This is a genomic window from Mesorhizobium sp. M1D.F.Ca.ET.043.01.1.1 (assembly GCF_003952385.1).
Taxonomy (GTDB): domain Bacteria; phylum Pseudomonadota; class Alphaproteobacteria; order Rhizobiales; family Rhizobiaceae; genus Mesorhizobium.
Genome location: NZ_CP034444.1, coordinates 4,010,765 through 4,068,435 on the forward strand (window position 1 = coordinate 4,010,765; position 57,671 = coordinate 4,068,435).

The 57,671-nt window shown below is 58.8% G+C and carries 40 protein-coding genes and 13 pseudogenes (1 of these 53 cut by a window edge); 25 read left to right on the forward strand and 28 right to left on the reverse strand.

The window, feature by feature from the left end; translation table 11 throughout:
- Positions 1-783 (forward strand): annotated as a pseudogene (locus EJ067_RS19490) (aminotransferase); it begins 623 nt to the left of the window's first position.
- 870 nt (positions 784-1,653) lie between these two features.
- Positions 1,654-2,391: a LuxR family transcriptional regulator gene (locus tag EJ067_RS19495; protein ID WP_082826574.1), complete on the forward strand. Its 738-nt coding sequence runs from the start codon at positions 1,654-1,656 to the stop codon at positions 2,389-2,391.
- Positions 2,392-2,566: 175 nt separating this feature from the next.
- Here EJ067_RS19495 and EJ067_RS19500 read toward each other — a convergent pair whose 3' ends face one another.
- Positions 2,567-3,523: an IS481 family transposase gene (locus tag EJ067_RS19500; RefSeq protein WP_063169302.1), complete on the reverse strand. Its 957-nt coding sequence runs from the start codon at positions 3,521-3,523 to the stop codon at positions 2,567-2,569.
- A 438-nt stretch (positions 3,524-3,961) separates the two neighbouring features.
- Positions 3,962-4,243, reverse strand: a complete 282-nt coding sequence (locus EJ067_RS19505; protein ID WP_063169301.1) for a DUF2285 domain-containing protein — start codon at positions 4,241-4,243, stop codon at positions 3,962-3,964.
- A 115-nt stretch (positions 4,244-4,358) separates the two neighbouring features.
- On the opposite strand from EJ067_RS19505, the gene EJ067_RS19510 reads away from it, so the two are divergent.
- Positions 4,359-4,592, forward strand: a complete 234-nt coding sequence (locus EJ067_RS19510; protein ID WP_082826573.1) for a helix-turn-helix transcriptional regulator — start codon at positions 4,359-4,361, stop codon at positions 4,590-4,592.
- 438 nt (positions 4,593-5,030) lie between these two features.
- On the opposite strand, the gene EJ067_RS19515 is transcribed toward EJ067_RS19510, so the two are convergent.
- Positions 5,031-5,297, reverse strand: a complete 267-nt coding sequence (locus tag EJ067_RS19515; protein ID WP_063169299.1) for a DUF2285 domain-containing protein — start codon at positions 5,295-5,297, stop codon at positions 5,031-5,033.
- A gap of 109 nt (positions 5,298-5,406) precedes the next feature.
- Here EJ067_RS19515 and EJ067_RS19520 point away from each other — a divergent pair, with 109 nt between their 5' ends.
- From EJ067_RS19520 to EJ067_RS19565, 10 genes and pseudogenes are all read left to right on the forward strand, one after another.
- Positions 5,407-5,625 carry a helix-turn-helix transcriptional regulator gene (locus EJ067_RS19520; protein WP_029354714.1) on the forward strand — a complete coding sequence of 73 codons (219 nt, stop codon included), beginning with the start codon at positions 5,407-5,409 and terminating at the stop codon, positions 5,623-5,625.
- 684 nt (positions 5,626-6,309) lie between these two features.
- A complete protein-coding gene (locus EJ067_RS19525; protein WP_245467989.1) occupies positions 6,310-7,131 on the forward strand; it encodes a DMT family transporter in 822 nt (273 codons plus the stop codon).
- Between the two features lie 71 nt (positions 7,132-7,202).
- Positions 7,203-8,146, forward strand: a protein-coding gene (locus tag EJ067_RS19530) for an IS630 family transposase (protein WP_189510039.1) whose coding sequence is annotated in 2 segments (ribosomal slippage) — positions 7,203-7,539 and positions 7,539-8,146 — 945 coding nt in all. Because the reading frame shifts where the segments join, the coding sequence is not laid out codon by codon here.
- A gap of 122 nt (positions 8,147-8,268) precedes the next feature.
- Positions 8,269-10,251: an argininosuccinate synthase-related protein gene (locus tag EJ067_RS19540; RefSeq protein ID WP_063169298.1), complete on the forward strand. Its 1,983-nt coding sequence runs from the start codon at positions 8,269-8,271 to the stop codon at positions 10,249-10,251.
- Positions 10,252-10,472: 221 nt separating this feature from the next.
- Positions 10,473-10,700: an aminotransferase class III-fold pyridoxal phosphate-dependent enzyme gene (locus EJ067_RS35685; RefSeq protein WP_263485461.1), complete on the forward strand. Its 228-nt coding sequence runs from the start codon at positions 10,473-10,475 to the stop codon at positions 10,698-10,700.
- Positions 10,661-10,909: an aminotransferase class III-fold pyridoxal phosphate-dependent enzyme gene (locus EJ067_RS35690; protein ID WP_063169297.1), complete on the forward strand. Its 249-nt coding sequence runs from the start codon at positions 10,661-10,663 to the stop codon at positions 10,907-10,909. Before EJ067_RS35685 ends, EJ067_RS35690 begins: the two co-directional genes overlap by 40 nt.
- Before the next feature lie 308 nt (positions 10,910-11,217).
- A pseudogene (locus EJ067_RS19550) lies at positions 11,218-11,452 on the forward strand (aldehyde dehydrogenase family protein); the annotation flags it as partial.
- Between the two features lie 68 nt (positions 11,453-11,520).
- Positions 11,521-12,176 (forward strand): annotated as a pseudogene (locus EJ067_RS19555) (IS630 family transposase); the annotation flags it as partial.
- A 101-nt stretch (positions 12,177-12,277) separates the two neighbouring features.
- Positions 12,278-12,937 carry a hypothetical protein gene (locus tag EJ067_RS35460; RefSeq protein ID WP_063169296.1) on the forward strand — a complete coding sequence of 220 codons (660 nt, stop codon included), beginning with the start codon at positions 12,278-12,280 and terminating at the stop codon, positions 12,935-12,937.
- Between the two features lie 144 nt (positions 12,938-13,081).
- A complete protein-coding gene (locus EJ067_RS19565) occupies positions 13,082-13,282 on the forward strand; it encodes a hypothetical protein (protein WP_244514237.1) in 201 nt (66 codons plus the stop codon).
- A 307-nt stretch (positions 13,283-13,589) separates the two neighbouring features.
- Here the strand turns inward: EJ067_RS19565 and EJ067_RS19570 are convergent, their stop codons facing one another.
- Together EJ067_RS19570 and EJ067_RS19575 are read right to left on the reverse strand one after the other, a co-directional pair.
- Positions 13,590-14,288, reverse strand: coding sequence for an OmpW family protein (locus EJ067_RS19570; protein ID WP_063169295.1), 699 nt, complete (start codon positions 14,286-14,288; stop codon positions 13,590-13,592).
- 38 nt (positions 14,289-14,326) lie between these two features.
- Positions 14,327-16,489, reverse strand: coding sequence for a prolyl oligopeptidase family serine peptidase (locus EJ067_RS19575; RefSeq protein WP_126080676.1), 2,163 nt, complete (start codon positions 16,487-16,489; stop codon positions 14,327-14,329).
- A gap of 217 nt (positions 16,490-16,706) precedes the next feature.
- On the opposite strand from EJ067_RS19575, the gene EJ067_RS19580 reads away from it, so the two are divergent.
- Positions 16,707-16,967: a hypothetical protein gene (locus EJ067_RS19580; protein WP_095769041.1), complete on the forward strand. Its 261-nt coding sequence runs from the start codon at positions 16,707-16,709 to the stop codon at positions 16,965-16,967.
- Between the two features lie 93 nt (positions 16,968-17,060).
- Positions 17,061-17,261 (forward strand): annotated as a pseudogene (locus EJ067_RS19585) (SMC-Scp complex subunit ScpB); the annotation flags it as partial.
- A 161-nt stretch (positions 17,262-17,422) separates the two neighbouring features.
- On the opposite strand, the gene EJ067_RS34655 reads toward EJ067_RS19585, so the two are convergent.
- The 5 genes and pseudogenes from EJ067_RS34655 to EJ067_RS19610 all read right to left on the reverse strand — a co-directional run bounded on the left by EJ067_RS34655 (position 17,423) and on the right by EJ067_RS19610 (position 23,846).
- Positions 17,423-17,659, reverse strand: a complete 237-nt coding sequence (locus tag EJ067_RS34655; protein ID WP_063169293.1) for a hypothetical protein — start codon at positions 17,657-17,659, stop codon at positions 17,423-17,425.
- A 116-nt stretch (positions 17,660-17,775) separates the two neighbouring features.
- Positions 17,776-18,459 (reverse strand): annotated as a pseudogene (locus tag EJ067_RS35465) (integrase); the annotation flags it as partial.
- Between the two features lie 243 nt (positions 18,460-18,702).
- Positions 18,703-22,236, reverse strand: coding sequence for an autotransporter domain-containing protein (locus EJ067_RS19600; RefSeq protein WP_082826570.1), 3,534 nt, complete (start codon positions 22,234-22,236; stop codon positions 18,703-18,705).
- 702 nt (positions 22,237-22,938) lie between these two features.
- Complete coding sequence (locus EJ067_RS19605; RefSeq protein ID WP_063169290.1) at positions 22,939-23,571, reverse strand: hypothetical protein; 633 nt, start codon at positions 23,569-23,571, stop codon at positions 22,939-22,941.
- Positions 23,568-23,846 carry an AlpA family phage regulatory protein gene (locus EJ067_RS19610; protein WP_063169289.1) on the reverse strand — a complete coding sequence of 93 codons (279 nt, stop codon included), beginning with the start codon at positions 23,844-23,846 and terminating at the stop codon, positions 23,568-23,570. The genes EJ067_RS19605 and EJ067_RS19610 overlap by 4 nt, the downstream gene beginning before the upstream one ends.
- Positions 23,847-24,821: 975 nt before the next feature.
- On the opposite strand from EJ067_RS19610, the gene EJ067_RS19615 reads away from it, so the two are divergent.
- Together EJ067_RS19615 and EJ067_RS19620 are read left to right on the forward strand one after the other, a co-directional pair.
- Entirely contained in the window at positions 24,822-26,753 is a 1,932-nt protein-coding gene (locus EJ067_RS19615; RefSeq protein WP_126080677.1) for a potassium transporter Kup, read from the forward strand.
- Positions 26,754-27,060: 307 nt separating this feature from the next.
- A pseudogene (locus EJ067_RS19620) lies at positions 27,061-27,521 on the forward strand (OB-fold nucleic acid binding domain-containing protein); the annotation flags it as partial.
- A gap of 512 nt (positions 27,522-28,033) precedes the next feature.
- Here EJ067_RS19620 and EJ067_RS34660 read toward each other — a convergent pair.
- Positions 28,034-28,530 (reverse strand): annotated as a pseudogene (locus EJ067_RS34660) (aldehyde dehydrogenase family protein); the annotation flags it as partial.
- Positions 28,531-29,141: 611 nt separating this feature from the next.
- Between EJ067_RS34660 and EJ067_RS19635 the strand changes: the two are divergent.
- Positions 29,142-29,480 (forward strand): helix-turn-helix transcriptional regulator, encoded by a 339-nt coding sequence (locus EJ067_RS19635; RefSeq protein ID WP_063169282.1) that lies wholly within the window; start codon positions 29,142-29,144, stop codon positions 29,478-29,480.
- Complete coding sequence (locus EJ067_RS19640; protein ID WP_063169281.1) at positions 29,470-30,786, forward strand: HipA domain-containing protein; 1,317 nt, start codon at positions 29,470-29,472, stop codon at positions 30,784-30,786. The genes EJ067_RS19635 and EJ067_RS19640 overlap by 11 nt, the downstream gene beginning before the upstream one ends.
- Before the next feature lie 569 nt (positions 30,787-31,355).
- On the opposite strand, the gene EJ067_RS19645 is transcribed toward EJ067_RS19640, so the two are convergent.
- Positions 31,356-31,712, reverse strand: a complete 357-nt coding sequence (locus tag EJ067_RS19645; protein WP_126080678.1) for a hypothetical protein — start codon at positions 31,710-31,712, stop codon at positions 31,356-31,358.
- Between the two features lie 516 nt (positions 31,713-32,228).
- Here EJ067_RS19645 and EJ067_RS35470 point away from each other — a divergent pair.
- From EJ067_RS35470 to EJ067_RS19660, 3 genes and pseudogenes are all read left to right on the forward strand, one after another.
- Positions 32,229-32,761: pseudogene (locus tag EJ067_RS35470) on the forward strand (IS21 family transposase); the annotation flags it as partial.
- Positions 32,762-32,771: 10 nt separating this feature from the next.
- Positions 32,772-33,085, forward strand: a pseudogene (locus tag EJ067_RS35475) (ATP-binding protein); the annotation flags it as partial.
- Between the two features lie 192 nt (positions 33,086-33,277).
- On the forward strand, positions 33,278-33,907 hold the full coding sequence (locus tag EJ067_RS19660) for a hypothetical protein (RefSeq protein ID WP_126080679.1): 630 nt from the start codon (positions 33,278-33,280) through the stop codon (positions 33,905-33,907).
- Here EJ067_RS19660 and EJ067_RS19665 read toward each other — a convergent pair.
- Both EJ067_RS19665 and EJ067_RS19670 read right to left on the reverse strand, forming a co-directional pair.
- On the reverse strand, positions 33,873-34,112 hold the full coding sequence (locus tag EJ067_RS19665; RefSeq protein WP_165349974.1) for a hypothetical protein: 240 nt from the start codon (positions 34,110-34,112) through the stop codon (positions 33,873-33,875). The genes EJ067_RS19660 and EJ067_RS19665 overlap by 35 nt on opposite strands.
- Before the next feature lie 769 nt (positions 34,113-34,881).
- Positions 34,882-35,193, reverse strand: a pseudogene (locus tag EJ067_RS19670) (IS256 family transposase); the annotation flags it as partial.
- Positions 35,194-36,027: 834 nt separating this feature from the next.
- Here EJ067_RS19670 and EJ067_RS19675 point away from each other — a divergent pair.
- Complete coding sequence (locus EJ067_RS19675; RefSeq protein WP_245460313.1) at positions 36,028-36,645, forward strand: DUF2285 domain-containing protein; 618 nt, start codon at positions 36,028-36,030, stop codon at positions 36,643-36,645.
- 786 nt (positions 36,646-37,431) lie between these two features.
- On the opposite strand, the gene EJ067_RS19680 is transcribed toward EJ067_RS19675, so the two are convergent.
- The 7 genes and pseudogenes from EJ067_RS19680 to EJ067_RS19710 all read right to left on the reverse strand — a co-directional run bounded on the left by EJ067_RS19680 (position 37,432) and on the right by EJ067_RS19710 (position 47,572).
- Entirely contained in the window at positions 37,432-38,907 is a 1,476-nt protein-coding gene (locus EJ067_RS19680; RefSeq protein WP_095486045.1) for an NAD-dependent succinate-semialdehyde dehydrogenase, read from the reverse strand.
- A 412-nt stretch (positions 38,908-39,319) separates the two neighbouring features.
- Positions 39,320-40,585: a pitrilysin family protein gene (locus EJ067_RS19685; protein ID WP_236383468.1), complete on the reverse strand. Its 1,266-nt coding sequence runs from the start codon at positions 40,583-40,585 to the stop codon at positions 39,320-39,322.
- A 9-nt stretch (positions 40,586-40,594) separates the two neighbouring features.
- Positions 40,595-41,899, reverse strand: a pseudogene (locus EJ067_RS19690) (pitrilysin family protein); the annotation flags it as partial.
- A gap of 1,933 nt (positions 41,900-43,832) precedes the next feature.
- A complete protein-coding gene (locus EJ067_RS19695) occupies positions 43,833-45,161 on the reverse strand; it encodes a HAMP domain-containing sensor histidine kinase (RefSeq protein WP_126063917.1) in 1,329 nt (442 codons plus the stop codon).
- Positions 45,158-45,817 carry a response regulator transcription factor gene (locus tag EJ067_RS19700; RefSeq protein ID WP_024505389.1) on the reverse strand — a complete coding sequence of 220 codons (660 nt, stop codon included), beginning with the start codon at positions 45,815-45,817 and terminating at the stop codon, positions 45,158-45,160. Before EJ067_RS19700 ends, EJ067_RS19695 begins: the two co-directional genes overlap by 4 nt.
- Positions 45,818-46,436: 619 nt before the next feature.
- Positions 46,437-46,869, reverse strand: a pseudogene (locus tag EJ067_RS19705) (helix-turn-helix domain-containing protein); the annotation flags it as partial.
- Positions 46,870-47,113: 244 nt separating this feature from the next.
- Complete coding sequence (locus EJ067_RS19710) at positions 47,114-47,572, reverse strand: response regulator transcription factor (protein ID WP_224570033.1); 459 nt, start codon at positions 47,570-47,572, stop codon at positions 47,114-47,116.
- A gap of 754 nt (positions 47,573-48,326) precedes the next feature.
- On the opposite strand from EJ067_RS19710, the gene EJ067_RS19715 reads away from it, so the two are divergent.
- Positions 48,327-49,448, forward strand: coding sequence for a DUF418 domain-containing protein (locus tag EJ067_RS19715; protein WP_024505387.1), 1,122 nt, complete (start codon positions 48,327-48,329; stop codon positions 49,446-49,448).
- Positions 49,449-50,242: 794 nt separating this feature from the next.
- Here the strand turns inward: EJ067_RS19715 and EJ067_RS35480 are convergent.
- Positions 50,243-50,459, reverse strand: a pseudogene (locus tag EJ067_RS35480) (transposase); the annotation flags it as partial.
- Positions 50,460-50,983: 524 nt separating this feature from the next.
- Between EJ067_RS35480 and EJ067_RS19720 the strand changes: the two are divergent.
- Positions 50,984-51,196, forward strand: coding sequence for a cold-shock protein (locus EJ067_RS19720; RefSeq protein WP_008874821.1), 213 nt, complete (start codon positions 50,984-50,986; stop codon positions 51,194-51,196).
- Between the two features lie 228 nt (positions 51,197-51,424).
- Here the strand turns inward: EJ067_RS19720 and EJ067_RS19725 are convergent, their stop codons facing one another.
- From EJ067_RS19725 to EJ067_RS19750, 6 genes are all read right to left on the reverse strand, one after another.
- Positions 51,425-51,895 carry a MucR family transcriptional regulator gene (locus EJ067_RS19725; protein ID WP_024505385.1) on the reverse strand — a complete coding sequence of 157 codons (471 nt, stop codon included), beginning with the start codon at positions 51,893-51,895 and terminating at the stop codon, positions 51,425-51,427.
- A gap of 894 nt (positions 51,896-52,789) precedes the next feature.
- Positions 52,790-53,332 carry a tetratricopeptide repeat protein gene (locus EJ067_RS19730; protein WP_081714429.1) on the reverse strand — a complete coding sequence of 181 codons (543 nt, stop codon included), beginning with the start codon at positions 53,330-53,332 and terminating at the stop codon, positions 52,790-52,792.
- A 53-nt stretch (positions 53,333-53,385) separates the two neighbouring features.
- Positions 53,386-55,449 carry a type III secretion system export apparatus subunit SctV gene (sctV, locus tag EJ067_RS19735; RefSeq protein WP_024505383.1) on the reverse strand — a complete coding sequence of 688 codons (2,064 nt, stop codon included), beginning with the start codon at positions 55,447-55,449 and terminating at the stop codon, positions 53,386-53,388.
- Between the two features lie 232 nt (positions 55,450-55,681).
- Entirely contained in the window at positions 55,682-56,572 is an 891-nt protein-coding gene (locus EJ067_RS19740) for a hypothetical protein (RefSeq protein ID WP_024505382.1), read from the reverse strand.
- 117 nt (positions 56,573-56,689) lie between these two features.
- Positions 56,690-56,932: a nodulation protein NopA gene (locus EJ067_RS35485; RefSeq protein WP_224570034.1), complete on the reverse strand. Its 243-nt coding sequence runs from the start codon at positions 56,930-56,932 to the stop codon at positions 56,690-56,692.
- A 71-nt stretch (positions 56,933-57,003) separates the two neighbouring features.
- Positions 57,004-57,333 carry a hypothetical protein gene (locus EJ067_RS19750; RefSeq protein ID WP_081714433.1) on the reverse strand — a complete coding sequence of 110 codons (330 nt, stop codon included), beginning with the start codon at positions 57,331-57,333 and terminating at the stop codon, positions 57,004-57,006.
- Positions 57,334-57,671 lie beyond the last annotated feature (338 nt).

Genomic DNA, 57,671 nt, shown 5'->3' on the forward strand with positions numbered 1-57,671 from the left:
TGCCGATGAGCTTGAAGCCTTGATCCTGGCCGAAGGACCGGAAACGGTTGCAGCTTTTATCGGAGAGCCGGTACTTGGGACAGGAGGTATTGTGCCGCCCCCCAAAGGGTACTGGACGTCCATTCAAGCGGTGCTCGACAAATACGATATCCTTCTAATCGCGGATGAAGTGGTCTGTGGCTTCGCGCGAACCGGCGAGAAGTTCGGTTCCCACCTGTATAACATGCGTCCGGATTTCGTGACCATCGCAAAGGGTTTGAGTTCCGCCTACCTCCCCATCTCCGGGTCAATCATTGGCGACCGTGTCTGGTCGGTTTTGGAACAAGGAACTGAGAAGCACGGCGCACTCGGCCACGGCTGGACATATTCGGGGCACACGCTTTGTGCCGCAGCCGCGCTCGCCAATATTCGACTGCTTAAAGAAAAAAATATTCTGGAGCATGTCCGCGATGTTGGACCGTATTGGCAAGACCGGATGAAGGCCGAGCTGGCGGGACATCCCATCGTTGGTGAAGTTCGCGGAGTGGGTATCCTGTCGGCCGTGGAGATGATGCGGGACCCAAAACAAAGGATACCATTCGAACCCGACCTTCAGGTCGGGGTGCGCACTGCAGCTGCTCTGTTTGAGAATGGCGTCATCGGACGGGCCATGCCGCATGGCGACATCCTCGGTTATGCCCCCCCCTGATCATTACCCGAAAAGAGATCGACATCATTGTCGACGCGACGGTAAAGTCGGTCGATACCACCTATCGCGCGCTGAAGGCCGAGGGTGCCGTATGATTTTGCGATCGCGAAGGAGCGAGTCCGGAGGCAGGCATGTCCCTGCGCGCTACTGCGCCGAGCAGACCCAAAACTGTTGAATTCCAGATATCTGATCTTGAGCATGCTCCGGGCTATTTCAGTCACGATTTGTAACCGAATCAGTTCTGCCGCCGCTGTCCTGTTGCCCAACGACCAGGACCTCTGTGCGGCGCGCCCTGCGGGTGTACCTCCCCGCCGGCAGGGCGCCCTTTTTGACCCACGTAATCAGTATCATTATGGCCCGTGCGGGATCGAGGGTCTGGTAAAGGTCATCTGCACGTTCCGATGCAGATTGAGCTTAGACGTGCCCTTTACATCATTGCAGCGGGCCATAATCATTGCGGTGAATTTTATCACGTCAGGTATATAGAAGGACGATACTCACACGCCACCCCGTTCACAAGGAAAGGCATTTTAATATTGTTGAGACGATTTGCCTATCAAAGAAAAGAAAGCATCGCAACACTTCTTTGCGGATCACGGCGCCCCGGGTGGGGGATGAGCGGCTATCCGAATTGTTATGCTAATGCCGACCCAAATTCCTGCAAAAGCTGGGGTCAATGATGGCTTTTGGTCAGCGCAGGATGATTTCTCCTGATTTGGTCGGTGCAGGGGCGGTCATGATTTAATGCATGGAGATTCTCTGATTGAGCTGTTGAGATCATGAGGCGTCTGCCAGACGCCCATCGGGTGAGCCCAGCATGATTGGGATGACCGACGAAGATCGAAAGTGTGGCAGCATTCTGGAGCCCGGTCAGCCCAGCGACGCCCGCGAATTCAATCACGTTTGTCGGGACATACACGACGCAGCCGGAAGGCGTGCAGAAAGAGGAAGAATCGAGCGCGACGATGACGAGGCACATGCCACTTGTTTTCGAGACATTCCTTGAAAGACTGTCACAGAGTATCGATGAGGCAGATTTCCGGGATGCCATGGCTGAGGCGGCCGGACGACTTGACCTAATCTTCTTTGCCTACCTCTCCTTGCCAGCACGGCCTTCCGGCAAACCGAGGTTAATTTCAAACTATCCACCCCGCTGGACCAGACAGTATCTGGAAAATCAGTATGAGAAACTCGATCCTGTGGTCTTGCGTGCTCGAAATGGCGGCTGCCCGTTTCACTGGGGATCGAATTTGGGAGGCGATAAAATGTCGCCGGCTCAACAGCAGCTATTCGATGAGGCGGCTCAATTCAGCATCTGCTGCGGTTTGACGATCCCAATTGTCGATCTCCGCGGCCGCATCGCTGCGGTTACTTTTGCCGCCGATGAGCCTCGTCCAGTATTTCTTCGGGTCGCTGAGCGGTACGAACAAGCTCTTCAACTGATGGCGGCCTGCTTTCATCGTTGCGTTCGCCGCAAATTGCCGAGCGATCGAACAGTGGATGGGGTTTCGCTGACATCCCGCGAATATGAGTGCCTGAGGTGGGCAGCGCGGGGTAATTCAGCCTGGGTGACCGGCCGCATCTTGGGTATCAAGCCACGCACGATCGCTTTTCATTTGGACAATGCCAAGAAGAAGCTAGGCGTGCGAACCCAAAATCAGGCTATAGCCCTTTTGGGGTCCGAAGGGTCCTCAATTGTCTGAGAAGCTTTTTGATCCCCTTGTGCTCGGGCCATTCGATCGCGCGCTTTGTATCGAGCGTTGACTGGATGCCGAGATCTTCTGTTCCGCCGGCTCGGGCGATGCAGCCGTATTCTTCCAGTCCGCGCCGGTGATCATAGTCTATGGGTGCTCGAGCGGGTGTGTCGTCGCTGACGAGCTAGTTGTGGAGCCTCAACAGGTTGTCCTCGGTTAGAGCGAGGCGACTGATAGGTGTTTTGGACTTTAGGCTCCCGTGGGGACGGTGCCAATTGTATCTGTGCAGCCAGACCGGCAACTCTGCGGCGCGGTGATCTGAAGTCGGATAAGCGATGGCATAAGCCCATTCGCGCAGTGCTGTCTGGATGAAGCGCTCGGCCTTGCCATTGGTCTTGGGTGTATAGGGTCTTGTCCTGACGTGCTTGAGGCCGAGATCGCGGCAGGCCTTGGCGAAGGCCTTTGATCTGTAGCAGGAGCCGTTGTCGGTCATGACGCGGGCTATCGTGACGCCGAGGCTGGCGTAGTAGGCCACCGCCGCCTTGAGGAAGGCGATGGCGCTTTCTTTTTTCTCGTCGGGCAGGATCTGCGAGAAGGCGATGCGGGAGGCGTCGTCGATGCAGACATGGACGAACTCCCAACTGCTGCCGCGCGAGCTGGCATTGCCGGTGCGCTTGCCGGTAATGCGATGACCGATGCGCTCGAAACGACCGAGCTTCTTGATATCGATATGGATCATCTCGCCAGGATGCTCGCGCTCGTAGCGTCGGATCGGCTCGGCCGGTTCGATATCCCGCAACCGCGACAGTCCGGCACGCTTGAGAACCCGGCTAACGGTGGCGGGCGAGACGCCGACCTCATGGGCGATGTGCTTGCCGGTCCAACGTTGCCGCCGCAGCGCCATGATGCGCTCGGCGATCAACGCAGCGGTGGCCTGCGGCATATTGGCGGGCCGCGAGGAACGGTCGATCATGCCGGCCCGCCCTTCGGACTTGTAGCGCTCGACCCAGCGCGCCACGATCTTGGCCGACACGCCGTAGACACGCGCCGCATGGGCTTTGGAGAAAGCGCCTTCTATCACCGACAGCGCCATCTCCTCTCGACGCAGCGGTGTGAGACGGGCATTCTTATGGATGTTCATTCGGACCCTCCGGTGAGTGCTGAAGCTTGGTAACTCCAGTCTCCCCGGTCCGGTCCGAATGGACAACCTCCCGAAAGCTCACAGCTAGTCGTGCGGTTATATAGTTTCCGAGGATGGCCCGCTTGCATACCTGCCTGCCGGTAATCTCTAACCCTTGACTTAGGGCGATGGCTATCGGTTATGCGGCTTGAAAGCGAAGAGGTGGACCCTTCGTCGAGCGCCGGTACGATATGGAGTGCTGCTCCGGGCTAATACCCATCCAGACAGAGCGGAACCTTCTATCACGTCAGACGCTCGGACAGTTGCCAAACCCCGATTTCCTGGGAACTGAATTGTGCTCGCCACCGGGTCCATTTTGCCGGCGCGTCTGTGGTGCAGGCCCCGATCAGCCTGACCAATGGCACAGGAACGCTTCTATGACCGAGCACTGCGAATTTGTCAGCTGGCGAACAATTCCTTGTAGCCGCTCGTCACCATCCAGTTCGCACGGTCGAGATGACTACGAAGCGCCTTCCTGGCGCGCTCCGGTTCAAGTGCCGGATCAATGCCGAGGATCAGTTGGGCCATTTCCTCTTCGGGCGCCTCATCGGCTGAGGCGTCCAGGAGCCTCATATAGATGGTAAAGTGCGCCCTGTCGTAGGCGGTAAGACGGTCAGACCAAGGGACTTCGTCGAGCAGTGTTGAGCTTTGAGTCCTATCTGTTCCCGTTGATTGATTCATGTCTGCCGCGAACCTCGCATGTTGATCGCTGGATCCAAGGCAGAATATCCCAAAATGGGATAATCCGAAACGGGGATTAGTCGCTGAGCCGGTCTCTACCTGCCGGTTCACCTAAATGCCCAAATCTCTTCGATCTCCCCGCCACCAGCGGTTTCTGGCCCAGTTGATCTCACTGCGCAATGTCAAAGGGCTGACGCAGGCGCAGGTGGCTGAGAAGCTTGGTCGTCCGCAATCTTTCGTGGCGAAATATGAGGGTGGCGAACGGCGTCTCGATGTCATTGAGTTTCTCGACGTAACTGCGGCCCTCGATGCTGATCCGTGTGAGATTCTGTTGAGCCTGCGCACGTAGTGGGCGCCCGCGCCCATCACCGCGCGTGCCGTGTGCCGGTGGGTCGAGCCCCGCTTTTCTTGGCTCTGGCGTCTCGACCATTCCGCTGCGCCTCCTAGCGCGTCGTTAGACTCTCGCAATTCGCTCTGTTTTGTGCCTTTCTCAGCAGGTGGCGCCGCATCCTTCTAGGCCCGCCGCGGCGTCCCGCAACCCTTAGCCAGCTGTGAGCTTTCAGTAGGTTGTCCATCCGGCCCTTCGGATGCGGTGCGGCTCAGACGGCGGACCCGTTCCTGTCATGATTCGCCGCCGCACCCATTCCTGGGAAGCAGCCATTGGCGAGCGGAGGACAAAATGATGAGACAGCGAAGCGCTGGGCCATCCGCGCTGTGGTGATACGTCGATGCATGGCGGTTGCGCGACTTCGTTGCTTGAAGCGAAGCGACCGCACCGCCCATTTCGTCAACTGGCGAACAAATCCTTGTAGCCGCTCGTCACCACCCAGTTTGCACGGTCGAGATGACTGCGAAGAACGTTGCGTGCGCGCTCAGGTTCGCGTGCCGGATCAATGCCGAGGATCACTTTGGCCATTTCCTCTTCAGTGGCGTTGTCGGCCGAGGCGTCCAGGAGCCTCATATAGGTTGTAAAGTGGTCCTTGTCGTAGGCTGTAATGCGGTCCGACCAGGGGACCTCGTCGGCGAACGGCGTGTTCGATCTGGGCTGCAACATCGCTAATTCTATCTCCGGCCAATGGACCCGCGAAGCCCTGTGCCTGCTAAATGTGGATTACATATTATAGTTGATAAACTCAAGCCGCCTGATCCGCTGGCTTGCGTGCATGGATATGCGCAAGTTGGTCGGACGGAATGTGCAGAGGATCAGGCAAAGGAAGCGCCTGACGCAGGAGCAGCTTGCGGAGATTTCCGGGTTCAGTCAGCAGTACATCAGCGGCTTGGAGAAAGGCCGAAGAAATCCGACAATTATCACGATCTATGAACTGGCATTGGCCCTCGGCGTCAGCCACATGGATCTGGTTCGGCCCGACAAACAGGCATGATACACCCGCCCTCCAAGTAGCTGGCCGCCTGATGGCGCGCGCCGGGTGCTCGTGAACCCAGGCTTTTCTTAGGGTCCCCCGGCAGCCCCTGCCATTTGGCTCGCCCTGGCCCGGCGCACCCTATTGGACAGTCGGCCGCTGCGGTTTTTGTCAGCCTTTCCTGGGGCGGTCGGCATTGCCTTTTAGGCCCGCCGCGGCCTCCCGCAACCTTCGCTCTCGCTTCAGGTCCTTCTCTTGGTTACGATCCTTCGGATGCGGTTCGCCTCTTTCAGCGGGCCTAATCGCTTTCTGCCGCCCACCCCACGGGGACAGCCACGCGAGACTAGTATGGAGCGTTGCGGTTAGCGCACGAACAGCAAAGGAACTGAAAAAACAGGCAACTGTCGAAGCATGGCTGAACCAGCCATCGTGTCGGCATCTTGGAGCCGCGTGTTCGCCTTGAGGCCCTGCCGGTAGGATCCCTGCAGTTGAAGTCATTGTCGGCATTCTGACAACAATGGACATGAACCGCCGAACTATCAAGGCGACCAGGTTGTTGTCTAGCAATGGTTTTCCGAATCGGCACGGCACTTGCGTTACCAAAAACAAGTACGCCGCGGCACGGATCGCCCAAGAGGCTGAACGACCTGATCTGTTTGACCCTCGCAGCAGGGGTGGATGGCTAACACAAAGGAAACTTTGAAGGTGGACGTTTTCGAAAGTTCTCCAATACCTGTCAGGAAAACACGGACGCCATCTTTCTCGGTGGATCTAGCCTTGCTGGGAGTCGCATTCGTTTGGGGGGCGAGCTATCCGGTCGGGAAAGGCGCACTGTTCTACGCGCCGGTTTCGATACTTGTTCTTTATCGCTTCCTGATTACTACGATCATTACGGCAGTGGCTGCAAGACATGAGATCGCATTGGTCTCCTGGGGCGATTTCATCCGCGGCTTCGCATTGGGAACAATACTTTTTTGCATCTTTATTGCTGAAACTTACGGCGTTGCATCGACAAGCGCAATGAACACGGCCTTGATCATATCGCTTTGTGTGATTTTCACGCCGAGCATCGACTATGGGCTATCACGGCGACTTCCACCTACGGGCATTTTGGCAAGTGCTGCCATAGCGTGCATCGGTGTCGGCATTCTCACTGGCGGGATCAGCAGGTTCAGCCCGGGTGACGCGCTTGTCTTGGGGGCCGCGATTCTGCGAGCGGTTATGGTCGTTTCCACCAAACGCCTTCTGGCCGGCCGGCAGATTTCATCTGCAGCCCTGACGGCCATCCAAGGATCGACGGTGGCAACACTTACTTTCGTTTTGGCCGTCGCTCAGTTCGGAATTTCAGGCCTTGTTGTGAGGGCCACCCTTCAGTTTTGGGGCGCTGTTGCCTTCCTTGCACTCTTCTGCACCCTCGCTGCATTCTACATTCAAAATGCCGCAGTGAGAAAATCCACACCGACACGGGTTGGCTTCTTGATGGGAACAGAACCTTTTTTTGGTTTCGTTCTAGAGCACTTCCTGTGATCGATGAATCGATTGTGATGTGACGGCTGCGTTTTGTGCTGATTCAACGTCCACCTCGATGGAGGTTGACGATGGGAAAAGCATTGAGCATGGATCTTCGGTCGCGGGTCTTGAAGGCTTCGGACGAGGGCATGTCGGCGCGGCAAGCGGCGGCGCGGTTCGGCGTGGGAGTGTCCAGCGCGATCCGCTGGATTGCGCGGGCGAAGATCGGCGAACTGGCGCCCCGCCCGCAGGGCCGCCGCCGCGCCTCCAGCCTCGATGCGCATGAACCCTTCATCGTCAGGCTGATCGAGGAGCGCAAGGACATCACGCTGAACGAGATGGTGGAGCGGCTCGTCGCCGAGCAGTCGGTGCGCATCAGCCGCAGCGCCTTGAGCGCCTGGCTTCGCCGCCACGGCTGGACATTCAAAAAAAGTCCGCGCACGCACTGGAGCAGGATCGCCCCGACATCCTGAACCGGCGCCGGGACTGGTTCGACGGCCAGCTCGACCTCGATCCGGCGAAGCTCGTGTTCATCGATGAGACCGGCCTCTCCACAAAGATGGCCCGCCTGCGTGGAAGAGCGCCGCGCGGCGAGCGCTGCCGGGCCGGCGTGCCGCATGGCCACTGGAAGACCACGACCTTCACCGGAGCGCTGCGGCTGACGGGCATGACTGCGCCCTTCGTCTACGACGGCGCCATGAACGGCAACGTGTTCCTGGCCTATGTCGAACAGGTGCTGGTCCCGACATTGTCGGAGGGCGACGTAGTCGTCATGGACAACCTGCCCGCCCACAAGGCCGCCGGCGTGCGCGACGCGATTGAGGCCGCAGGCGCGAGCCTGCTCTACCTGCCGCCTTACAGTCCCGACTTCAATCCGATTGAGAACGCCTTCGCCAAACTCAAGGCGCTGCTGCGAGCAAAGGCCGAGAGGACCATCAACGCTTTGTGGGACGCGGTCGGTGCGGTCGTCGACCTCTTCACCCCAGCCGAATGTGCCAACTACTTCAAAGCCGCAGGATATGAACCGGATTAAACAGGACGCGCTCTAGCGCACCTTCTTCTGAATGAGCCTTTGACAGTACCGAGCTTGATAGGCGCAGGCCTCGTCCTCGCTGCGACGTTTGCTGGCATCTGGTTTGAGAGCAGGACATCCAAATGAACCCCATCTTGGCTTCCACCAAACCCGCCATCGGCGGCATTTCGAGTTTTGAAGATCTGGAGGCTTTTCCGGACCGAACCGCACCAGTTGCAACCATGTTCAGCGGCGGTCTCGACAGCACCTATCTTCTCTACAAGCTGCAAAGCCTTGGCTTTGCGAACATTGAAGCTGTCGCAGCGGATGTCGGAACGCGCATCGATCAGCCTTTGTTGGAACGGACGGCAGCCATGTTCGGCGCGCGCTTTGTCTGCCTCGAAGGGCGGGATGCCTTTGTCGAACAAGGCGTGAAATCAGCCATTCGAGCCCACGCCAAGTACCTTGGCATCTATCCGTTGAGCAGTTCGTTGAGCCGTCCCATAATCGCATCTTTGGTTGTTAATCATGCTAGGTCAATCAACTCACGGCTGGTTCTTCATACAGCAAACCTTTCTCAAAACAGTCTTCCGCGCCTTAACAATAGCATTAAGCGCTCAGGATTTTCCGGCAACTTCGGCAGTCCGTATGAATGCTCTGTGATATCCCGACAACAGAAGACCTCCGACCTGTCCAAGTGTGGAGCGACTTTTGTGGCGGACCGCACGTGGAGCGCGGACGAAAACCTCTGGTGTCGGGAATTCGAGTCGGGGCCTTTGGAAGATCCCGAGAACTTTTCCATCCCCGAGGAGGCATTTGCTTGGACGCGCCACATTCCCGCAGAGCAGCCGGTAGAGATCAAACTCGGGTTTGCAGACGGAAGTCTCGTGTCAATTGATGACCGTGATGTTGCATTGGTCGACGCAATCCCGTTCCTGAATAACACGGTCGGCAAATTCGGGCACGGCCGCTTTGTCGGGCTTGAACACATCACAACCGGCCAAAAGGTTCTCGAAGTCCGCGAGGCCCCTGCCGCGGCCATTATCTTCGACGCGCTGCGTCACCTCGAAACCGCTTCTCTTGACGTGGCATCAATCGTTTTGAAGCAAGGGCTTGAGCAAGCCTGGTCCCAAGAGGCGGTTTCAGGTGCATGGGGCAGTACTATTCACCAGATGTGCGAACGGGCCATTGCATCCGCCCTCGAGGGCGTTAGCGGGAGCGTCAGCTACATAGTCGATCACACACGCTTTTTACCTCGGTCGATCCGAGCCAGGACGCCGAGATACATTAGGGACCGCGACCTTTGGGAATACCAAGCCGCAACCCACATAGCGTTGTCCAAAGCGTTCCGTCCTCGCCAAGTCACCAAAAGGGAGACACCCGTGGAAAACAACGCACCCCAGGCGCCGGCCAACCTCAGTCAACAATGCACTGACGGTCTGGTGACAAATGGATGGTGGTTTTCAAAAGGCGAGCGCGCCGAAGCCTGCTTTGGCATCGAAATTGATGCAGCCTGGAAGAACTTTGCTGACCATTGGAATCGACTTCTTCTCGATGAATACATGCGTGACGGCGGAACATATCGTTACCGGCGCTATAGCGCTTTTGAATATGACGCGACTGACGGAATCTTTAGGCTCCTACCCCACGCCCCCTACGAACAATCAAAAAGTGTCAATCATCTGAATGGCGGCTTCAAGCGCCACTTCGAGCCCCTTGAAAACTCCTTTATAGACCATCCCGTCTTAGAAAAGATTCTGACAGGTTTCTGCAGAATTCTATGTGAAGCCGCCCGACATGATCGTTGGAATATCAAGATCCATCCCTACCGGATTGTCGCGCGCGATGGTGTAAATGGCAAACCGGCACCCGAGGGCCTTCACCAGGACGGGGTGGACTTCATTGCTTGCTATATGATTGGGCGGGTCAACGTCACCGGCGGCATGAGCATGATCACCGACGCCTCAAAGGAGTTCCTCGGCGAGGTCGAAATGAACTCCCCGAATGATTTTGTGATCTGCAACGACCGCGAAACCTTTCACGATGTATCGTCGATTGTGGCCGAAAACCTGAAAATGCCGTACGCTTATCGCGACGTCCTTGTGATCGCCTTCGAGAAATTATAACGCCCAGCGCGCCGAGAGCATTTTCAACAAGGTTCAATACTGCTTGGTATCCTCTCGGGTGTTCCTGGTGCGGGAACAATGCAGGATTAATTTCTTGCATCTAAACACCTAGATAGCAGTTTCGCCTCTCTGGTATGATGGTTTTTGGCCTCGCGGATCTCGCGTAATACGAATGACCGTGGACACCCCCGATCTTCGCAAGAAAGTGAGAAATTATCCTCATGCTGTCCGACGAGGTGGTCTGCGGCTTCGGAGGCACCGGGAACTGGTTTGGTAGCCAGACATTTGGGATGGAACCGGACATGCTCTCGATCGCCGGGGGGCTTTCATCCGGTCACCTGCCCATTGGCGGCGTCATTATCTCGACAAGATTTATCAATGCGCCGCTGACGAGGCCCACAAGGTCGGCGTGTTCGGTCACGGTTTCACCTACTCCGGTCATCCGGTGATAGCGGCCGTCGCCGCCGAGGCGATCAGGATCTACAGCGAGATCGATTTCGTGACCCAGGCGCGTCGTCTCGGCGATCACTTGCATGGAGCCCTCGCGGACGCGCTCGGCGACCATCCGCTTGTCGGTGAAGCCCGCGGCCGCGGCTTCATCGCGGGGGTTCAGATCGTCGAGGATCGTGCGCCCGTCGCGTCTTCGCGCCCGAGCTGAGGATCGGCGATGTCGAGCGGCGGTGCCGCGAGCACGGCGTCATGATCCGCAATATGGGAGACGTGCTTGGAATCTGTCCGCCCTATATAATCACCGAAAGCGAGATCGACCCCTTGGTTGACGGCATTCGTTCTGCACTCGACGGCGCCGCTGCTGCGAATTCCCGGGTCGGTCGGGTGGCATGAGTTCCAGCATTAAGACCGACTGCTTCACTTCAGTGGATATTATCGAGCAAACGCTCACCCGAGGGGTGCACTTCATCCGTGTCCGGTACAAAACGTCACCCATGTCTCAGGTCGGGCACGCCGCTCGCCAACGACACCGAGTTCGGCCTCGCGGCCTACTTCTACACCGGCGATCTCGGTCGCGCCTTCCGCGTGATGGAAGGACTGAAGTACCGGCGTCAATGAAGGCCTGATCACCACGCCGGAGGTGCCGTTCCGCGGCGTCAAGGAATCGGGCCTCGGCAAGGAAGGCGGCCTCCAGGGCATCGTGGATTATCTCGACACCAAACATGTCTGCATCGGCGGTCTCGGCGTCTAGTGGTTCCCGCCTGACATAGGAGTCCAATCAGAGATTCCCTTTCTGGCCTGCGCGTGCGAGTCTGGCGCATGCGCACAGGAAGATCGTTCACCGTTTCGTCGGCCGATCGCGTCCGTCTGACGGCGCTGATCAGGGATCGCAACGCCCCGCAAAAGCATGTCTGGCGCGCCGAGATAGTGCTTTTGCCCGCCGACGGCGTCGGCACCGGCGAGGTCATGCGCCGCATCGGCAAGTCGAAGACCGACGTCTGGCGCTGGCAGGAGCGCTTTGCCGCGGAAGGCTGTGACGGGCTGCTGCGCGACAAGACGCGACAGTGGCGCATTCCGCCGCTCGGTCCCGATGTCGGCGAGCGCGTCGTGGCACTGACGCTTGCCGATCCGCCGGGCGAGAGGACCCACTGGACCGCCGACATGATGGCGCAAGCCGCCGCAATCAGCGCCAGCGCCGTCAGGCGCATCTGGAAGGCGCATGGTCTCGCACCCCACCGCTGGCGCCAGGTTCAAGCTCTCCAATGATCCGAAGTTCGTCGACAAGTTGCGCGCCGTCGTCGGCCTCTATCTCGATGCGCCGGCCCATGCCATCGTTCTGTCGGTCGATGAAAAGAGCCAGATCCGGCGCTCGACCGCACCCACCCGGCCTGCCGATGAAGAAGGGGCGGCTCGGTACGATGAGGCACGACTACAAGCGCAACGGCACCACCACCCTGTTCGCCGCCCTCAACGTCCACTATTGTCCCGTTGACGAGAATATCATCTTAGTTGCTTGTAAAAATTTGTTCTCCACTTCCGTCTCCATCGTATCTCAGTCAACGCGATGGAGCAGGAAATGACTACAAACATTGTGAAACTGGAAGAAGGCAGGGCAATCGGCTCTAATCGTGACGTGCCGCTGTCAGATCATGAGGCGGAAGCCCTAGGGCATCTTGCGGTGGCGCTGAGTGGCATTTCGACGACCATTCGGTCCGCCGCCTACAAACACGCGCTAAACTCTAGTCACGCGATGAAGCCCCTAAAGGAGACGGAGGACGCGCTTACCGACTACGACGCCTTGGCGAGGGCGGCGGGCCGAAAGCAGCCGAAAGCGGCGGAGGAGGACGACAGGAAGGGGGACGCCCTAGCGAGAGAGGCCGCCGCACAGGTCAGCAGGGTCGATCAGACCCGATCTTCCCGCTGGAGCAGACCGCGAAGGGTACCGGTGGCATCAACGGACTACGTTCGGCAGGTGGTCATGGCAGATAGTCAGCTTGGAGCAGTGTCGGCACTGGTAAACGCGCGGCGAGTGGCTCCAGAACGCTTCCATGCTTCTGTTCCCAGTGTAGATAATAATCCGGATGCTCCGCTTCTGACCTCTTTTTCGGACTATCTGAGCAGGGTGTGCGGACTGGAGTCAAAGTCCCGCGAAGGCGTTCTCCTGGGCAGCCGCCGCTTTCTGGATTGGTTCCATCACCACCATTCCCGGCCAAGCCCTCGGCGCGTTGACGGCTGAGCATGTCCTTGCCGCTGTCGAACATCGGCTGTCACTATCGGCGACCTCCGGTACCCGCACCGGCAGCAACTTCTCACATCGTATTGGGCTGGCCACCACGACCAGAATCTCGCGCGCGTCGTCCCCAGGACGCCCCACTGGCGTTTGGCTCATCTAACCCTCGAACTCGGCTACGGCCCGTCGACGGTCTTCTTCACATGGGTCGGATTCGACGAAATGGACGAGGTCACAGGCGACGGCCATGCTGAACTGCTCGACGACGGCTCCATCGACATCACCTTCTATCACAACGGCGACGAGGCAATCCTCAAGGCCAAACGGGACACTTCTTCAACGGCCTGCTAGGAGATCCGTGTTCGCCTTGCGCTGACAAAGAAGCTCACACATGACGTCCGGGAGACGATGCTGGCAAATGGTCTGGCTGAAGCATTCCACCCACAATACCAAAGCCCGTCCCGATCCAAAGCGCTTCTAAGCACTCCACCTCAGGCGCAAGGCCGGTTGGCCAGTGCATCTTCTTGGTCCGCCGGAAGAGAACCCCGCCCGACAATAGCTTCATGAGGTCTTGCGCTGCAGTGTCGACCGTAAAAAAGGGCGCGCGAGGCGCCCTTCATTTAAACCGGCAGTCGGGAAGCAGACTTCACTCTGATATTCAAAAGCGGTAGGTGACACCTGCGCCTATCAGCCAGGGATCGAGCTCCGCCTTCCCCGTCAGCTTCGCGCCGGTCACCGTGACGTCGAAGTCCGGCTTCAGGAAAAGCTTCTTCACGTCGAAGTTGAGGCCCCAGTGCTGGTCCACCATGTAGTCGAATCCGACCTGCAGCGCCGTGCCGAACGTGTTCTTCACCTTGAGAGCATCAGCGCTGCCAGTGTCCTGGTTGTAGAAGATCGTGTAGTTCACGCCGGCGCCGACATAAGGCTTGAACGCGCCGAGATCGGTAAAATGGTACTGCAACGTGAGTGTCGGCGGCAGCAGCCAAACTTTGCCGATGTTGCCCAACCCTCCGATCGTCCCTTGGCCCGCGATGTTGGCATAAGTGGTACCGAGTATGAGTTCGGCGGCGATGTTGTCGGTGAAGAAATACGAGATATCGAGTTCCGGCGTCACCGTGTCCGAATACGAAAGACCGGAGCCGGGAAGCGTATCAACGTAGCCCAGATCTTTCGTAACGACGCCCAACGCCCGCAGGCGGACCTGCCAAGGGATTGGCGCTTCGGTGACCGAGGCTCCCGTCTCCGCCAGGACGGTCTCTGCTTGCGCAGGCTCCGCGGCGACGGCCTGCTGTCCCACCATGATCAGGGCCACCGCCGCTGCTGTTGCCCGCGCTACGCCCATTCGCGTTCTCGCCATGAGATTCACTCCTTGATGTTCAGAAAGGATGCACTGCACTATTTCGTCTCCTGCTCGAATGAATTGTTGATGGACCTCAAATGCCCCTCTTGCGTTGCAACGCGTTCCGCCGTCTCCGGAGGGTGATCGTTGAAGCCGATTGCGCTGCGGAGAAAATTGGTGCCTAGACTGATGAATGCGGCTTGCTCCCGATTGTCCTCGCCGCAGCCGTGCCCGCCTGCGCTGGCCTCGTAGAAGTAAGCGGGATAGCCAAGAGCCTGCAGTTTTGCGGCCATCTTGCGCGCATGGCCCGGATGGACGCGGTCGTCGCGTTTCGTGGTGGCGATCAGGATAGGCGGATAGGGCTGTCCCGGCGCTGCGGCGTGATAGGCGGAGATTTCCTTCAGGAAAGCCCAATCGTGAACCTTGTCCGGATCGCCATATTCGTCGATCCAGCTCGCGCCCGCCAAGAGCTTGGTGTAGCGACGCATGTCGATAAGCGGTGCTGTGCAGAACAGAGCCCCGAAATGCTCAGGATAGCGGGTCAGCATGTTTGCGATCAGCAGGCCGCCATTTGAGCCACCCTCGGCGGCAATCCGCCTCGGCAGGGTGATGCCCCTTCGCACGAGGTCGGAGGCAACGGCGGCGAAATCGTCGTGGGCGAGACGCTTGCCCTCCCTGCGCCCGGCTTCGTGCCAGCGGGTGCCGAACTCGCCGCCGCCGCGGATGTTCGCCTCGACACACGTGCCGCCGCGCTCGAGCCACAGCTTGCCCAGCGGGGAGTTGTAGTAGGGCAGGAATGATACGCCGAACCCGCCATAAGCGGAAAGGTGAATCGGAGCATCTCCGTTCCCGTTCGCCGGACCAACCTGCGTATAGGGGATCAGCTCATGATCGATAGAGACTGCCTCGTGGCGCGTGACCACCAGTCCGGATGCATCGAAATTCTCCGGGCTGCGCTTCAGGATTGCTGAAGCGCTGAGAGACGGCGCGGCATTCAGATCGAACAGCAAGAGCTGCGGCGGCGTGATCGGATCCTGAGCACAGATCAGGACCTCTCCATTGGTCTCGTGAACTGCCGCATCGAATGACCAGACGTCGACAGTACCTTCGGCGGGCAGGGTGTTCAGGACTCGGCGCGTCCATTCCTGGTGGCCGGGAGTGAACATCTCGAAACGCGGTGCGAGATTGACGAGGTAAGAGATAATGAGCTTCCCGTCATTCCAGAAGAATGACTGCATGGAGCGCCTTTCCCCTGGTTGAAACAGGGTCTCAAAAAGGCGTCCGCCGGCGAGGAAAGTGGAAAGCGAGATGACGATCAGCGCGTCGGCGGGATGGGTGGTGCCTCCCACCGTCCAGGGCTTGCGCGGCCTTACCGCCAGCCAGTCGCCGAAGACCCGCCACGACGCGTCGCGAGGAAGATCGATCTGCCTCCTCGGCCCGCTCCTATCGCCGATCCAGCTGATCTTCTCGAAGAAGGCCGGCTGCTCGATGAACCAAAGGCGCTCGCTGCGGCCGGTGCGGTCCGAATGACCAGACACTTGGAAGCTTTCGAACCCGGCCTCGAAGATTGCCGGCGTGGTGAGGGGATCCGCGTCACGCTTCCACAGTCGAACTGTGCGCGCATAGCCGGAGCGGGTGGCCATGCCATTACCAAGCGCACTGGAAAGCAGAAGCGTGTCAGGGTCCAGCCAATTAACGTAGCCTTTGGCCTCGGGGAGGTTGAAGCCGTCGGCGACAAAGCTCAGAGAAATCAGGTCGAATTCGCGATGCACGACCGCGTCGCTGCCGCCGCGCGACAGGCGCAGAACGGCTCTTTCCCGTCTCTCCGGCTCGATGGACGCGCCGTCCCAGATCCAGTCCTCTCCGTCGCTAGCCGCGAGAGCATCCAGATCGAGCAGTAGCTCCCATTGGGGATCCGCCTTCATGTAGGCGGCAAGGGTGGTCCGGCGCCACAGTCCGCGTGGATTACCGTCATCTCGCCAGTAATTGTAGAGGTACTGACTACGGCGCGCGATCAGGGGAAGATTGTCGCGATTGTCGAAAATGGCTGTCAGAGCCGCGCGGTCGCGCTCGAACTGCGTTCCACCGAAGTGCTTCAGAGTCCTTGCCGATTGGCCGGCGGCCCAGGCAAGTGCCCGCTCGCCCTCTACATCTTCAAGCCAGACATAGGGATCGTCGTCGGGAGCATCAAGCGTTGGACGGACATCAAATGCGTTCATGTCCGGACAGCCTTCAGAAAGAAGGGATAGAGGCTTCCGTCGGCTCGGGAACGCTCAGTGTCGGTAGCGGCGCCCACATGTTCGAAAAGCGTGATCATTGATGAGTTCTTCCAGTCGGTGCGGCATCGCAGTGCTTTTGCGCATAGGGCCGCAACCTTCGTGCCAACTGGGAAAATCGTTTCGGAACAATGCGATCGCTCTGGAAGCGTTGTGTCACATGTCCGACATCGTCGAGAATCCGACAACGAGTGCTCCTCCTAATCACCGGATCAACCTCCGGCGCCAGTCGTGGACACTGTGCAGAACTCGAGAAGTGAAGCTCATTGGAGTGAACCTGGTTGACGCCCAACATCTTCGCTCTGGAGCGCTTCACGCACACGGATTCATGGCAGACACCATGATGCGATCGATGCTGTTAGAGACCAAGCTGGCTGCGCCTGTGAGTTTCAGCCGCCAGCTGGAAGCAGCGGAGTTCTGAGGAGAAGGGTGGGGGGCCCAAGCCCTGCCGCAATCTTGGCCTGCACCGTCCCCTTGATTGTTGTGGGTCAACGTCTGCCTGCCCGCTGAATTTGGCACGCCTTACACCTACGTCACGACCAAGACCTTCCTGTTGCACTTCGGCCTCGACACACTGCGGGATTTGCCCGATTTCGAGGCGATTGAGGTTGCCGCGCTGCTCAGCAAGGAGAAGCTGCTGGCGGGCGATACTCCCATCGGGCTGGTGAGTGGTGGAGGAGGTGAGGAGCGACACTCCAAGGCCAGGACGGGCTAGCGCAGCAGATACATGGAAGTAATCGCTTGATATGAGCGGTTGAGAGTCGAATCAGGGAACTATGCGATCACTATCGATAAGAGGTGGCAATATCGATCGTGATTGTATCGGGCCACTCTACGGCGAAGGAGGCGGCAACTTGTGTCTCCGACCCGAAACGATTACCTTGCGGCCATTATGAGCAAGCATTTGGCATCCGTCTTGACGACGTGAACGCGCCCTGCAGCGTACAGCTGGACGACGCGGCGCTGGCCGATTGCTTTGCGGATCTCGATTTGGCCAAGCAGCATCCCGCTCATGTCAGCGCCTTTCTCGGCGAGGTCCCTCTCGCCCAGCAAGTCGAGTTCGCAACCGCGCACCACATTCGCGGTCGACGAGATGAAGGCTTTTGCCGCCAAGTTCTCTGCCTGGTCCGGCGAAAGCTATCCGCTCGCCGCATAATGGCTGGACATGATAGCCGACGCCCGTCCCGAATGGCGGCGGCTTTTTCGTATTATATCGACCTGATCGACAAGATGCGGCGGAACAGGGGTCCACGTGCGATGCGGCCAAAGCGGATCCAGCTCTCGAGCGCGACTACGGGGTAGGTGTGGTCGCTGGAGCCGCGGCCGACCTCGACCTCGCGCCAGCCGGTCTTGCCGCGCAGGGTGACCAGCAGCCCTTGCCGTCAAAAATCTCGATCCAGCTGGCGCCATCGCTGTTGTCGTCGCGCATGACGTCGAGACCGACGATCTCGGAGCGCCGCAGGCCGCCGCCACAGCCCAGGAGCAAAATAGCGCGGTCGCGCAGGCCCTGAGGTCGTGGCCGAGCGTGGCGATCATCGCCAGCAGATCGTCGCCAGGACCGCCTCTTTCTGCCGCGGTGGCTTTGCGTGCTTGCGGCGAATGCCGGCAAGAACCTTATAGATATGCCGCTCCGCGCGGTCCAACGGCCGGCCGCGCTGGGTAAAGTTCCAGGCGAGGCCGGAAAGCCGCCGCTCGATGGTCGCAAACTAAAGGGCAGGGGCGCCACGCTTCGGATCGCCGGCGGCGGTGCCCGAGGCACAGGCGCTGATATTGAGCCTGATCACCTTCGAGCCCGGAGGCAGGGGATCGAAGCCAGCGCGCCGGCACCAGGAGGAAAAATGCCGCCAATCCTTGGGGTAGGCGTCGCGCGTGTTCTCCGAGGTGGCGTTGTAGCCCCTCGCGGTCTCGACCAGTTCCTGGACATGCGCCGGGACTCTTTGAGCCGGGTCTCCATCTCCTTGTAGAGCTTGTCAAGCTCGCCATCGACTGGCTTCAGGTCGTCGATTGAACATTGCGTCATCATAGGCTTTGTGCCTTGTTGTAGCAGGCATCGTCCGTTCGCGCGGCGGACACAGACATCACCGTCGCTGAGCCGAGAACGACGGTAAAAGAAAATGCACTCACTGACTTCATAACCAATCTCTTTTGCGGGTGATTTAGAAACGGACGCCGAGCTTGGCGCTGAACCCGTGTGTCTGGGCATCCGAGGCGATCTGTCCCTGATAGGCGATGCCGAACGTCGCGTTCTCGGTGATGTTTACGTCAAGCCCAGCTTCGAGCAGAGCTGCGTTCTTTGCGATCGGCACGCCCTTGATGGCGAAGGAGGAACCGCCAGCAAAGGCAAGAGCGGTATCCGGCCTGACGTCGCCGAAGGCGTGGCGCCAGCCAAGACCGCCGCGCGCGGTAGCAGTCACGGTGCCGAGGGTCAGTACCGTCGACGCACGCAGACCTAGCGTGGTAAACGCCGTGTCGCTCGAGCGATCCCCGCTCGACAAGGCGGCTGCGCCGCCATTCTCGGTGAAGCCATCGGCGTCAAAATTCACATAAGCGAGATTAGCGTAGGGCTCGAAGGAAGCCGAAGCCGTATTGATACGGTAGCCGAGCTCGCCAAAGGCCTGGAACGTGCCGGCGTCGTAATCGGCCGAAAGGCTGTCGGCGAAGCCTGGAAAGACCACGGACCTGCCGGTCTCGATGCTGTGCCAGGTATAGGCAAGGCCGGAACGAAAACCGAGATTGCCGTTCTGCGTGCCGGCAAAAAGACCGAGATGGTAATTCTCGCTCGAGCCCGACGACGCGCGATCGTCCGCCTCCAAGGAGGTATGGCTGTAGCCGCTGATGAGGCCGAGCCGCCAGCTTTCGCCGACAGCCGCGTCACCGCCAGCCAGAAAGCCGCCTGTCGAGTGATCGAGACCGGCGGCATTGCCGTCGCTGTCGAGATGACCCCAGGCGCCGAAGCCACGGCCCCATACGGCGAAATTCTCACTCGTTGCCGGGGCCAGTTCCAGACCACCCAGCCCATAAGTCATCACCGGAACGCTGGAGGCACCGACGCCGTCGAACGCCGCACGGATCCGTTCGCTCGCGGCATCGCGTACAGAATGACTGTCCTCGATGAGGCCGCTATGAATGGAAGCATGAACCTCGCCTGATAGCATATCGAAAGCGTTGCGGGCTTCCGGCGCCGTCAGGAACAGGATGTTGTCCTGGATCGGATTACCGCTTCCAAGCGCCTGAGCCGCTGCGGCGACCGAGCGTTGATTGAAGGTGCTGGCTACATCGGCAAACGCCGTCGATGTGCGGCTGATATCGAGATAGACATTGTTGGCATCGTAGACGAGCTGGAAATCGACGAAGGGCGTCGCGTCTGTCGCCAGAGCCCCCGTCAGCCCGCCATAGGTGCCGCTTACGCCGCCTGCTGCGGAGAGCAGAGTATATCGGGCATCGACCGATAGCGTTCCCTGCCGCAGCAGCTCGATCTGCGCGCCGCTGTCGATCGCCGCTGCTCCGCCAACATCGATGAGATCGGACGACCTTGCGAGGTCGACCTGATAGATCGATCCGGACTGCTGCGCGAAATCGCCCGTGACAGTCAGTGTGGTGACGATCCTGCTCGGATCGGTCGCACTGCCAGGAGCGACCGTGCCGCCCTCGGAAATGGTGACCGCACCGTAGGTGCCGCCGCCTGCGACGACACCGCCGCTGTTTGCGATAGCCGTGCCCCCGATCTGCCCGTCATTCCCGAGAAAGCCGGACGTGGTCGCATCATGGGAAAGCACACCTGTATCGGCAAGCAGCAATCCCGCGCCGGAACCGACCGTCGTCATGCCGGAAAAATTGTTCTTTCCGCTCAGCGTTTGCACGCCACCGGCAACGAATAGTTTGCCGCCCATATTATTGTTATCAACGTCGAGGTCGTTGATGCTGCCGGCGAACGTGTCGTTCGAATCCGTTAGCACCAGGGTACGCTTGCCCAGTTCGACCGTTCCGCTGCCACTCAGGCTACGAATACGGGCATCGTTGTAGGCGTCGGAGATTCCCCAATAGTCGCTGCCATTTCCATGTTCGGAGATATCGAACGTGCCGTCTGCAACGACTTTCGCTGACCGTTGGATGTTGCCGAGCCCCGCAAGCGAGAGATAGGCATCCTGAGCAATATTCGTCTCGCCGGTGTAGGTGTTGACATTCGTCATCCGGACCACCGTCTTTGTATCAAGCGTCAGCGATCCGGAGCCGGAGACGACACCCGCTATGCCGAACCCGCCCTCATTCCCCATGCTCGTCGTGATCCTGCTCAGACCGGTCCCTTCGGGTGCGGATGAATCGGTAGAGAAGTTGCTGGCAGTGACGAAATGTGACGTATAAGCGGTATACTTCTTCTCCAGATCGAAAATGACCGATCTGTTTTTGAAGAAGTCAAGACCGGCAACAAAACTGGTCTGGTCATTGGGTTGTTCCGTCGTGCCGCTGGTGTAGGTGAAGTCGATATTGTCCAGCCTTACCGGATCGCCATCCGTTCCTGCGATTGTAACGCTCGGGATGTTGCCCGATGCGCTTACGATCTCGCGTTGCTCATTTCTCCGAACATTTTTAAGTTTGACGCCCGCATCCTGAAATTGCTTCAGCATCGCATCACTGATCTCCAGACTGCCACCGCCCGGTGTGCCGGTGTCGAGCAATACCGCGGTCTTGTTGGGGTCGGTGATTGGTGGGGCTCCATCCTTAACCGTGTACTGCAGATTGTAGCTGCCTTCGTATTCGGTCGAGGCATTGGCGCCAGAGCCAGGAAAATTCTGATAAGAATCCTGATCTTTTTCCTCGGGTTCTCCCCATGGCATGGCATTAGTATATTGGGCCCGGAGGCTTGGATTGAGGTTGACAATCGTGCAGGGGGAACAGCCAGGCGTTTGGTCGCTCTCGGAATCCGGATTCACATTGGCGGAGACCACGTAGCCAGACCTGGTGACACTGCCCATCATGCCCCAGACACTTGTCTTGCCAAGAAAATCGCCGGCCCCGAATGTACCTGCGAAATCGCCGCCTTCGTCTGCCATCTTGCCAGCGGTCATTTTCGCCCGCTGCTCCTTATCGGCGTGATAAGGTTCTTGGAGATCCTGACCATACATATCTTTAAGTCCATCCGTCACGGATCCCGGCGTGCACTTAAGATTGTTGTCCTTGCAATACGCATGGGTATAGACAAAATCGAGAATGCGAGCAGCCCGGTATTTCTTATCGCTTACAGACGGCCCGTCGATTGTTATCTTTTGATCTGGATCGACATATGTAAATTTATCAATTTCCACGTTCTGAAGCTTATTACCATACGTTCCGTCCCCGTACGTATATACGTAAGGCGTGTCGGCAATCGGGCGGACCCCGGTCACCTCTGACCCGATCTGCGTGTTGAGCTGGTCCGAGCCCGTGTCGAATACGTATCGCTGCGCGTTGCCATTGTTGATCTTGGCCCAGATGCCCAGGCGGTCATGGCCTTCCCCGACATACTCCAGCGGGATCGAAATCGGGTCGTCGGCCAACGCTTCTCCAGTTGGAAATGCTACCAGACCCACCCCGAGAGACACAGCCGGCAGGAATACCGTCGTCATCGCGGTGGTTGCCGCCAGAAAGTTCTTTGTCCTGAAACAAGCCTGCATACCTGGTCCTCGAAAAAGTCTCGCAAACTGATTGTTCATTGGAACGGCCTCCTGAATTGTTTAACGAGACCCTTTATGGCGGCCCTGGCTGACAACAGCCTGAAAGCTGCAAGCGGCCTGCGAGAATGGGGCGATCCTGAATGACGACAGGTGCTGTCAACAATGGATGAGTGCTCGGCCTGAAAGCTGAGCACGCTTTATGCTCAGGCTGCTGACAAGGCCAAAGCAGCGTAAGTGCGGAGTGAAATCCAAGGTCCACATGGGTCGTCGCGCTTCCCGTGCGCCTGGGAAGGCGCCGGCCCGGCCAAGCTTTCCCAGATCGTCCGGATGGCGCACAAGATACCGGTTCAGGTCGATCGAGATGGAGGCCGAGGCGTATGCCAAGGCGGTCGACTGCCTGACGAAAGATCAGAATGCGTCGCTGGCGCTCTACGATTTCCGCCGGCAGCGAGCTCAGCTCCTGCCGGGCATCCGTGTTTACTGGCGACGAGACACAAGATGTGCCCAAATTGCCACCAGACCGTCACCTGCGATGAGTTTCGGCAACTGATTTTGTCCTTTCAATCGTCGCCACTTCCTGGCCGCGGCCAACATGGGCCACTCGAAGGCAGCAGACTGGCGGCTATATGGACGGGCTGTGAGCCCGCACCGGAGACATTGGCGAAATCTACGATCTCTATAGCAACGTCAAGGAGAAGCGCGAGGTGTTGCAGATGTGGTCAAATCACATCGAATGGCTGATCAAGCAGGCTGCGGATGACGCTCTGGCGGCGTAGCTGCTGGCATGGGCGGAAGATGCGGCGCAACAATCGTCAGAGCCTCATCGAATTGGAGATCATGCTTGACCAGCAAATGCGCGGCCAATGCTTCGATGGCTGACCAGTGATCGAGTACTAGCCGGGCCGTGCGATCTTCGATCCGCCTCCAACGGGGGCGGCGCGGCATCAGGAACCGCAACTCACCATAGATTCGCTTGGCATCCGCGTAGTCGCTGCTCCCCTCATTCCCATCGGACGCATTCATCGCCATATCGCGCGGGTCCAGATAGCCTTCGAATGCGGATTCTGCAAAAGGACCTGCCAGACACGCAACTATCTCTTGGATCGCTTCATCGCGTTGGAAATGTCGATCCATATCGTTCTCGAAAATCGGCTTTAGCTCCGAGGTGAATCCTTGCGCTGAATAGAAAACCGTGCCTTCGACAAAACCACCGCACTCTCCGTCACCGGCGTCGGGGTAAATACTAACACTTGAGAAAGCAGGGAGTTCACGGTCGTCGTCGAACATCTGACGGTGCAAAACGATGGCGGCCACCGCGTGCCCGGCTTCGTGATGCGCCACAGACGGGAGAAGATATTGGGAGGCTACATTCATGCGGTGCGGCTCTCAGATCTAGTTTCCATCCAAGCCCTGATATCGGATTCAAGCCATGCGACTCGGCCGGGGGAGATGCGACGCCGCTTAGGGAACAGGCCTGCCTTCAGAGTCGCGCGGTCGCGCTCGAACTGCGTTCCACTGAAGTGCTTCAGGGTCTTTGCCGACTGGCCGGCGGCCCAGGCAAGTGCCCGCTCGCCTTCCACATCTTCAAGCCAAAGATAGAGATCGTCGTCGGGAGCATCCAGCGTTGGACGGACATCAAATGCGTTCATGTCCGGACAGCCTTCAGAAAGAAGGGATAGAGGCTTCCGTTTGATCGGGAACGCTTAGTGTTGGTAGCGGCGCCCACATGTTCGAAAAGCGTGATCATTGATGAGTTCTTCCAGTCGGTGCGGCATCGCAGTGCTTTTGCGCATAGGACCGCAATTGTCGTGCCAACTGGGAAAATCGTTTCGGAACAACGTGATCGCTCTGGCAGCGTTGTGTCAGATGTCCGACATCGTCGAGAATCCGACAACGAGTGCTCCTCCTAATCACCGGATCAACCTCCGGCGCCAGTCGGTGACACCGCATTCCTCTGTCTTTCCAGGAGACGGCGTGGACATCAATGCCGTTCCTCACCGAACCCGCCTCCTAGCCCTTCGCCCATACGTCACGGCCGCCCCCCGGTTTGGCTTCAACCTGAAGGATTACGGCGTCCTCTTCGCAGAGAAGATCGGGTTGTTCGTGGCGCGCGCAGCGGAGCCCAAGGAGCTTTTCTGGGTTGCGGATACTGGCATGTCGATATTACGACCGTGTGTCCTTCGACAAGCTTGGTGGCTTCTTCAACCAGAATCTCGCCGCGGAGATCGAATCGTTATCTGCGCCGCAAAGTGCGGCCGGTGAGCGGCGTGGCCCTGCGTTCCAGTTGGCCACGGTCCTCGCTGGGACGAGCAAGTAAATGGCTTGCGCAGCAACGGTGCGATCACACCTGGAGCACGGCGTCATCAGGAAAGCGCCATCCTTGTGCGCCCACGACACCCTGGTCGCCATCGGCCGCATCGCGGGGGGGCACTGTGGGCGATAACCATTCATTGATCTGGGCGATTGAGGGTTCTGCCGGGGCGCTATTGCTGCTCGGTAGGGCTGCGGGCTGGCGAGTCTACCAAGGCGAGCAACGACAGGCGAGACGGCAGACATTACGTGACGGAACTTGATATTGCAGTGCAGCAAGCGTAGAGCACCGCGCGCTTATCGGAGTGTCGTCCATGGCCCTTACCAATGCTGGTAACGAGGCAGAACCTGTCGAACAATCGAGCCATTCTGAGGTCGAGCAGCACAGCACCAAGGCGCTGATGTCGGGCGCACTAGGTGTCGTTTATGGCGATATAGGCACCAGCCCGATCTATGCATTTCGCGAGGCGTTGCATGCATCAGCGGGTGGCAACGTCGCCAGCCGTGGCGACATCCTCGGCGTACTCTCGCTGATCATCTGGTCCCTGACGATCACCGTGACGATCAAATACATCATGTTCGTGCTCCGCGCCGACAATCGAGGCGAGGGCGGAGTGCTGTCGCTTATGGCGCTGGCGCGCAACAGTTTCCCGACCTGCTCTGCGGTGATCCTCGGCATCGGCATCGGCATCGGCATCGTCGGCGCGGCGCTTTTTTTTGGCGACGCCGTCATTACGCCGGCAATCTCGGTACTGTCGGCGGTCGAAGGTATGAATGTCGTCACGCCGACGTTCCAGCCCTATGTGGTGCCGCTGACACTGGCCATCCTGGCGATCGTGTTTGCGGTACAGCGGTTTGGCACCGGCGGCGTAGGATTGGTGTTCGGACCCGTTACCGCGCTGTGGTTCCTGGCCATCGGCCTTTCCGGGCTCAACCACATCATGGACGACCCGGAAATCCTGCTGGCAATCAGCCCGCATTACATCGTGTCGTTCCTGGTCAACTCGCCTGACGTCGCCTTCGTTACGGTTGGTGCAGTCTTCCTCGCCGTCACCGGAGCCGAGGCGCTCTACGCCGACCTCGGCCATTTCGGCCGCAAGCCGATCGTGCTCGCCTGGCTGGCGATCGTGTTCCCTTGTCTGTTGCTCAATTATGTCGGGCAAGGCGCCTTCGTGCTGGCAAATGGCGGCGTTGTCGGTCATCCGTTCTTCGAGATGAACCAGGGCTGGACGCTTATTCCGATGGTCGTGCTTGCCACGGCGGCGACCGTGATCGCCTGCCAGGCGGTGATCTCCGGCGCCTTTTCGCTGACCAGGCAAGCGGTACAGCTCAACATGCTGCCGCGTTTCGTCATCCAGCACACGTCGGAAAAACAGTCGGGCCAGATCTATCTGCCGCGCATCAACCTGATGCTGGCGCTGGTGGTGATGCTGCTGGTGGTCGGCTTCGGCGAATCCAGCCGGCTGGCCTCGGCCTACGGTATTTCGGTGACCGGCAATATGCTGGTGACGAACATACTGCTTTTTGTTGTGATGACGCGCATCTGGAAATGGCCGCTCGGCGTCGCGATAGCCTTAATGGCGGTGTTCGTCTTCATCGATACCGGCTTCTTTGCAGCTAACATCGTCAAGGTATTCGAAGGCGGCTGGGCCTCGCTTGCCATTGCCGCAGTGATCGTGATGACCATGTGGACTTGGATAAGAGGCAGCAGGTATCTATTTGACAAGACGCGCAGGAACCAGATTCCGCTCGATTTCCTTGCGGGCAATCTGTTGAAGAAGAAACCGCAGCTGGTGTCCGGTACGGCCGTGTTCCTGACCAGCGATCCCGCCAGTGCGCCGACCGCGTTGATGCACAGCCTGAAGCACTACAAGGCGCTGCACGAACAGAACGTCATCCTCTCTGTGGTGACGGCGCAGCAGCCCGTGGTGCCCGACAGCGAGCGGATCAAGATGGAAACGATCAATGAGCTGTTCATGCGGGTGACACTGACCTTCGGCTACATGGAACAGCCTAACATCCCGCGTGCGCTGGCGATCTGCCGCAAGCAGGGTTGGAAGTTCGACATCATGACGACGTCCTTCTTCCTGTCGCGTCGCTCGCTCAAGGCGTCACCCAACTCCGGCATGCCGGTGTGGCAGGACAAGCTGTTCATCGGCTTGGCGCGCACGGCCGCCGACGCGACGGAGTATTTCCAGATCCCGACCGGACGTGTGGTCGAGATCGGAACGCAAGTGGCCGTTTAGGTATGCCCGGTTAAGCAGAATCAATTGGCATTTCGCGAGCCGGTGAATGCCTGACCGGGCGGAGGCCACGATGCTTGCGCCAAACTGGGGTCCGGTTCCAGGCCTGAAGCTTCCGGCCCCGAAAGCCGTCCTTTACGCCTGCGATCATTTCCGTTCCGCATTGTCTTGCCGACCCACCAGTCGAGATGCGCTGAAACGACCTCGCCGGGCAGCAACTTATCATTTGAACCTAATCGATGTGCCGCAAGTCCGACCTTCATTCTTCAGTTCACAGGCTAGCGTTGCCAAAATCGGCGTGCCGCCTAACCGGCGCCGCACCGTGACCTGTCAGGATGCTATGCAGGCGCGAGGCAGAAGCTGGCTCGAGGCCGCCGGCCTGGTGCTGGTCCGGCAGCGGCCGGGCTCGGCCAAAGGCTTCATGTTCCTCTGGAGGATGAGACGGGTGCGGCAAACGTCGTCGTCTGGGTCAAGATCTCTCGAGAAATTCCGGCGCGTGCTTCTTGCTTCGGCCATGCTCGGCGTCCGCGGACGCATCCGACGGAAGAGGAGGTGGTGCACCTCGTCGCCCACGAGCTGACCGATCTGTCGGCCGGGCTGGCCAGCGTGGGAAACCGCAAGACGCCGTTTCCGTTGCCGCACGGCCGAGGGACGAGGCTCATCACGGCGGATCGGGCATCGATCCGCGCGGCATGCCGAAGGGGCGCGACATCGTCGATGCAGTATGACCATATCGACCCTATCAAGTTCAAGACGCGTAACTTCCGGTAGCGCTTCCGGAGGCCACTTCAGCAGCATGTTGTGCACACTTTTGTCGGACCCTGTTAACTGCCGATTGGCAGCAGGTCACCCCGTGCCGGATCCCAAATGTCGTCGCTCTCAAGCGCAACGACTGCCCGCACCCTTTTTAAGTCAGCGAGCACCTCCACCGCCGGACGCCGCCCCGTTTCCTGAGCCGCGGCGTAACGGGTGTATTTGTGACTGTCCGGCTCAAACCACTTCAACGATTCCAAAGTAGCCATGGCATCGCCCTTGCGGCTGCGCGTGATGCGAATGATCGGGATCCCATCCTAAGCGCTCGCGTCGAATGGAGACACGCTGCCAACGCTTCATCTGCTCTACCCCATCTTTGTTCCAAGGCGGTCGGATCATCTCAATGAGCCCTGCCTCGGGGTGGCCAAAGCATGCATATTTATCGTTCGGCCCCGCATCGAATTATCATCTGCGATGTGGGACTCGATCTTGGGTTGGCGACGGCTTCGCTCCGGGAGTAGACGTCGGACCACTGATAAGTGCCGGACCTTCTCCACAATTTCTCGGCGGACTCATCGTGAACGCTCGATTGGACGTAAATGCGGTTCGCGGAAACGCAGGTCTGGCCGGCATTGCGGAACTTCGCCTGGACCGCACCGTCAACAGCACCGTCAATGTCGGCATCATCGAAGATGATGAAAGGTGCATTGCCGCCGGTTTCAAGGCTGACCTTCTTGATCTGGTCAGAGCACTGACGCATCAGCAGCCGTCCGACCTCGTTCGAACCGGTAAAGCTGATCTTTGGAATTGGTGCAGAGTTCACGGCCCACGCGATCACCTTCGGACGCATAGATCAGGTTGACCACGCCATCGGGAAAGCCGGCCTGATGGCGAGAGCAAACATTGCACCTAGCCACGCCACGATAAGATCGAGCGCGGCTTCGTTGCGTGCGGGTCTGTGGTCAGTGGAGGGCGGAGGAAAAGCGCTCGGCGTGCTCGCCCTCGCGATACCACTGGTTCGCGCCGGCAAGCGCCAGTTTCTGAGGCAAATCGCCGAACAGCTGGTAGAGCCTTACTCTCAGGGCTTGGCATCTATGTCGCCTACGACCGCCACATGCAGCCCGTCGCGTGCGAAAGCGGCTTTGTGGAAGGCGCTTAGATCGGAGGGCGTTACGCTAGTCAGCCTCCCTTGGGCGGTCTCGAATACGGATGCGTGCGTAGATTCCGCGCCGCCAGGCCAGCTCGGCGATCGCATGAGGTTCGCGCTCATTGGCAATGATTTCGGAGAGAAGCTGGGCGCGTATGCGGTCGAAAAGTGCTGGTGTAGCCGGATGCGGGTCCCGCCGCCGAGAATGTCGGCCAGCAGTCGAGCGCCGCGGCCCCGCACCAGGGACCGCCCATGAATGACTCATGCGAGGCGTCTCAAGGCTGTCCGCGATCCAGCGCCAGATCTCCGCCTCGCCCGAGACGCGCAGAGCTGGCCGGTTGTGCAGGAGCCGTCGGCAATATCCGCCTTCCTCGTTCGGATGGGTAACGCTTGCGATACGGAGTCTTGACTTTGGCAGTCGCTCTGTGACATTACCTATATAAAGTTCGAAAGAAGGCGATATGGATCATGCATAGGTCACAGAGACCCGAATGAAGGCAACGTATAAACGCACCTATTCGCGCTACGCGATGGAAGCGCTTGGCCTTTTCGGTAAGACCATCCGGCTTGGCCGGATGCAGCACCGGTTAACCGCACAGGAGTTAGCCGAGAGAATCGGTGTTTCACGCAGCACCCTGCAGCGCATCGAGAAGGGCGATCCCAAAGTCGAAATCGGACTGATGTTCGAAGCTGCTGCCATTGTCGGTGTGAAGCTGTTCGATGCCGACGGCAATGGCATCACAGCCCTCACAGGCCGCATGGACGATCGCATCGCGCTGCTGCCGAAGCACGTCTACAAGGCCGGCAAGCAGATCGTCGATGAGTTCTAAGGTCCCCAAGTACGACGAAGCCTATGTCTGGGTCTGGCTGCCGGGCGAGACCGCGCCGGTTGTCGCCGGGCGGCTATATGCCCATGACGGACTCGTCAGCTTCAACTATGGCAGGAGCTTTCGTGAACTGGGAAGCGCGATCCCGCTTTATCTCCCGGAACTGCCCCTGAAGGCAGGCGAATTGCCTTTGCTTCCTGGCCTAACCATGCCGGGATGCATCCGCGATGCTGCCCCTGATGCCTGGGGACGACGGGTTATCCTAAACCGCAAATTCGGTGTGAAGGGCGATGAAATCGCGCGGCTCGATATTTCAGAACTGACGTTCTTGCTGGAATCAGGCTCGGACCGCATCGGCGCGCTCGATTTTCAGTTTTCGCCAATGCATTACGAGCCGCGCGCACTGGCCAATGCCACTCTCGAAGAGCTTGTCCAATCGGCGGAGCGGGTAGAGAAAGGTATTCCGCTCACCCCCGAATTAGATCAGGCGCTGCATCACGGCAGCTCGATCGGCGGCGCAAGGCCAAAGGCGCTGATCGAGGGTGACGCCGTCAAGCATGTCGCGAAATTTTCCTCGTCTGCCGACCTTTACAGCGTCGTCAAAGGAGAATTCATAGCCATGCGGCTTGCCGCCTTGTGCGGCATCAGAGCGGCATCCGTCTCGCTCGTTCGCGCCGCAGGCAACGACGTGTTGCTCGTCGAGCGATTCGACCGGATCAAGGTCACGGGCGGCTGGCAACGCAAATCCATGGTCTCAGCGCTGACGATGCTCGCGCTCGATGAGATGATGGCGCGTTACGCCAGCTACCAGGATTTGGCGGAGATCATTCGCCACCGATTCACCGCGCCGTCGGAAACTCTGCGCGAGTTGTTCAGCCGCATTGTCTTCAACATACTTTGCGGCAACACCGACGATCATGCCCGCAACCATGCGGCATTCTGGGACGGCGCTAAGCTCACCCTCACGCCTGCGTACGATATTTGTCCGCAGGCCCGCAGTGGCCAGGAGGCCAGCCAGGCCATGCTCATCAGCGGCAATAACCGCATGAGCCGGATAGCGTCCTGCCTTGAAGCGGCGCATCACTTCCTGCTCAGCGCGCCGGAAGCTCTTGCGATTGTTGAAGGCCAGCTCCGATGCATTGCGGAGAATTGGCCGCGTGTCAGCGAGGAAGCTACGCTATCCGGCACAGATCGCAATCTGTTCTGGGGCCGACAGTTCCTCAATCCCTACGCTTTTACGGCGCTGGAAGGAAGCGCCGACGTTCTCCGCGCTCTGGCTGACGAACTACGCAACAGTGTTCACGCCTGATCCGGCGCTGGATTTCGGACAAGCTCGGCAAGCGCAAGACGCCCACAATATCGACAACCCTTGCCGTGCCAGGACGAAGATTGAACAAACGGCTCTTCAACAGTGACAACGTGCACTGCGGAGAGATGTGGAGCTGACACCGCAAAAGCCCAAGACGCGCGACTTCCCGCGATACAACTCCACATAACTGAGCGTCTACAAGCGGTGCAGCCAGCCAAACATCCAGCCATCAAAGCGATGATCGTCTGATCTTTTGCCGATGACATCACGTCGGGGAAGCCTTGTTCGAGCGCTTGCCGCTTCATATCGATACCGGCCTGGGCGTAGCGCATCGTTAGTTCAGCCCGAGTGGCCTGGCCATCGACTGATGGTGGCGATGTCAACACCCGCCTTGACGAGGTGGATGGCCGTCGTGTCCCGCAAAGGGCGATGATGGATGCTTTTTTCCGCCATGGTGGTTCCTTCGCCCGCAGCCATGTGTGCGCAGCAAGTATGGAACACCGAACCGGGTGAGCAGTGTGGGGCGGTCGTTGCTTTGCTCGGCGGGACAGGGCGATACCAGACGAAGGTCACAATCGAAGATTCAGGATCCCTGAACTCGTGCATCCGTATTGAACATCAGCGAAAACAGAGCGTAATCCCGCTGTCCAGAAGGCGTGCGGCGGACGATACGCGCCAGGACGCTCTTGATTTCCGGGCTCATCGAGATATTCGACAGGTGCCACCCACGCGCCCTCTTGAAGGGAAGTGTCACCACCAGTTGCAGCGTATCCTAATATTCGGGGTGCTCCGAAATCAGGAACCGCGCAAAGGCATCCATCGCCGCCAGCCTTGCATTGCGGGTCGCAACTGCCACGCTCGACCTCAAGTGATGTGAGAAAGCTGCCCATCCTGTCGGTATTGATGTCGGAGACCGCTTCTTTCAAGAATATCTTCCCGCTCTCCCGCGGCATGAGCCCGTGGCATGCTTCGGCCCAATGCTGTGGATTGATGTTTCTTCATGCCACAACCTCGCTGACGAGACCGCCGAAAGCCCCTTCAAAGCGGTCGGTGGCGATCTCTCGCAGCTTTGGAAGGTAGTGCATTGATTTTTCGTGGAATGGGGACCCTGTTTAAAGGGTGATTTTCGTCCAAACGGGACCCTTTAACGATGGGGTCATCAAGATGCCTCCGGCTTGATCGGAGGCATTTGTGTTTTGGATGTTGGTTTTAGAGACGATTGCAAAGATACGTCGGCTGTCGCTGGTCCAGGGGAAGTCGATCAAGGCGATCTGCCGTGAGCTGAAGATCTCGCGCAAGGTGGTGCGCAAGGTCCTGCGTTCTGAGCAGACGGAGTTCCGCTACGAGCGCAAGCACCAGCCCTATCCCCGCATGGGAGCTCGGCGTGAGACGCGGGACCGGCTGCTGTCGGCGAATGCGGCCAAGCCGCAGCGGGAGCGGCTGCCGGTCGCTTCGACGGCTTCCACTGCATTCCCCCGTCGGTGTCGAAGACCTGCACGGTGCGCTTCGACAACAACAAATACTCGGTGCTGTCGAGTGCCGTCGGTCGGCCCGTCGAGATCCATGCTTATGTCGATCGGATCGCATCCGCCAGAGGATGGCGTGGTCGTGGGAGAACACGTTCGCTCCTTTGGCCGCAACGAGGTCGTCTACGATCCCTGGCACACGGCGCGCGCCGTTCCTTAGCTGGGTCGTGCGGTCGGCAATGGAGAAGGTGCGGCGCAGCTCAAGGCGGTTGATGACGTCGACCGGCAGATGGTGTTGATCCTCACCTGGGTGCTGACCGACGGATTGAGCGCGGTCGAGGCCGCCTGTCAGGAAGCCATCGAGCACGGTGCATCGTCGGCGCCGGTGATCCTCAACATCCTGGCCCGCAGCCGCGATCCGGCGCCGGGCACGATCCTTTCCATTCCCCAAGCGCTGAAGCTAGCTCACGAGTGTCGCCGACTGCACCCGCTATGACAGTCTCAGGAGGACAAACAGCCATGGAACGCACCGAGGTACTGGAACTGATGGGAGCGCTGAAGCTCTACGGAATGCGCAGAGCCTATGACGAGATCATGGGCGCGTCGCCATCAAGCGACGGCACGAGCCGCCCAGGATTGTCGGTGATCTCTTGCAGGCCGAGATATCGGAGAAGCAGGCCCGCTCCATCAAATACCAGTTCGCTGTCGCCAAGTTGCCGCTGGCCAAGGACATCGACGACTTCGACTTCGCCGACACGCCGGTCACCCCCTGATGCGCGATCTCGCCCGGCCGCGCCTTCGTCGCCGATCAGCGCAACATCGTCCTGGTCGGCCGCCTTCACGGGTCACCCAACTCGCGCGGAAGGTCGACCGCATTGCGACGGGCGCGTGTCGACTTCCCAACAATGTCAGACAGGAGACGCAACGCTATCGGAGCGATCGCATTGCCCGAAACGATTTTCCCAGTTGGCACGACAATTGCGGTCCTATGCGCAAAAGCAAACTAGACCTGAGAGCCGCACCGCATGAATGTAGCCTCCCAATATCTGCCGCTTGTGGCGCATCACGAAGCCGGGCACGCGGTGGCCGCCATCGTTTTGCACCGTCAGACGTTCGACGACGACCGTGAACTCCCTGCTTTCTCAAGTGTTAGTATTTACCCCGACGCCGGTGACGGAGAGTGCGGTGGTGTTGTCGAAGGCGCGGGTTTTTATTCAGCGCAAGGATTCACCTCGAAGCGAAAGCCGATTTTCGAGGACGATATGGATCGATGTTTGGAACGCGATGATGCGATCCGGGAGATAGTTGCGTGTCTGGCAGGTCCTTTTGCAGACTCCGCATTCGAAGGCTATCTGGACCCGCGCGATATGGCGATGAATGCGTCCGATGGGAATGAGGGGAGCTGCGACTACGCGGATGCCAAGCGAATCTATGGTGAGTTGCGGTTCCTGATGCCGCGCCGCCCCGATTGGGGGCGGATCGAAGATTGCACGGCCCGGCTAGTACTCGATCACTGGTCGGCCATCGAAGCATTGGCCGCGCATTTGCTGGTCAAGCATGATCTCCAATTCGATGAGGCTCTGACGATTGTTGCGCCGCATCTTCCGCCCATGCCAGCAGCTACGCCGCCAGAGCGTCATCCGCAGCCTGCTTGATCAGCCATTCGATGTGATTTGACCACATCTGCAACACCTCGCGCTTCTCCTTGACTTTGCTATAGAGATTGTAGATTTCGCCAATGTCTGTCAAGGACGCCGCCTTGTGATTCAGTATGTGCTCGATGACGTGTGGCAATACCTGCCGCCTGCCGAGATTTGTCGCGAGCGTCCTGCGCAGATCGTGAAGGGTCCAGTTCTCCAAAGCCACCCCGTCAGTATTGACCTTGCCGTCTAGAGCCTTCTTGCCCTTCGCGTAGCCTGAGAAGTGGCTTCTTTCGTTGCCCCTCGCAGGGAAAAAAACGTGTCATTGGTCTTCGGTACCGTCTGGGGGACCGACACCGCCAGTGTGGGCAGCGGAATAAGCGTAGGCTCTTCGTTCTTCGTGCGGTCACCCGATAGTTCCATGTTCCGGCTTCAAGGTTGAGGACCAACGCATCGCGGCAACTTCCGTACGCCTCTGTCCGGTCAGAATGAGCAGCTTGACGATGGAGCCGAACGAATAGCCGATATCGCCCGGTTCGGGCTCACAGCCCGTTCATATAGCCGCCAGTTCGGCATCGTTCACCACTCGCTTGCGCTTGACGATCGGGGCCGGATCCGGATTTTCCAATCCCTCGCGGGGAAACCGCGGATGAGCCGTTGCGGCGGTTTGCGACACCAGTTGAAAAATGCCCGCATACACCAGAAGGCCGTGTTAGCCGCTTGCGGGTGACCCCCGGCGACGATCTTCTTGGTGACGTTAGCAATGTCGGTGTCGATCACATGGTGGATAGAGCGACTCCCGAGGGCAGGCACAAGATACCGGTTCAGGCTGGCCTCGACCAGTGCGGTGTTTTGAGGGTCGTTACTCGGCGGCCTGGAGGTGACCGCCATCGCCGTCCTCGGTATCGTCAGCGCTGATATGCGCCTGATCGGCAAGGAAGGCTGGCAGTTCCGATGGAGCTATGCTGGAATTTGGGTGACGAGGCTGATCAAGCGGCGCTCTGCGGCTTCGTTTCGATGACCTGGATTCCGTCCAGGAACCTGGCACCTGCGATGAGTTTCGGCAACTGATTTTGTCCTTTCAATCGTCGCCACTTCCTGGCCGCGGCCAACAGCTTGAAGACCATCAGCTGGGCGGTTTTCGAGGATAGCGAGCCCTTGGTACGCACCGTGCGATAGCGAACGGTTGCAAAGACGCTTTCGATGGGATTGGACGTTCGCAGATGATCCCAGTGTTGGGCGGGGAAATCGTAGAGCGCCAGCGACGCAATATGATCTTTCGTCAGGCAGTCGACCGCCTTGGCATACGCCTCGGCCTCCATCTCGATCGCATGCGCAAGCAATTTGCGCGCGCCGCTGCGAAGTACATCCGTCAGGGTATCATCGATTTCGTCGGGCTGACGAAGGCGAACAATGTGTTGATAGTCTCGTTCATGGCGTATCACTCTCCTTGAGAGGTACTGGCAGGCTTCATCACCCGCCTCGATACGCCGCTCTCCTCAAGCCGCCATCATCCAGTTTCCGCCATGGCTCCCCCTGATTGATCCGCTTCACCTGTGCAACTGCACAGGCTGCCCTAGCGGGGAGATTGGCCTCCAATGGCGAAAGCTTGCCGCAGGAGACCCTCCGATGACCGTGCCTATGGCGCCGCCGCTACGACAACTTGCCGACAAGCAGCGTGCGATCCACTGCCGCGCTACTGCGCCTTCAAGGGACGTCTGGATCGCGACGCAGGAGCCGATGACTGTTACGGGATCAATTCCAGGTCGCGCTGGCCGTCGCTGTGCCAGTTCGACGGTCTGGTGGCAATTTGGGCACATCTTCTGTCGCCGACAGTGGCGATGGCTGACGCTTCAACGAAACGGGGTCTTCGACGTCTGCTGCCTACGCCGATGCTTTGCGAAGTGGCATAATGTTTCGACGCACGCAGGCGCGGGCAGGGGATGTCAGTCATGAATCTCCTGACTGGCGCGGATCAGGCCGATTGGCGGGATGAAAGATCATACGACTACACCGCTGGCCTGACGCTGCGGGAGTGGGCTTGGGAGTTCTTACGCCGCAATCCAGCGTTCCAGCGCGATCTGACCGCTGCGCGCCAGCATTGCAAGACTTGGTCTCTCCAATCCTTTCTCGATATGGTCGCGTCGGCCGGCGACCTGTCACGCTGGGGTGTTCTGTTTCGCGGAGTCTTGTGGCCGCGCTTCGGTCGTATTCTGGTGTCCGCTCTGGTGCGTCCATGTGCTGCCGGTCATTGCGGAACGGTTGCCTGCCTCGTCGCCGACACCGCCGTTCGAACTCTCGGCATTGCCCTGTCGTGCAATCGTCCTGCTGGCGCCCGACAAGAGCCAGCATGTTCTTCTTCGCAATGCGGACCACGCGCTGCAGCTCGCCGTCTCGGGCGCGAATATCCTCCACCCTGTTTGCCTGCATACGCAAGCCATCTGGCCCGCGGTGCTTTTAAAGCATCGACTGAGGGGACTGGAGTGCCTCAATGCTCTCAGTCTAGGGCAACAGTTGCCCCCCGCTTGTTTGCGCCGGAAAAGCGCGGCGTTCGTTTGTCCTTCGTTCTTCGTGCGCTCGACGGTTCGCTCGCCGGAGCACCTCATCGCGAGCTCGCCGAAGTTCTCATCGGTCAACGGCGCGTCCATGCCGACTGGGCGGATCCTCGCGATCATCTGCGCGACCGCATCCGTCGGGCCGTCTCGCGTGGCCGCGCGCTCATGAATGGTGGCTACAGAGATTTCCTAATTTGAAAAGCGACAGTCCGCGCTGTGCGTCGGTGGATGAACGTTCGCTCGCAGCTGTACCCGTCACCAACAGTTCGCCCGCCGACAGGACTGCATGGCGCCTTGCAAGTGCGCTCTGGTCTAGCTTGTCGATGCCGAAAATGAGATGGGCGAGGGTGCCAAGGCGGTGGTTCATTAGGGCCGGCCTCGACCTGGACGCACATCATTGGTCGGAAAGCGGCGTGCACCGCAATGTCGCCATAGCAGCCAAGATCCTTTGAGTCCGGACCTGCAGTCCTGTTGGACCGGCGGGTGCAACAATATGGAGGGATTTGAGGCCTCACACCGTTCCCTGGTCGACAGCTCGGTCAGACATAGCACCCACCGCTTGATTATGGAAATGGTGTGCCTGGAGTGCAGCGAGTAGCGGCTTGCTGCGCACTGTCCTAAGAATAGCAGTCATGACCCGTCTGGGGTTCTGCAACACGACGATTCAACCGCTTGGGCATTGTCGCATATCCCACAATGTAGAATGCGCAACAGGGCAAAAGCTGATCCATCGGCGGTTTATCAATGCTTTTTGGCTTGGCACGGCACATGCAACGCAATCGGCAAAAGGCGCACGAACTGAGTGGCCCATCGGCCCTAGGAGCGCTGATTTATGCCCTCCCAAGGCATGTCCGGCCCGGCAGCGAGCTCAGTCTCCTGCCGGGCATCCGTGTTTCAGGTCAACGGCGTTTGGAACTTCCAATTAGGTGGCGGCATTGACCGCAGGCCGCCCCCCGGTGGGGCGGAGAGACAGTGCAGCAGGTTTCAAATCCCGCCCATGCAAAGATATTTCATTTCCAGATAGTCCTCGAGGCCATGACGGGAACCCTCCCGCCCGATGCCGGATTGTTTGATCCCGCCAAACGGTGCCGCCTCCGAGGACATGCGTCCCGTGTTGATGCCAACCATGCCATATTCCAGAGCCTCTGCCACACGCCAGACCCGCTTCAGGTTTGAGGCATAGAAGTATGCGGCGAGGCCGTAGATCGTGTCATTGGCCTCGCGCACGACCTGATCCGCATCGTTGAAGCGAATGATCGGCGCGAGCGGCCCGAATGTCTCCTCTTGCGCGACTGCCATGACGCTGGAAATCTCGGTGAGGACCGTGGGTTCGAAAAACGTGCCATTCTTGCCGATACGCTGGCCCCCGCATCGTATTGTGCCGCCTTTCGCAATGGCATCTGCGATGTGAGACTCGATCTTGGCCAGAGCATGCTTGTCGATGAGCGGTCCGATGTCCACTCCGGCATCGAATCCGTCGCCAACCGACAAGTGCCGGATTCTTTCCACGAATTTCTTGACGAACTCATCGTGAACGCTCGATTGGACGTAAATGCGGTTCGCGGAAACGCAGGTCTGGCCGGCATTGCGGAACTTCGCCTGGACCGCACCGTCAACAGCACCGTCAATGTCGGCATCATCGAAGATGATGAAAGGTGCATTGCCGCCGAGTTCAAGGCTGACCTTCTTGATCTGGTCAGAGCACTGACGCATCAGCAGCCGTCCGACCTCCGTCGAACCGGTGAAGCTGATCTTTCGAATCTTGGAATTGGTGCAGAGTTCACGGCCCACGCGATCACCTTCGGACGCATAGATCAGGTTGACCACGCCATCGGGAAAGCCGGCCTGATGGGCGAGGGCGAACATTGCGCCAGCCACAAGCGGCGTCTGTTCAGCGGGCTTGAGCACGATTGTGCAGCCCGCAGCCAAGGCCGGCGAGATTTTGCGCGCCACCATGGAGGCCGGGAAATTCCATGGCGTGATCGTGCCAACAACGCCGATGGGCTGCTTGATCACTAGCATTCGGCGGTCTGTCGAGGGTGCCGAGATCGTCTCCCCATAGACGCGATTGGCCTCTTCGGCATACCATTGCAGATACGCCGCCGCATGCGATACCTCTGAAATGGCTTCGGCAAGCGGCTTGCCCATTTCCGCAGTCAGAATCGCGGCGAGATCGCCTGCATGGTCGATGATCAGCTGATGCCATCGCCAAAGAACGTCGCTACGTTCTCGGGCCGTCAACGCGGCCCATCCCGACTGCGCAACATAGGCCTTGTCTACCGCAGCACGTGTCTCCTCCACGCCCATATCGGGAAGCTCTGCCAAAACTTCGCCGGTCGACGGATTGACGACCTCGAACGTCTTATTGCCAACTGGTCTGCCGAGTGCCGGCAGGCGGTCGATGGCTCCAAACAGGTGCGGGGATTTCAGGCGACGGATCATCGGCAGGCACAGGGGCAATACCGGATTCCTCCTCAACGCAGCGAACATCCAGGTCGACGGGCCGTCAGTGTGTATTCTGCACCAGTGGGTTCGTCGTAGGGCCTCGGCAAAGCAGCTGGTAGACCACGCTAGCCCGATGAAAAGACAGCAGTTTCGTTAGTTTGAGTGCCCGCGGTTCATCAATTGATGGATTAAGCAGTCGGATGTTTGCTTCATCCACCATGCCTGCTGGTGGCGTGCGACTGAATTCTGCAAAAAGGCGGCATACATGCTGAGGAGCGCCATTTCGGCGAGAGGCCGCCGGACCGCCAATGCCGCGCAAGGTCGGCGAAAACGACTCCGCGCGTCTGCATGATCTGCTTGGCCCACGGGCCTCCAACGCTCTTCCCACGAGAAGCCCCGATGAAGAAGGAAGGTGTGATGAGTTTCTTTACTCATCCTTGCCGCCCAGCGGCGGGCCGACCACCAAAATGGCGGGCTCGGCCGAAAGCAGCTTTTTGGCCGCCGCCTTGACCTGTTTGAGCGTCACCCGACCGATGCTGCGGGCGCGACGCTGGTTGTAGTCGACGTCGGCCTTGTGAATCTGCAAATCCAGGAGCCGGTCTGCAATCGAGCGGGTCGAGCCCAGTTGGTCGATGGCATAGGCGCCGATCAGGTGCTTCTTCGCCGCCTTGAGCTCGGCCCCGGTCGGTCCTTGCTGCGCCATCTGCTTTACCACATCTCGCACGATGCTCAGTGTTTGGGCAGCGCAGTCCGAGCGTGTCTCTGTCGTAACCAGAAGCGAGTCAAGGGTTAGTTCAGAGCTGACGTGATAGGCAAGGCCGCGTTTTTGACGTACCTCCTCGTAAAGGCGGGAAGTCAAGTATGAGCCGCCAAGGATGTCGTTCAGCAGCACGGCCGCGTAGAAATCCGGCGCGCTAGGCTTCACGCCAGGCCAGGCCAACGTCAGCGAAGTCTGCGGCAGGTCGTAGTTCTCCTCCACCAGTTGACCGAGTTTCGGCGCGACATCGTAGACGGGGACGAGGGTTTGTTGCTCAGGCAAATCACCAAACAGCTGGTCAAGCCTTTCCCTCAACGTGTTCGCGTCAATGTCACCCACCACGGCAATATGGAGCCCGTCGCGAGCGAAAATGGCCTGGTGGAAGGCGCGGAGGTCGGACGGCGTGATGCCGGGGAGGCTCTCTTTTGTGCCTTCTCCCGGCCTTGAACAAGGATGCGCGCCATAGATCGCGCGCAGCCATTTGCGCTGAGCGATGGCGTTAGGGTCTCGCTCGCTGCCGACGATGCGGGAGACAATCTCGGCGCGGACGCGATCGATCGGCCCCTGCTCGAAGCGCGGCGCGTTCAGCGCGAGCCGAAGCAGGCCGAACGCCGCGTCCTGCTTTTTGGAAAGCATGCACATCGATCCGTAGATGTCGTCGCTTTGCGCGTCCAAACTCATTTCGGCGCCGGCATGGTCGAGCTTCACCTGGAAGGCACCGCTGTCGTAATGGCCAGCGCCTTCGATGAACAGGCCGGCCATCAGTTTGGCCATCCCCTCCTTCCCGACCGGGTCCTGCTTGGTGCCGCCCTTGAAGGCAAAGCCGATGTTGACGATTTCCACTGTGTGGTCCTCCACCAGCCAGGCGATGATGCCCTTTTCGGACTTCACCTCCTGGATGTTCATCGCAGCATGGGGCCGAGCGCCGAGCGTCATCTCTTGATTCTCCGTCTTGGGCAAGAGATAGCCCGTGGTCGAACGGTCGAACGCGAGATAGCGGGCGGCAACTGCTTTGATTTGCTCGGGGGTAACCTTGCGGATGCGATTCGGCCGTTCCTCGACATCCTTCACGGTACCGCCGGTGGCCAGCGTCGAGCCGTAGATGCTGGCGAGCCAGTCCAGGTTGTCTTCCGCAAAGATCATATTGAGCAAATAGTGGTCCTTGGCCTTGCCTAGTTCCTCGTTGCTGACACCATCCTCGGCAATGCGGGCAACTTCGGCAGCGGCCGCCGCTTCGAGATCAGCCAGCTTGGCATCGCCGCGCGGTGCGCCATAGATGGCGAACTTGGTGTCGTCGAGCACAGTGCCCTGGAAATAGACGCGGGCGCTGGAAGCGATACCTTGCTGGACAGCGAGCGCCTGGTAGAGCCGGCCGCGGTTACCGCCGCCGAGAATTTCGGCCAGCAGGTCGAGCGCTTCGGCCTCGCCCGGCTTGGCGGTGTGGTAGGACGGCACCACCCACTGCGTCGAAAAACTGGGCACGCTGACGCGGGCGTCTGAGAGCGTGACGGTGCGCCTGGTGTTCTGCTCGGGCTCAACCGGCCGGATGCGCGGCGGCAGGTCAGGTCCGCGCGCCACCTTGCCATAGGTCTTTTCGGCCAGCGCCCGCACCGTGTCCGGTTCGACATCGCCGGCCACGATCAGCACGGAGTTGTTGGGCCAGTAGTACTTTTCATAGAAGACGGTGGCGTCGACGCGGTTCAGCTGCTCGATCTCCTGCATCCAGCCGATGATCGGGATGCGATAGGGGTGGTTCTGCCACAGCGTCGCGTCGATCTCCTCATGGAGAACGTCCTGCGGGTTGGTGTCGGTGCTTGAGCGGCGCTCCTCGATGACCACATCGCGCTCGGTCTTGACGACATCGTCGGTCAGGATGAGGTTTCGCATTCGGTCGGCCTCGAAGCTCATCATCAGCTCGAGCGCCGACGGCGCCACTGTCTGATAGAAGGCGGTGTAGTCGGAGGAGGTGAAGGCGTTGTTGGAGCCGCCGATCTCGAACACTGCGCGGTCGAATTCGCCGCCCGCATGGTTGGTCGTCGCCTTGAACATCAGATGCTCGAAGAAATGGGCGATGCCGGATTTGCCCGGCGGCTCGTCGGCGCTGCCGATCTTGTACCACACCATGTGGGTGACGATCGGCGCCCGGTGGTTGGGAATGACGACCACCTCCATGCCGTTGTCGAGCACGAAATCCCTCGCCTTGCCGTCCTCCCATGCGACGGGGATCGGAGCCGGCCCCGCGCCGACCAACTCGGACGCAACGGACGTCCTGCGAAGCCCATGAGTGCGGGGCTTGCTTGGTAGTTCTGGTAGGGAGAGTGGGGTTATGGGCTGCGTTCCTGGCAAAGTGATCTGTTCCTCATTTTGAAGGATCTATGTCTCCCGAACGCCTATTGGGAGAAAGTGGATCGGCACGCGACGCCGAGCCACATGAGCCGTCAGCGTGTTGCTGGGCCTGACGCGAGCCTCATCTTTGGATGCGTCCGGGAAACTTTCGGCATGGTGAGGCCATGGGAAGTCTGCTCGTTATCCATTGGGTGTTTGCGGATACCTGAGCATGCCCCGTGCCAAGTAAGAAAGCCCCGATTCGCAAGGTTTGATCCAACCTTGATACTTGCGATATCCGACATTGTCGGGCATCCGACAGAAAGCGCCTTTCGCCGGCGCGCCGGCTATGACGCTCGCCTCCTCCGGCGTGACGACGATCCTTTGGCGGGCGCCGCGCACACCGATCTGCCCGCCTATCAGCACCGCGACATCGAAGGACAGCGCGATCGTGACTGGATGGGTCTTACGCAAACATGCAGCAGTGCCACCGCGATCAGGACTTCATCCGCCCCACAAAGACCCGAGCGCGAGGGACGACGTGTAAGGCTAATGATGCCGCGCATAAAGAGGTAAGGTCCCTCGTCGTACCGGCGAGCCCCTTCGCTGGGTCTCGCGAGGGTCTGGTTTGCGAACGTCGACCGACAGCATCACGGCATGGGCGGCCCCATCGGTAGGCAAGCATTGACCGTGCCATCAGCGTTGAGGCAGCGCAGAGCCCAATTTCCCGGTGCCAGCCGGTACGTTGGAGCTTCAACTGTGGCCAGCCAAGCGGGCCGAGGCCGTGAAACTCCTGATACCCTGGACCGTCCGGATTGCAACGCACGACGCCTTGGTCTCGCGCCAACGTCCATTGACGCTCAGCGAAGCATCATGCGGACGAGCTGGGAAAGCTTGGCCGGGCCGGCGCCTTCCCAGGCGCATGGGACGCGCGACGACCCATGTGGACCTTGGATTTCACTACGCACTTACGCTGCTTTGGCCTTGTCAGCAGCCTGAGCATAAAGCGTGCTCAGCTTTCAGGGCGAGCCTCTTTCATGTTGATAGCATCTGTCGTCATTCAGGATCGCCCCATTTTCGCATGCCGCTTGCAGCTTTCAGACTGTTGTCAGCCAGGGCCGCCATAAAGGGTCTCGTTTAACGCATTCGGGAGGCTTCATCACTCGACCACATTAATTTCGGGCGGTTCGCCGGCGCTCCGAATGGCACTTAACACCAGATCCTCTCCAAACCCGTGATGATCCAAGAGGAAAACGAAAAATCCCTAAATCATAAAAAAGCACCGATACGGTCGGCTCCAGGCTGATGAAATTGCGGTCTCACTGGCCACGCACGATACTTGCGATGGCGATGGCCATTGCAAAGGCCGGTCAAGCACCCAAGACGCTGACAAGCACGCCTCCGACCAAAGCTCGATCGTTGGCAGCCTTTCTAGCCGTATACTTGGGGCATTTTGGGACGGCGATCCGGACGCCGATTAAAACCTGCCGGTCGTCTAAATGGAATGGTTGGTCCGGGTCCTTACTGGACCCCGCCAACCCGATCGGGCCGGCGCACAGGGGCACCCAGACAATTGGACACGTCGCCTTTGCGCGGCGGCTTGCACTTTCTCGGATGGCCTTTTTTCTCCCCGGGCGAAATCGAGCGAGCGGTGAGGCGGAGCCTTCGATTTTGCCGATCATGTCGTGTCGCTTCGATCGAACTGCTCAGACGATGATAGCGGCATTGATTGCCGCGGCCGAAATGCGTTGTGTGAAGTACGATTTCTACGCCGTATACATACTGCCGTACAGTTCGCCCTGTCAGCAGCCTTGCCAGCAATCCGCCCTGTGTCCAACTGTCGTCGAATTCACCGGTGTCATTGAGGAATTCGTATGATCGCCTCGAAACCATCATTGCGACCGCGGGCGGGCGACGCAAGCTCTAGACTGCCACCGATCCGCTGGATAACCATGTTAGCGATATGTAGACCAAGGCCTGAGCCCGCAGCAGGAGTAGCACCACGACTAAATCGCTTTGTAAGCCCTTCGAGGTCGGGGAGGGGCACCACCGGTCCGGCGTTTGCAATAGCGATGGTTCCATCAGTTTGGACGGAAACTGTTGTCGGAACAGTGGGCAGTCCATGTATCAGCGCATTCTCGATCAGGTTACGAAGGAGGATCCCAAACGCATCGACATCCACTTTGCGCATCAAAGTGGTGCAGCCGTCGACGTTAAGATGCAGGCGTCCGGCATATTGCGGCTTTTTCCTCAGGTCGTCGATTTCCAGCCGAACCGATCGGACAAGATCGATCGCGTGATCCGCCATGCCAACCCCCGATTCGGCTTGAGCGAGCTGAAGCACTTTTTCGACAAGGCGGCCAAGGCTCGACAGCGCTTGCTCGATGCCGCGCGCACGCATTTTGGCCGACCCATTGGGAAGCTCGGCCACTAATCTCTGCATCTGAGCGATTGAACCTGCGATCGGCGTGCGCAGTTCATGCGCACTGTTTGCGGCGAACTCGCGTTCGGCCTCGAGAGCCGCCCGCAGACGATCGAGAAGCCGATTGACGGATGCCGCGATTGGAGCCAACTCTGCCGGGAAATCGCCCAAGTCCATTGGTGACAGATTGCCGCCGTCGCGCGATCCGATCTGCTGTCGCAGTACCTCGATTGGCCGCAGCGAGCGCCGGATCACGATCCACCAAACAGCTAAGCTAAAGGGCAGGAGCACGAGTGTCGGAAGGAAGACAAAAAGTGCGCCCTTCGCGATTGTGGTACGGCGGCCATCAAGCGGTTCGGCCAACTGATGATACACGCCGTCTTGGATCTCCTCTGTGTAGACGCGGTAATCAGCGTTTCCCCAAAAGCCGTTACTCAGGGGAGCATCAGGGAAGGGCTGCTGACCCTCTTCCGGTTCGGAAATAAGCACTACCCCGTACTTATTAATAACCTGCTCACGATAGGTCCAGTACTTTTTATAAGTTGGCAAGTGGTTATTGTATTGATCAACGTGTTTTCCATTCAAGACCTTGATCAGCTCTGGTTCTCTGTACTCTGCGCTCGCCTGGAGCAAGTCATCCGAACTTTCGTTTACATTATTGCAAAAAATGAACGCAGCAATGGTTGGGGCGGCGATCCAAACCAGGAGCGTTGCCCCGCCTAACCACGATATCAGCTTTCTCGTCATGCTGTTCGAGTTCGTCATGTGACCACGAGCCTGTATCCGGAGCCACGCACGGTTGCTATTCTATCCCCGCCGATCTTCTTGCGGAGCCGGCTGACATAAACCTCCACTGTGTTGCTCTCGAACTCCGAATTGAATGAATAAAGCGCGTGCTCGATCCTCCCCTTTGAAACGACCGAACCGGGCCGGCGTAGAAGGCAGTCGAGCACCGCCCATTCGCGTCCAGACAGGTGGACCTCCTGCCCGTCGCGGAAGAGGCGTCGCTCGGCTGCCTGTATGGAAAGCGTCCCAACCGAAAATTGCGGCTCCGGAAAATGCCCTTGGCGACGTGCCACTGCACGGATGCGTGCCGAGAGTTCCCCCAGATCGAACGGCTTGACCAAATAGTCGTCGGCGCCAGCGTTGAGCCCCTCGATGCGGTGCGAAATCCGATCGCGGGCTGTCAGAATGATGACCGGCGTTGTATCAAGCCCCTTGATCAGCTCCCGCAGATAGTCGATGCCATTGCCGTCCGGCAGGTGAACGTCGAGCAAAATAACGTCGTAGCCGGCCACAGCTGCATGACCGCGCGCTCCGGACAGGCCCTCGGCCCAGTCGACCGCGTGGCCACCAGCCACCAAATGATCGTGCACAGCACTTCTAAGGTCGTCGTCGTCTTCAATGAGCAGTATTCGCATCAGGCTGCCGAGCTCCGGTATGAGGGCAAGGCTCCTGCCTTATTGATCGAAGCTGACAGTAGGCTGAACCGGCGCCAGCGAATATCTGGGGGCTTTCAGGCTGCTGTCAGCTACAATTGCAAGAAAGGGGTCGTTAACAAAGCCAAACGAAGAGGCCTTATGAAACCCCTCCTGATCTCGGCACTTTTGCTCAATGTGACCACCGGCGGCTGTACACTGGTTGGCGGGCAATTCGACGTGGCGGTCAACGAATGGCAGCCGCGCCACGCGTCAATGTCCAGGCTTGAAACTGACAGGTGTCTTAAATACGAGGGCACCGTAGCGGGTGCCTCCAGTTATCGAACAGTGCCTAGCAGGTCAGAAGTGCACTTTGACCATAGGGGTCGTCCGTATTTTCGGCGCTCGCGAACAGAGTCGACGGTCAATCGATGCGCCACTGCCAGAGTCTGGAACGGTCAAGTGTTTGTTATCCCCCGTCCGGGCCATATTCTCTGCCGAGGACCAAGAAGGCCCTATTTTCGGTGCCCACGAACAGAGCCAACGGTCAATCGATGCGCCACTGCCAGGGTCTGGAACGGTCAAGTGTTTGTGATCCCCTGTCCCGGCCGTGTTCTCTGCCGAACTCGCCCTTGTAGTCGGCACACCAAAGATCGTTAGGGCGACAGCCGTTTGAAAGTGGTGTCCCCGTCGCCCTGTTGCGCCTGCGCTTGCGGCGCTCGACCATGCCGGCGGTCGAGCACGGCATGCACGGTCGAGATCGCGGGCCGGTGCACATCCGGATACAGCCGGGCCAGCCGCTCGCGTATCTTCGGCGCACCCCATGTCGGCTTGTCTTGCTTGAGGCGCACAATCAGCTTCTCGATTTGAAACGGAAGCTGATTGGCGTGGCGATAGGGCCGCCGCGATCGGTCCGTCAGCCCCTCCAGGCCGCTGTCGTTGTAGCGCGTGAGGATCTTGTAGCCGGTCTTGCGCGAGATATCGAACTCCCGGCAAAGCACCGCCATCTTCTCGCCGTCCAGCAGCCGGGCGACGAACTTCAGCCGCTCTTCCATGACGTTACACTCCTTCCAAGGCACCTTGCTCTCCTTGCAAAGGGCCGAAAGTGTAACCCATCTATCCGGAATGAACTGTCACCCATCTTTCGGGAAGGGCAGTCATGGCCAAGGCAACTGGAAGCCGAATTTTCTTTTAGAGTATGAATCAGCGCCGTCTGCCGAAAAGCGCGTCCACGATCTTCCCTTTTGAAACGACCGTGCAGGGCTGGGGCAGACGGTAGTCGAGCACCGCCCATCCGCGTCAAGTCAGGTAGACCTCCTGCCCGTCGCGGAAGAGGCGTCGCTCGGCTGCCTGTATGGAAAGCGTCCCAACCGAAAATTGCGGCTCCGGAAAATGCCCATGGCGACGTGCCACTGCATGGATACGCGCTGAGAGTTCCCCCAGATCGAACGGCTTGACCAAATAGTCGTCGGCTCCAGCGTTGAAGCCCTCGATGCGATGCGAAATCCGATCGCAGGCTGTCAGAATGATGACCGGTGCCGATTCAAGTTCCTTGATCAGCTCCCGCAGATAGTCGATCCCATTGCCGTCCGGCAGGTGAACGTCGAGCAAAATAAGGTCGTAGCCGACCACAGCTGCATAATCGCGCGCTTCGGACAGGTTCTTGGCCCAGTCGACCGCGTGGCCACCAGCCACCAAATGATCGTGCATAGCACTTCCAAGGTCCTTATCGTCTTCAGTGAGCAGTATTCGCATCATGCTGCCGAGCTCCGGTATGAGGGCAAGGCTCCCATCTTATTGGTCGAAGCTGACAATAGGCTGAACCGGCGGCAGCGAATTATTTGGGGAGCTTTCAGGCTGCTGTCAGCTACAACTTGCAAGAAAGGGGTCGTTAACAAAGCCAAACGAAGAGCCCCTATGAAACCCGTCCTGACCTCGGCACTTTTGCTCAATGTGACCCCCGGCGGCTGCATCAGCAAATTGATTTGGGAAACAGGCGCGCCGGTTCTAATGACCGACGCAGGCCGAGGTCTGGAACAGCTGGACCAGCGAACGGCGTCTTCGGTTTTTCAGGCAACAGCCACATGGAAGAATATGATTGGCTCGACCATGCGCCGAGCTTTGTCGAACGGATTGGTCGCGGGCGCACTACCACAGATTATGGCAGGTTTACGCCCTGGCCTTGACACCCGGGGTGATCGTCACCGGCGGAGCCGCGGCGTACTGATCGGATATCTAACGTCGCTGAGTCTCTCGTCGGTGCAGTGGATCTCTCGGCTTAGCCATCATGCAAAAAACGACGGTTCCGCGACACCACTTTTCAGGTCCGTGACACAGGCTTTGTGAGCCGATCTGTTGTTCTTACCCCAGGCTAATGGCTGAACAGCTCTGTCGCCGGCTCGATGCGCCAGATGGCGCGATGTTTTGAACCCTTTCACGAGGCGACGGCAGCAGCCGACCGGCTCTCCTATCGCGGCTCCCGCGATCCACACACCCAGCAAGGGAATCTACCATGGTAATGAAGGCACCGGTTGCCGACGCTAGGAATGGGTCGGTAGTAGATCGGCTGGTCGGCATCGACCTCGCTCGGGGCCTGGCTGTCTTCGGGATGTATGCCGCCCATCTCGGTCCCGACCCCGGCGAAGGAGGACTAGTCGGGTTTCTGATGGAACTAACCCATGGGCGGCCGTCGGCCCTGTTTGCCGTATTGGCCGGTTTTTCAATCCTCCTGATTACAGGTCGCAAGGCGCCGAAGTCGGGGATAGCCGGTAGACAGGCCATCGCCAGAGTCGCAATTCGTGCCCTTGTTTTGCTCGCGCTTGGCTCAATCCTGGGCTGCCTCGGTACCCAGGTCGAAGTCATCCTAGAATACTACGGAATTTGCTTCTTGTTGGTATTGCCGCTCCATCGGCTCAGCGCATATCAGCTGGGCTTGATCGCTGCCGCTACGGCATTAGTTCTCCCGCAAGTCCGTTCCTCCCTTCTGTCGGTTGCCCCCAACCTCCTCGACCCGGTCTTCAACCTCATGGTCAACGGCTACTATCCCGCGGTGACCTGGGTTCCTTTCCTCATCGCTGGCATGGCCATCGCGCGCCTTAATCTTAATACGCTAGCAGCGCATTGGCGCCTTGGTCTGGCGGGGGTCGCGCTGGCCGTGTTGGGCCATGGGGGATCCTTGCTCGCGCTGAGTTCCCGCGCTTTGACTGAAACCTCCTTGTGGTGGTCTGACGTTGACGGCGCTTTTGAGCCTTCCAAGTCGTCATTTATAGTCAAGTCGTCATGGATAGCCGCACCTCATAGCGAAACGACGCTTTCGATCGTGGGCAGCACCGGTTGCGCAATGATCATCTTGGCGGCTTGCATGCTCGCTGTGGATGCGCTCCCGCGTCTGCGAAAGCTGGTCTGGCCAATAATCGCAGTCGGCTCGATGTCTTTGACGGCCTATGTGCTGCACATTGCGGGAATAGCCTATCTTATGAAGATAAACATTTTCAAAGACGAGAGCCTGTCCACGCTCTTTGGCTTCGTTGTGGTTATCAGCACTTTTGCGGTGCTTTGGCTGCGCGTCTTCCAGCGAGGACCGATGGAAGTGCTGATGGGTAGGGTCGCAGATCTCGCGCGTCACATCCGCTGAGCACCGCCGCGCCCCGGCCTCCCGATCACATTACGGACAAGGTGGGGCTTTGTCCAAAGCTTGTTCGCGGCAGGGGAGGGTACTTCCTCCCACCCTGCCGCCTTGTTGATGGAAGCTAAAACGGTCGCGCAGGCGCTAGAGTTGCATCGGCATAATCAGCTTAAACTCGCGAAGTTAAACCCGCGGTTGGTCTATCTCGGCCCGCCTCACCTGAAAGGCTAAGGTATCCGTTTCGGTCAAGGGTTTTAGGGGCCATTTTCGCTGCGCCTTGAGGAGAGCGTTTGCTAGGATGAGGAGCTTTCGCAACAAGATGATGACCTTTGCGGGTTTGCCTGCCGCCTTTAGCGCCTGGTATTTTGCCTTGAGGTCGGGGTTGAAGCGCAGGGCGAAGGGCCGGGCATGTAGAGGGCCTGGCGAACATTGGCCCGGCCGCCCAGGCGCGGCCGCTCCATTTTGCCGAGGCCGGCGAGGCTTGCGGCCTTTGGTTCCGAGTTCCGGCATGTCGATGGTGAGTGTGCAGGCGGTGGCATCCGATGCGCCATATGCTGGTCAGGATTTCGCGGCGCTGGACAGCGTCGGGATCGGCTTTCATGAGGGTAAGCATCGTCTGATCGATATCGCTGAGTTCACGTGGATCTGCTTCCAGCCACTCGTTGTTGTGGCGCCTGAGCAAGGCAAGCGGTCAAGGTCTGGCTCTGGTGCTGGCTGCGGTGCGATCCCCGCACGGGCCAGGTGCCGATCGTGTCGACGATCCACCTCGCCGCGACCAGAGAGCTGCTACTCTCTTCCGCTGTTCATTCTGGCCTCTTCGCAATGAATGTCATAAAATCACCTGTCGCAATTAATGGTTTTTGATTTGGCTCCAGCAGCTGGCAGATATCGCCGAGAGTTCCGCAGAGAGCGTCGAAAGTTTTGGCCGCCTTCTTCCGCAGCCGCGCCTTGAGTTTTGAGCAGACCTGTCTTGATCGGGTTGAGATCGGGCGAGCATGGCGGCAGGATCAGGAGCCAGTGCCCTTTGGCCAACCAGTGGGCGGCGCGTACCTTGCCGACAATCTGGGGTTCCGAACCCGACAGTTGGTTTTCAACCCGACAGTGGCCCGCCTCAGAGCAGGCTACCGCCCTTCGGAGCAGGCAGAAGCTAATCGAGGTTCGCGGGTTCCGGTTTGAATGTGCAGGTCGCTGCGCGCCTGATCTTTCGGTCTGGCGGCACATGACAAAAACCCTCATTTTGGCCGACGATACCCGGTCAGGAGCGGGTATCGCAGTCGAGAAGCGACCCGAGCACGTCCACAAGATGTGCCGAGTTTGCAAGGTGTGTCATTGTTTCTGTCAACGTTCGAGCGACAGCGCACGACGAAACGTCTGGCATACGCCTCGTCTGGCACGCGCCTCGCATATGTTGCAGTTGCTGCTGGAGATCAGGCGATCGAGTGGGCCTTGCAATTTTCCGATTTTGATGCGCCTAAAGTCTCGTGTACAAATCAGGCTGGCGTGAATGGCCTGCCTAAGTTGCGACTTATTACAAAGGAATGGATATGGCGACTGGAACGGTGAAGTGGTTCAACAGCACGAAGGGTTTTGGTTTTATTCAGCCTGACAACGGCGGTCAGGATGTCTTTGTCCACATTTCCGCTGTTGAACGAGCGGGCCTGTCGACCCTTAATGAGGGCCAGAAGATCAACTACGAGGTGGAACAGGATCGCCGCACGGGAAAGTCCTCTGCAGGCAGCCTCAGCAAGGCTGGCTAACGGTCCGGGAAAGCCTTGGCAAGGTTCGTCATCGCCGGAACGCATTGACGGCTCGAAACCCGGGCCGGAGCATGCAAGTTAATGCCGCGGCAGGGATTGCTGGAGCCATCATGAATTACTCTGGAAATGAGGCTCTTGGACGGGAAAGGCGGGGCTCATCCCCGCCCTTTGATTCCGCGCAGATTGGGCCAACGGCTGCTGCGCGTCCGAACGACTGTTGATACGGATTTAGGCTGCGACCTTCTTGCGGGTCCGTTTCGCCGGCGCCGTGGCTGGGGCTTCCGGCTCTTTCGGTTTGCGGCCGAGTCCCATGGTCTTGGCCAAGGCGGAGCGCGCAGCGGCGTAATTCGGCGCCACCATGGGATAATCCGACGGCAGACCCCATTTGGCGCGATATTCGTCTGGGGTCAGACCATAGTGCGTCGCCAGATGGCGCTTTAGCGATTTGAATTTCTTGCCGTCTTCAAGGCTAATGATGTAGTCCGGTTCGATCGACTTTTTGATCGGGACAGCAGGTTTTTTTACAGGCACAGGCTCTTCTGCCGGTATGAGTCCAGCCGTGCCGTTTAGAGCCCCGTGCACTTGGGCGATCAGGGCAGGAAGCTCCCCCGCCGGGACGGGGTTGTTGGAGACGTAGGCTGATACAACATCGGCAGTGAGCTCGATGAGGATGTCGGTCTTGTGGGGTTCTTCTGTCATAAACTTCTCCGGGCAGCTTGAAACACAGTTGGGCGAAGTGTCGCTTCATAGTGGCGGTTGCCGCTGAAAGCAAATGGATCGACGGGTGCGCTGCTCCTCCACCATTGAAGTCTCGGCGACGCATCCCGTCATCGTCCATCGCTAAAGGCAGCGTATTGAATTATGGGAGCGGTCGCGCCCGCCCCACCATAGCGATACAGCAAGACAATCAAAAAAGCCGGTCTTTGCTTGGCCCCAAATCTTTTCTCCTTTCGTGAACGCTGAGCTGCCAAGCTGCTACAGTTCACCTCGCGGGGCAACCGTGCACAACACAGGAGTCGCCCGAGCGATACATTCTTCACTTGCCGCTTATCAGCGCTGGTGATTGCACTTTGCAGCCTGCCTCCGGACCCGCAGCGCTCACGCTGTTGGTTTTGCGCCTGCAGGCGTCGGAAGTCGGATCGCCGCAGCTAATTTCCTCAGGCGGACGAATTCAACAAATCGATTGTTTGGATCGAAGGCATCCACACCATCGATGCCTCTAGAATAGGATCCAGCTACAATCACCGTGCTGTAATGGCAGGGACGGCCAGCACAAGCGCGACACGATCCGGCGGGTCCATCGCTGCGTTACGTATTCATGGCTACTGCATCGGGCGCTCGGTCGACCGCCTTAAGCCAGGTCGCCGCATTGCGAGACGGTGACCGGCGAGGGAGAGGGCGCTCTGGCAACGAAGCGAGGCGGGTGGCCTTGCGGGTGGCCGCGTGATGTCATCCGGCTCTCCTGCCGATCTCTGCCGGCCAGATCTGGAGCAACTGTTTTGCATAGATATGGCTCTCTTCAGGGGGCCATCTATGATGGGAGCCGAGCGCGTGTTCGAGCCGGGGAACAGGCTGCGCATGCACTGTGCCCACCTATTGCGATCGTGCTAACCTTGGTTGTTTGGACTTGCCGTTAAAGGCAAGCGACAGATTGAAGTTATGCTGCACCATCTGATTGCCTGGCTCGTTTTCGAGAGCTCGCCGATACAGGGCCTGTGCCGCGTCATGCCGCCCCTCAATGTCCAAAATCACGCCCTTCGCATTCAATGCACGTACGTTTCCTGGGGCTGCAACCAAGACGCTGTCGAGCACCTCAACCGCTTCGTGCGGGCGCTTCTGGCCCACCAAGGCATTTGTAAGTCGTATCGCCGCATCAACATTGTCCGGGTGCTGCTTCACCTCATCCCGCAAAGCCCGCTCTTGAACATCCTGACCAACTTCGCGCAAAATGCGTTCGCGCATAGCCGGATCGATTTGATCGGCGCTGAGCAACTCGGGGGAAGATGTCTCCTGCACGGAAAGAGCCGGCTTTTGCCAGCTGGCGCAACCGCCCAAAGGCAGAATGGCGAGTACGGCAAAAAGAAGTGAGTTCCGGCGCAGAAACATAGGCGATGGAGAAACTGTATTACTATTCATGTTATCTCTCAGTTATCGGGGAGGCGCGTGGCGTTCAGTTAGGAAAGGTGGGACTACTCTAACAATCCGCTGTTCGATCCGTGCGGGAGTGTGACGGATCCTGCGGGGCGAATTGTAAAGTCGGAGGCGAGGTCTTGATAAGACAGCACGGCGAGATCAACCCCGTTTCGCGTCAGAAAGCCGCGGACGAAACGTCGGACATCCATCGACGTCAACAGAATAGGGCGGGTTTGACCCGGTTCTGCGTTCGAAAGGACCTGACGTATCTGTGATAGCATCGCTTCGCTTTGCCGATCCTCCAGTGCGAGATAGGGGCCTGCATCCGAATCTCGAACCGCGCCACGCATCACATCCTCGCTCTCGCGCTCGACGACCAGGGCGGACACGATGCCCTCCGTGTTGGCATGGCGGTGGCAGATCTGTCGCTTCAAACCAGAACGGACATATTCCGTCAGCAGGGCAACGTTCTGCTCACGCTCGCTCCATTCGGCCAATGCCTCCAACACGAGACGGGTGTGGCGGATTGGGATACCTTCCTCCAGGAGGCGGCGCAGAACATCGGCAATCCGAGGAATCGGCGTCGTGCGTAGCACCTCTTTCACAAGCTCAGAATATTCCTGCTCCATTCGGCCCAGGAAATGTCGGGTCTCTTGGATGCCCACCAATCGCGGTGCGTAGCGGGTCAACGCTGCATGGACGCGCAAGGCGAGGAGTTCGCCGGGAGCCCTATGCTCCGTGCCGGCGCCCGTAAGGGCCTTTGCAGGGGTATGTTCAACCGGGAGTGTGTCCGTTTTCGGCTCACGTCTAAGGGGGACACCGCTCGAGTCGACGTGCGCTACATCGGCTCGGAGCGCCATCTGGTTTGGATCTAAGGCGTCCTGTTCGACTGGCACGCCCTCGACATCAATTCGGAATTGCGATTCAGGCAGCTGCTCGTCAACCAAGACAGGGATGCGAGGAACGATAATGCCCAGATCGGCTGTGACCAGGAGCGAAACGCGCCCAATATGTTTTTGCAATTCGGCTTGATCGACCGCCTGCATAAGATCTGGCGCTAGAAAAAATGCGATCGGGAATTCCTTCGCAGGCGCGGCTTGCTTAGGCTCCGCTGCAGTTCCACCTTTCGCATCGGCAGTGCCGGCGCCCAGCACATCAGCCTTGACAATGCTTACCGCAGCGAACACTGCGGCCAGCATCAGAAAGACGGGGAGGGGAAACCCAGGAACGAACCCCATTACAACCAGGACGCCGGCCGCCAGTCGCAAGGCTCGAGTGCTGGCCGTGAGCTGACTGACCATTTCTGTACCGAGGTTGATCCTCGCCGTCCCAGTCACACGGGTGACGATGGTCGCCGCAGTAATGGAGAGCAGAAGGGCCGGAATCTGCGATATCAATGCATCGCCTATCGTCAGCAGAGTGTAGTGATGCAGTACCTCGCCGAAGGACATGCCCTTGGAGAGCAGGCCGATCGAAATTCCACCCAGCATGTTGATGCAGATAACCACCAGCCCGGCGATGGAATCGCCCTTCACAAATTTCATCGCGCCGTCCATCGCGCCATAGAGTTGGCTTTCCTTCTCCAATTCGGCGCGCCGCCGGCGGGATTCGTTGGCATCGATGTGGCCGTTGCGTAGCTCTGCGTCGACCGCCATTTGCTTGCCCGGCAGAGCATCCAGCGTGAAACGCGCCGCCACTTCTGCCACCCGTTCGGCACCCTTCGCGAGGACCATGAATTGCACCATGGTGACGACCAGAAATATGACGAAACCCACCACGATATTGCCTGAAATGACGAAATCGCCAAAAGTATGAATAATGCTGCCGGCCTCCCCCTCGGCCAGGATCAGTCGCGTCGTTGCGACCGTGAGCGCGAGACGGAATACAGTGGAAATCAAAATAACGCCGGGCAAAGAGGAAAAATCAAGTGGAGTACTGACATACAGGGCAACCATCATCAGCAGTATGGCCAACCCCATATTGAATCCTATCAGGGCGTCGACCACCACGACCGGGATAGGCATGACCATCATCGCGACAGCCAGAAGCAGCATCAACGCAACCATTAAATCCGGGCTGGCCGGCGCACGCTTGATGAAGTCACGCAGGACGTTGGCCATCGAGACACCTTTGCAATCGGTTGAGACTTACTCTGCTGTTACGCCATGAAACGTGGCTTTCGAACTCCGAAGGCGCCTCAGCCTTGGCCAGCGCGTGACCCTGCATGAGAGCCACAAGCAGGCGCGAAATGGCTGGGCAGCAAATGTTTCCAACGCAGCCAGCTTGTCAGCACCGAGCGCGACAGGATGTTTGGCTGGCCATAGAGTGCTGCTTGATGGGGCCTGCGAGCTTTCAATATTGGAGAGCAGCAATGCGGCCATTCCTGCTCAGCAGCACACGGCTGTCCTCAATACGTTCGACCACCCATCCATCAGCCAAAATGGCGCCGACAAAATACTTCTCGCTGTCGATGACAATATATGGTTGGACCCCATGCCACACAGCTTCGACCGCGATTGCGGATGGCGCCTTCTCCTCTTTGATGAGCACTCCGTTCACCAGTGTTAGAGTACCCTTGGTGCGACGATCGAACGATTGCTGAAGCTTCTGCCAGCTGATGACCGATTCAGACGTGACGGTGCCTTCGGCGGTCACAACACCCTTTGCCGACCCAATCTTGACGTCGAGAAGACCCGCTCGATCGACTTCCTCCTGCAGCTCTTGGGCCGCTGCCTCCGTAAGTTCATTGTCAGCGCGGTGACTGATCGTTCTGGACGCGACTTCAGCCCGAAGTGAATTGGGGCTCGATCCACTTGCATTGCCAAGATAGGAGATCGTGCCTGAAAGCGCGCCGATCCCGAGTGAGCTGATTATGACCATGGCGAGCACACCGATCGGTAGGCGCGGTATGCCGGTCGAACCAGGCGGCTCTGCATCCTGCACGGACAAAGCAATGGACATCTCGCCTACGAGCAGGACGACAGGAAGGGGCACAACAACGGACTGGCCTGCGGCGATATTCCGGTTGCCCTCGATACTGAGTCCGGGTGCAAGCGCCTCCAGTTCGATCGACTTGCCAAGAAGAGTTACACGAAGGTGATGCGGTGCCAGTCCCTGCTCGACAAAGACCAAATCGGCATCGAAGCCGCTGCCGATTAAACACTTTTGAAGATCCGTCTTGCCGGTCAGACCGCAATAGTGCCCCGAACGCACTTCGAAACGGAGGGAAACGGCGTCATCCACAGAGCATCTCTCAAACAGGATAGAAGCCGCATGGCAATTGCCATGCGGCTCATTTCGGGACTACGTCGCGTCAATAAGGAGACGCGCTAGGGGGCAGTCTAAAACCCGCTTCCGACATTACGAAACGCGTTCGTCGGCGGCCTTCTTGATGGTCTGGAGATTGGTCGTTAGAGTGCGCAACTGGACACTCCTTTTCGTCGCCTCCAAGCTAACATTGGTTAGTTCCTGCACTTGCGCCTGAAAAGCAGTAGCATCAGCTCCGCTTGTATTGCCGGGAGTGCCACTGTTAGTTTTATCGGTATTGCCGGCGCTACTGGTATTGGTATTGCCTGATTTTTTATTATTATCAACTGCAGCCATGATCATTCCTTTTTCTGTTGGAGTTGTGCCGTCAATAACGGCCTGTATGACCTCACGCCGGATTTCCCGCGTCAGGCATCTTCTGTGTCATCCAAAGCTTCATCGGCCTCAGCCATCGCATCGTTCGCGAATTGGAACGCGAACGATCGCAGGATACTTTGGAAGGCTTCACTTTGTGCTGCAGACTGTGAGTTGTCTTGAAGTTGATCATTTGAAACGGTCCGGTTATCCGCCCGATCGTTCCCGCCAGCTGCCTTGCCATCATTCCCACCAGCTGGCTTGCCATCATTGCCATCAGCCGGCTTGCCATCACCAGAATGCTCGGATTTCGAATCCCCATGGCCCTTTCGGATCAAGGAAGTCCCGAGGTTGCCAACTCCACTCCCAATTGCTGCTATCATCAGGTACTCCGGCATTTGCCATTGGCGGCGACGTGTTAAAGGTTAGCCTCGATCAAGCTAAGGGCGGGAGCTTTCGAGAACCTGACGGCTTTTGACAAAAACCGGCCAGCGCAAAAACGTATGCTCTGCAGGATGTTGCTCTCGCATCGAACAGTCGACCACGATCTCGGCTGTTCGGCCAATCCCGCCGTCCACGCATGCCGCGACCGAATGGCAGCCGCAGCAGCTCGTTTGCATCCTCGATGCTGTGGTGTCGAACAGGAGACACGGTCCACGTGCTGCATGACCGCAATGACCGTATTCTTGCTGGCTCCACGGGCGCACGCAACGAGCAGGAA

Bases quoted from the DNA above. Each gene is read 5' to 3' on its own strand.
- EJ067_RS19495 (WP_082826574.1), top strand. From the start codon at position 1,654: ATGACGAGGCACATGCCACTTGTTTTCGAGACATTCCTTGAAAGACTG.
- EJ067_RS19500 (WP_063169302.1), bottom strand. From the start codon at position 3,523: ATGAACATCCATAAGAATGCCCGTCTCACACCGCTGCGTCGAGAGGAG.
- EJ067_RS19505 (WP_063169301.1), bottom strand. From the start codon at position 4,243: ATGAATCAATCAACGGGAACAGATAGGACTCAAAGCTCAACACTGCTC.
- EJ067_RS19510 (WP_082826573.1), top strand. From the start codon at position 4,359: ATGCCCAAATCTCTTCGATCTCCCCGCCACCAGCGGTTTCTGGCCCAG.
- EJ067_RS19515 (WP_063169299.1), bottom strand. From the start codon at position 5,297: ATGTTGCAGCCCAGATCGAACACGCCGTTCGCCGACGAGGTCCCCTGG.
- EJ067_RS19520 (WP_029354714.1), top strand. From the start codon at position 5,407: ATGGATATGCGCAAGTTGGTCGGACGGAATGTGCAGAGGATCAGGCAA.
- EJ067_RS19540 (WP_063169298.1), top strand. From the start codon at position 8,269: ATGAACCCCATCTTGGCTTCCACCAAACCCGCCATCGGCGGCATTTCG.
- EJ067_RS35685 (WP_263485461.1), top strand. From the start codon at position 10,473: ATGCTGTCCGACGAGGTGGTCTGCGGCTTCGGAGGCACCGGGAACTGG.
- EJ067_RS35460 (WP_063169296.1), top strand. From the start codon at position 12,278: ATGACTACAAACATTGTGAAACTGGAAGAAGGCAGGGCAATCGGCTCT.
- EJ067_RS19570 (WP_063169295.1), bottom strand. From the start codon at position 14,288: ATGGCGAGAACGCGAATGGGCGTAGCGCGGGCAACAGCAGCGGCGGTG.
- EJ067_RS19575 (WP_126080676.1), bottom strand. From the start codon at position 16,489: ATGAACGCATTTGATGTCCGTCCAACGCTTGATGCTCCCGACGACGAT.
- EJ067_RS19580 (WP_095769041.1), top strand. From the start codon at position 16,707: ATGTCCGACATCGTCGAGAATCCGACAACGAGTGCTCCTCCTAATCAC.
- EJ067_RS19600 (WP_082826570.1), bottom strand. From the start codon at position 22,236: ATGAACAATCAGTTTGCGAGACTTTTTCGAGGACCAGGTATGCAGGCT.
- EJ067_RS19605 (WP_063169290.1), bottom strand. From the start codon at position 23,571: ATGAATGTAGCCTCCCAATATCTTCTCCCGTCTGTGGCGCATCACGAA.
- EJ067_RS19610 (WP_063169289.1), bottom strand. From the start codon at position 23,846: ATGAACGCATTTGATGTCCGTCCAACGCTGGATGCTCCCGACGACGAT.
- EJ067_RS19615 (WP_126080677.1), top strand. From the start codon at position 24,822: ATGGCCCTTACCAATGCTGGTAACGAGGCAGAACCTGTCGAACAATCG.
- EJ067_RS19635 (WP_063169282.1), top strand. From the start codon at position 29,142: ATGAAGGCAACGTATAAACGCACCTATTCGCGCTACGCGATGGAAGCG.
- EJ067_RS19640 (WP_063169281.1), top strand. From the start codon at position 29,470: ATGAGTTCTAAGGTCCCCAAGTACGACGAAGCCTATGTCTGGGTCTGG.
- EJ067_RS19660 (WP_126080679.1), top strand. From the start codon at position 33,278: ATGAATGTAGCCTCCCAATATCTGCCGCTTGTGGCGCATCACGAAGCC.
- EJ067_RS19675 (WP_245460313.1), top strand. From the start codon at position 36,028: ATGGTCGCGTCGGCCGGCGACCTGTCACGCTGGGGTGTTCTGTTTCGC.
- EJ067_RS19685 (WP_236383468.1), bottom strand. From the start codon at position 40,585: ATGACGCTCGGCGCTCGGCCCCATGCTGCGATGAACATCCAGGAGGTG.
- EJ067_RS19695 (WP_126063917.1), bottom strand. From the start codon at position 45,161: ATGACGAACTCGAACAGCATGACGAGAAAGCTGATATCGTGGTTAGGC.
- EJ067_RS19700 (WP_024505389.1), bottom strand. From the start codon at position 45,817: ATGCGAATACTGCTCATTGAAGACGACGACGACCTTAGAAGTGCTGTG.
- EJ067_RS19710 (WP_224570033.1), bottom strand. From the start codon at position 47,572: ATGATGCGAATACTGCTCACTGAAGACGATAAGGACCTTGGAAGTGCT.
- EJ067_RS19715 (WP_024505387.1), top strand. From the start codon at position 48,327: ATGGTAATGAAGGCACCGGTTGCCGACGCTAGGAATGGGTCGGTAGTA.
- EJ067_RS19720 (WP_008874821.1), top strand. From the start codon at position 50,984: ATGGCGACTGGAACGGTGAAGTGGTTCAACAGCACGAAGGGTTTTGGT.
- EJ067_RS19725 (WP_024505385.1), bottom strand. From the start codon at position 51,895: ATGACAGAAGAACCCCACAAGACCGACATCCTCATCGAGCTCACTGCC.
- EJ067_RS19730 (WP_081714429.1), bottom strand. From the start codon at position 53,332: ATGAATAGTAATACAGTTTCTCCATCGCCTATGTTTCTGCGCCGGAAC.
- sctV (WP_024505383.1), bottom strand. From the start codon at position 55,449: ATGGCCAACGTCCTGCGTGACTTCATCAAGCGTGCGCCGGCCAGCCCG.
- EJ067_RS35485 (WP_224570034.1), bottom strand. From the start codon at position 56,932: ATGGCTGCAGTTGATAATAATAAAAAATCAGGCAATACCAATACCAGT.
- EJ067_RS19750 (WP_081714433.1), bottom strand. From the start codon at position 57,333: ATGATAGCAGCAATTGGGAGTGGAGTTGGCAACCTCGGGACTTCCTTG.